General features: G+C 41.6%; 34 protein-coding genes (1 of these 34 running past the window's edge). 31 read left to right on the top strand and 3 right to left on the bottom strand.

What is annotated here, in order from left to right; genetic code table 11:
• Positions 1–138: 138 nt before the first annotated feature.
• Both JWQ54_RS07510 and JWQ54_RS07515 read right to left on the bottom strand, forming a co-directional pair.
• Positions 139–1,077, bottom strand: coding sequence for a dihydrodipicolinate synthase family protein (locus JWQ54_RS07510; RefSeq protein ID WP_299582475.1), 939 nt, complete (start codon positions 1,075–1,077; stop codon positions 139–141).
• A 6-nt stretch (positions 1,078–1,083) separates the two neighbouring features.
• Positions 1,084–2,247 carry an iron-containing alcohol dehydrogenase gene (locus JWQ54_RS07515; protein ID WP_299582478.1) on the bottom strand — a complete coding sequence of 388 codons (1,164 nt, stop codon included), beginning with the start codon at positions 2,245–2,247 and terminating at the stop codon, positions 1,084–1,086.
• A gap of 296 nt (positions 2,248–2,543) precedes the next feature.
• Here JWQ54_RS07515 and JWQ54_RS07520 point away from each other — a divergent pair, with 296 nt between their 5' ends.
• From JWQ54_RS07520 to JWQ54_RS07565, 10 genes are all read left to right on the top strand, one after another.
• The gene (locus tag JWQ54_RS07520; protein ID WP_299582481.1) at positions 2,544–4,100 is read left to right on the top strand and encodes a glycosyl hydrolase family 65 protein; all 1,557 of its coding nucleotides are present in this window, start codon (positions 2,544–2,546) and stop codon (positions 4,098–4,100) included.
• Between the two features lie 258 nt (positions 4,101–4,358).
• The gene (locus JWQ54_RS07525) at positions 4,359–7,112 is read left to right on the top strand and encodes a hypothetical protein (protein ID WP_299582484.1); all 2,754 of its coding nucleotides are present in this window, start codon (positions 4,359–4,361) and stop codon (positions 7,110–7,112) included.
• Between the two features lie 6 nt (positions 7,113–7,118).
• Complete coding sequence (locus JWQ54_RS07530) at positions 7,119–9,947, top strand: glycoside hydrolase family 95 protein (RefSeq protein ID WP_299582487.1); 2,829 nt, start codon at positions 7,119–7,121, stop codon at positions 9,945–9,947.
• Positions 9,925–13,527, top strand: a complete 3,603-nt coding sequence (locus tag JWQ54_RS07535; protein WP_299582490.1) for a malectin domain-containing carbohydrate-binding protein — start codon at positions 9,925–9,927, stop codon at positions 13,525–13,527. Before JWQ54_RS07530 ends, JWQ54_RS07535 begins: the two co-directional genes overlap by 23 nt.
• 23 nt (positions 13,528–13,550) lie before the next feature.
• A complete protein-coding gene (locus tag JWQ54_RS07540) occupies positions 13,551–16,316 on the top strand; it encodes a glycoside hydrolase family 78 protein (protein WP_299582493.1) in 2,766 nt (921 codons plus the stop codon).
• An 11-nt stretch (positions 16,317–16,327) separates the two neighbouring features.
• Complete coding sequence (locus tag JWQ54_RS07545) at positions 16,328–17,452, top strand: glycosylase (protein ID WP_299582496.1); 1,125 nt, start codon at positions 16,328–16,330, stop codon at positions 17,450–17,452.
• A gap of 14 nt (positions 17,453–17,466) precedes the next feature.
• Entirely contained in the window at positions 17,467–17,589 is a 123-nt protein-coding gene (locus JWQ54_RS07550; RefSeq protein WP_299582498.1) for a hypothetical protein, read from the top strand.
• Positions 17,583–19,988, top strand: coding sequence for a beta-galactosidase GalB (gene galB, locus JWQ54_RS07555; RefSeq protein ID WP_299582501.1), 2,406 nt, complete (start codon positions 17,583–17,585; stop codon positions 19,986–19,988). The genes JWQ54_RS07550 and galB overlap by 7 nt, the downstream gene beginning before the upstream one ends.
• A 141-nt stretch (positions 19,989–20,129) precedes the next feature.
• Positions 20,130–21,695, top strand: a complete 1,566-nt coding sequence (locus tag JWQ54_RS07560) for a sodium:solute symporter (RefSeq protein ID WP_299582504.1) — start codon at positions 20,130–20,132, stop codon at positions 21,693–21,695.
• A 35-nt stretch (positions 21,696–21,730) separates the two neighbouring features.
• Positions 21,731–22,666: a dihydrodipicolinate synthase family protein gene (locus tag JWQ54_RS07565; protein ID WP_299582507.1), complete on the top strand. Its 936-nt coding sequence runs from the start codon at positions 21,731–21,733 to the stop codon at positions 22,664–22,666.
• On the opposite strand, the gene JWQ54_RS07570 is transcribed toward JWQ54_RS07565, so the two are convergent.
• On the bottom strand, positions 22,657–23,547 hold the full coding sequence (locus JWQ54_RS07570; protein WP_299582509.1) for an AraC family transcriptional regulator: 891 nt from the start codon (positions 23,545–23,547) through the stop codon (positions 22,657–22,659). The genes JWQ54_RS07565 and JWQ54_RS07570 overlap by 10 nt on opposite strands.
• A 366-nt stretch (positions 23,548–23,913) precedes the next feature.
• Here JWQ54_RS07570 and JWQ54_RS07575 point away from each other — a divergent pair, with 366 nt between their 5' ends.
• From JWQ54_RS07575 to JWQ54_RS07675, 21 genes are all read left to right on the top strand, one after another.
• A complete protein-coding gene (locus JWQ54_RS07575; RefSeq protein ID WP_299582512.1) occupies positions 23,914–25,533 on the top strand; it encodes a fucose isomerase in 1,620 nt (539 codons plus the stop codon).
• 16 nt (positions 25,534–25,549) lie between these two features.
• Positions 25,550–26,239, top strand: coding sequence for a DUF3826 domain-containing protein (locus tag JWQ54_RS07580; RefSeq protein WP_299582515.1), 690 nt, complete (start codon positions 25,550–25,552; stop codon positions 26,237–26,239).
• 84 nt (positions 26,240–26,323) lie between these two features.
• Positions 26,324–29,563: a SusC/RagA family TonB-linked outer membrane protein gene (locus JWQ54_RS07585; RefSeq protein WP_299582518.1), complete on the top strand. Its 3,240-nt coding sequence runs from the start codon at positions 26,324–26,326 to the stop codon at positions 29,561–29,563.
• A gap of 13 nt (positions 29,564–29,576) precedes the next feature.
• On the top strand, positions 29,577–31,406 hold the full coding sequence (locus JWQ54_RS07590; protein WP_299582521.1) for a RagB/SusD family nutrient uptake outer membrane protein: 1,830 nt from the start codon (positions 29,577–29,579) through the stop codon (positions 31,404–31,406).
• 470 nt (positions 31,407–31,876) lie between these two features.
• Positions 31,877–33,538, top strand: a complete 1,662-nt coding sequence (locus JWQ54_RS07595) for a polysaccharide lyase (RefSeq protein ID WP_299582524.1) — start codon at positions 31,877–31,879, stop codon at positions 33,536–33,538.
• A 73-nt stretch (positions 33,539–33,611) separates the two neighbouring features.
• On the top strand, positions 33,612–36,713 hold the full coding sequence (locus tag JWQ54_RS07600) for a DUF6298 domain-containing protein (protein ID WP_299582527.1): 3,102 nt from the start codon (positions 33,612–33,614) through the stop codon (positions 36,711–36,713).
• Positions 36,714–36,718: 5 nt separating this feature from the next.
• A complete protein-coding gene (locus tag JWQ54_RS07605; RefSeq protein ID WP_299582530.1) occupies positions 36,719–38,107 on the top strand; it encodes a glycoside hydrolase family 140 protein in 1,389 nt (462 codons plus the stop codon).
• A gap of 10 nt (positions 38,108–38,117) precedes the next feature.
• Positions 38,118–39,053, top strand: a complete 936-nt coding sequence (locus JWQ54_RS07610) for a glycoside hydrolase family 43 protein (RefSeq protein WP_299582532.1) — start codon at positions 38,118–38,120, stop codon at positions 39,051–39,053.
• A 1-nt stretch (position 39,054) separates the two neighbouring features.
• Positions 39,055–40,905, top strand: a complete 1,851-nt coding sequence (locus tag JWQ54_RS07615; RefSeq protein ID WP_299582535.1) for a six-hairpin glycosidase — start codon at positions 39,055–39,057, stop codon at positions 40,903–40,905.
• A gap of 3 nt (positions 40,906–40,908) precedes the next feature.
• Complete coding sequence (locus tag JWQ54_RS07620; RefSeq protein ID WP_299582537.1) at positions 40,909–42,369, top strand: sialate O-acetylesterase; 1,461 nt, start codon at positions 40,909–40,911, stop codon at positions 42,367–42,369.
• Positions 42,370–42,376: 7 nt separating this feature from the next.
• Positions 42,377–45,184, top strand: a complete 2,808-nt coding sequence (locus JWQ54_RS07625; RefSeq protein WP_299582540.1) for a glycoside hydrolase family 2 TIM barrel-domain containing protein — start codon at positions 42,377–42,379, stop codon at positions 45,182–45,184.
• 26 nt (positions 45,185–45,210) lie between these two features.
• Positions 45,211–47,961, top strand: coding sequence for an alpha-L-rhamnosidase (locus JWQ54_RS07630; RefSeq protein WP_299582543.1), 2,751 nt, complete (start codon positions 45,211–45,213; stop codon positions 47,959–47,961).
• A gap of 11 nt (positions 47,962–47,972) precedes the next feature.
• A complete protein-coding gene (locus JWQ54_RS07635) occupies positions 47,973–48,701 on the top strand; it encodes a DUF3826 domain-containing protein (protein WP_299582546.1) in 729 nt (242 codons plus the stop codon).
• Between the two features lie 47 nt (positions 48,702–48,748).
• On the top strand, positions 48,749–49,888 hold the full coding sequence (locus tag JWQ54_RS07640) for an exo-alpha-sialidase (protein ID WP_299582549.1): 1,140 nt from the start codon (positions 48,749–48,751) through the stop codon (positions 49,886–49,888).
• Between the two features lie 9 nt (positions 49,889–49,897).
• Positions 49,898–51,313 (top strand): acetylxylan esterase, encoded by a 1,416-nt coding sequence (locus tag JWQ54_RS07645; RefSeq protein WP_299582552.1) that lies wholly within the window; start codon positions 49,898–49,900, stop codon positions 51,311–51,313.
• A gap of 6 nt (positions 51,314–51,319) precedes the next feature.
• Positions 51,320–52,198: a sugar phosphate isomerase/epimerase gene (locus JWQ54_RS07650; protein WP_299582555.1), complete on the top strand. Its 879-nt coding sequence runs from the start codon at positions 51,320–51,322 to the stop codon at positions 52,196–52,198.
• On the top strand, positions 52,195–54,126 hold the full coding sequence (locus JWQ54_RS07655) for a right-handed parallel beta-helix repeat-containing protein (protein ID WP_299582558.1): 1,932 nt from the start codon (positions 52,195–52,197) through the stop codon (positions 54,124–54,126). Before JWQ54_RS07650 ends, JWQ54_RS07655 begins: the two co-directional genes overlap by 4 nt.
• A gap of 4 nt (positions 54,127–54,130) precedes the next feature.
• Positions 54,131–54,853, top strand: a complete 723-nt coding sequence (locus JWQ54_RS07660) for an L-rhamnose mutarotase (RefSeq protein WP_299582561.1) — start codon at positions 54,131–54,133, stop codon at positions 54,851–54,853.
• A 13-nt stretch (positions 54,854–54,866) separates the two neighbouring features.
• Positions 54,867–55,952 carry a Gfo/Idh/MocA family oxidoreductase gene (locus JWQ54_RS07665; RefSeq protein WP_299582564.1) on the top strand — a complete coding sequence of 362 codons (1,086 nt, stop codon included), beginning with the start codon at positions 54,867–54,869 and terminating at the stop codon, positions 55,950–55,952.
• Entirely contained in the window at positions 55,952–57,541 is a 1,590-nt protein-coding gene (locus JWQ54_RS07670; protein WP_299582567.1) for a sodium/solute symporter, read from the top strand. The genes JWQ54_RS07665 and JWQ54_RS07670 overlap by 1 nt, the downstream gene beginning before the upstream one ends.
• Before the next feature lie 2 nt (positions 57,542–57,543).
• A protein-coding gene (locus JWQ54_RS07675) for an alpha-rhamnosidase (protein ID WP_299582570.1) crosses the window boundary here: on the top strand, positions 57,544–57,671 show its 5' portion. Its footprint extends 2,065 nt past the window's final position; 128 of the gene's 2,193 nt are visible here — the first part of the coding sequence; the start codon lies at positions 57,544–57,546; the stop codon falls past the right edge of the window.

The following is a 57,671-nucleotide window of genomic DNA, read 5'->3' on the forward strand; positions in this document are numbered from 1 at the left end:
ATATGGTTAAATACAGCAGCATCGCCAACAAGCAAAGGGTTTCATATATTATATATTTCTTTTTTTAATAAGGCTTTTATATCTATTTCGGGGCCTATGCTTGCAGGGTCTCCCATTGTTATACCTACTATCGGTTTATCAGACATTGGTATCAGTTTTAATTATTAAATTTCCCTGATCAACAATTTGATGAAAGTTTTTGATCAGCTTATTTTTGTCTGCTGCGGATAAGGCACGCAACGGAGGCATAATATACTCATTGCAGAGATATAACTCCTGCATTAGTACTTTTAGCGCCCATAATGATTCTCCTAATAATTTGCCGTTTTGATACACATTACCCAGCGCATCTGACAATTTTTGCAGGCGGAAAGCCTCATCATGATCTCCTGCATATATAGCCTTAATCATATCGTCATAAATACCCGGACAAATGTTTCCGGTACTTGGAATAAGGCCGTCGCTGCCATTAATTAAAGCCTCGGCCGACTTGCCTGCCCATCCCATAAAGTGACAAAAGTCTTCACGGCCAGACCACAGTTCAAGTGATTGCTGCAATCTCTCTTCGTTTCGTTCAGAATCTTTGGTTCCAATAAACCTTTCGTCCCGACTCAGTTCATCAATCACTTCCAGTGGAATTGACATATGTGTAGTGACCGGGATATTATAAATAATTACCGGGCCGGGAACCTGTTCTGCCAGTTGCTCAAAATATTTCCGCATCTGGTCAGTAGAAAGATGATAATGAGAAGGCAAGGTAGCGGCAACCGCATCTACGCCCGAATCAAAGCTTGTTTTTGCAAGTTCTATTGACTCTTCCAGGCAATTAGAAGAAATACCCGCATATAATACATCGCCGGCTATTTTAAATTTTCCGGCAGCTTTAATATAGTCTTTTTTGAGATTTAAATTTAAAGAAGCTGATTCACCAGTGGTGCCGTTGATAAAAGGCATAGCATGATGCTTGTGAAAATGGTTAAACATCTTCTCTATAGCCGGCTCATCCAGTTTAAAGTCTACAGTAAGTGGCGTAACCACCGGAACTACAACACCTTTGTATTTAATTTTATTATTCATTGGGAATTAATAGGCTTGGGTATAAATATCAATAGCATTGGCTTCACTAATGTTGCGTGGATTATTTTTAAGCAGGCGTTGCATCTTCAAGGCATCTTTTGCCATAGTTGGTATAGCATCTTTGGGTATGTCAACATCCCGCAAGCGTGCAGGAATACCGCATTGCGCAATTAATTCTCTTATTTTTTCAATACCTTTTTTAGCAGTTTCTTCATCATTGTTTTCTCTTTTACAGCCTAATGCAACGGCTACATCCGCGTAACGGACCGTGGCAACAACCATATTGTACTCCATAACATAAGGCAATAATAAAGCATTAGACAGGCCATGCGGCAAATGAAAAGTGCTGCCCAGTGGGTAGGATAGGGCATGTACACCGGCTGTATTTACCGGACCCAGGCAAAATCCGCCTAATAAACTGCCCATGGCAACCTGTGCACGCGCTTCTTCGTCAGCGCCATTTATTACCGCATTTACAAGGTTGGCTGCAATCAGGCGCATGCCTTCATAGGCGTATAGATCAATAAATGGGAGGGCAAATTTGTTGGTATATGCCTCCAAACAATGGGTTAGTGCATCTAAGCCCGTAGCCGCGGTAATAGCCGGAGGCACGGTTATGGTTAATAATGGGTCCACATAAACTATATCAGGCACCAGGTACGGACTTATGATCCCTTTTTTCTGGTGATCACTGTCATCAATTAATATAACATTCGGCGAAACCTCGCTACCGGTGCCAGAGGTTGCAGGAACACAGATCAGTTTTGTATTTCTTCCTTTAAGTAAGCCAATGCCTACTATTTCGGCAAGGGTTTGGGTATTATCTAATTGAGCCGCTACCAATTTGGCTACGTCCAAAACGCTCCCGCCGCCTATACCGATAACCATATCCGGGTTAATACTTTTAGCTTCCACCATTAAAGCTTCAAAATCCTTAAAAGAGGGCTCCTGCATAATTTGGGTGTTGATAGAAACAGCAGTTCCGTTAGCCTCAAAACCGCGGATAACATTTGCTAATCCACTCAAAAGCGGCTCAATGGTGATAACAAGAACTTTTTTGCACCCAGCTTTAATAATTTCTTCCGGCAAGCCGGCAAGTGAGCCGTTGCCGAATATTAGCCGGCCCGGAAATTGAATAGAAAAATGCGGTATAATATTGGTATTACTCATATTGTTTAAGATGAAAATACTTTATGCTTTTTAAAACGCGTTGCAGGTACATTAAAAAAATGATTGTTACTAAATTGTTACAATGTGCTTGTAAAAGGTGGTCAAGATACTTGGATATAACAGTCGTTTTTTATGCAATCTTTTCAATAATGTGTAGTATATTATCATACGCTTATGCCGAAATAATAAGTTGATTTTAAATCATTTTTTATTGACATAAAATATGATTTAATTTGAAAAGTTGCACAATAAACCGGTATAATATTAAGCCGCATATTCTTGATAAGTAATTAAATATGAAGTATTCCAGGATTTTATTTGCTGTTTTGGCCTTGTTAGCAGGGCGGTTTTGCAGTGCACAGCAAAAGCATCTGCTAACTACTGATAAACTAAAAAATTACGTAAATTATTTCAATTCGATCGATACTGAAACGGTAAAAAACTATATTCCTAATGATCGTGCCGTTGAATTTTTATCGGCCAATGTGCCGTTGTTCGAGTGCCCGGATTCGGCAATTGAAAAGATATATTATTATCGTTGGTGGACATTTCGGAAACATCTTAAACAAACACCAGACGGCTTCATTTTTACAGAGTTCATCATTCCGGAAAATTGGGCCGGTATTTATAATTCTTTAAGCGATGCACTCGGCCACCACGTGTATGAGGGGCGCTGGCTGCATAATAAAAAATACATTAGCGATTATATAAACTTTTGGCTTTTTATTGACCCCAAAACACCCAAGCCGCACCTGCATAACTTCAGCAGTTGGATTGATGACGCCGTATATAGTTTTTACCTGATTAATTTGGATAAGCCGTTTATTGAACGAGCCATACCCGCATTAAATAACGATTACCACCAATGGGAAACCGAAAAGCAATTACCTAACAAAATGTTCTGGCAGTTTGATGTAAGGGATGCGATGGAAGAGTCCATCAGCGGGTCAAGGAAAGATAAAAACATACGGCCTACTATAAATAGCTATATGTACGGCAATGCCAATGCGCTTGCCAAAATGGCGGGGTTTACCGGAAACGATAGCCTGAAAATAAAGTATCAGCAGAAAGCGGCTGAGCTTAAACAACTGGTTGAACAAAACTTATGGGATGATAAGGATAAGTTCTTTAAGGCTTATGAAGTTAAAACCAATATGTTATGCGAATCGCGGGAGGAATTAGGGTTCATTCCCTGGTATTTTAACTTGCCTGATGATAACGCCAAATATACCGCGCAATGGGATCAATTAACTGATACTAATGGTTTTAATGCACCCTGGGGTATAACTACTGCCGAAAGACGCGCGCCGACGTTCCGTACCCACGGCACCGGGCATGGTTGCGAATGGGATGGGGCCATTTGGCCTTTTGCCACTACACAAACCTTAAAGGGGCTTTCAAACTTGCTCACCAATTATAAAAATCAAAATAATATGTCGGCAAAGGTGTTTTATAATGAATTTCATAAATATGCGATGTCGCACATCAAGCGCAGTGTACCTTATTTAGGCGAGTATCAGGACGAAAAAACCGGCTTTTGGTTAAAAGGAGATAACCCGCGAAGCAGTTATTATAACCATTCCGGCTTTTGTGATTTGGTGATTAGCGATTTGGTAGGTTTAAAGCCGCGGGCAGATAATATGCTTGACATTAACCCAATTATACCCCAGGGGCAATGGAAATGGTTTTGCCTGGATAACGTTTTATATCATGGCCACCTAATTGCTATTTTATGGGATAAGGACGGTACAAAATATCATAAGGGAGCTGGGTTCTCTATTTATTCAGATAATAAAGTGATTTATCACGGCAATGCTTTAAAACGCGTGACAGTTCCCTTAAAATCATCCTGATGCATATTTAATTTTGCCATTTTAAATTATTTGCAATTACCAATGACCTGTATATTGAATATTTTAACCGCCGAATGATAATATCGTATAGTATATAGAAAAAAATCAGCATAATTTATTGGCATAGTAACTATAGATTTGGCTTTTAGTAACCAATTATATAACATTCAACTCAGTTAATCCTCAATAATGCAATTGCAAATTGCTTTAATTAATTGAATGATCCGTTTAATGCATGCATTTGTTTGAATTAGCCAAATGAAAATTAAAACCATCCTGATATTGTGTTGCTGTTTTGCAGGCGTGTTTATTGGCCGTGCGGCGACTATTAATATTAATAAAAGTATTACCGTGGTTATTGTTCCGTCAGCACATGTACGTATTAAATACGGTAGGCAAGAGTTGGCCAGCGTGTTAAAGACTGAGGGTTATACCGTAAAATTATTACAACAAACTCAAAGCACATCAGCGGGTAATACCATTATTATAGGCTGCATAACAGATGCGTTGGTTAAAGGCGCGTTAAATAAAAACCACCTGCATTTAACCAAAATACCCAGAAAAGAAGGCTTTGCCATTAATTCCGCAGCAAATAACATTATCATAGTAGGCGCCGATAATTCGGGGGCGCTTTATGGTTGCCTTGAACTGATTGACCGCTTAAAAGCGGGTCATCAACTACCGCAAAAGATCAACGTTGTTGATCAGCCTGAAATGGTTTTACGCGGGGCCTGCGTGGGGGTACAGAAACCCACACTATTACCAGGCAGGGGTACTTACGAATACCCCTATGCGCCCGAAATCTTCCCTTGGTTTTATGATAAGGCTTTATGGATCCGTTACCTCGATTCTTTAATGCAAAACCGCATGAACTCGCTTTATTTATGGAGCGGACATCCTTTTGCCTCGCTGGTTAAAGTAAAGGATTACCCGTACGCGCTTGAAGTAGATGAAGCTACTTACCAGAAGAATGTGGAAATGTACAACTTCCTGACGCATGAGGCGGATAAGAGGGGAATATGGATTATTCAGGGGTTTTACAATATTATCGTATCCAAGCCATTTGCCGATCATAATCACTTAAAAACGCAGGACAGAAACCGGCATATTGTACCCATTATTGCTGATTATACCCGCAAATCAATCGCCCAGTTTGTAAAGCAATATCCTCATGTTGGCTTGTTAATTACACTTGGCGAGGCTATGGAAGGAGTAGGGCAGGATGATATAGATTGGTTTACTAAAACCATAATTCCGGGTGTGAAGGACGGTTTAAAAGAATTGTGCCGTACAGATGAACCACCCATAGTACTGCGCGCGCATGATACAGATGCGCCCGAAGTGATGAAGTACGCTAAACCATTATACCATAATTTGTATACTATGGCTAAATATAACGGTGAAGCCCTAACTACTTATGAGCCGCATGGCCCCTGGGCCGAACTGCATAAAACGCTTAGCCATATAGGTACGGTACAAATAGAGAACGTACATATTATGGCCAACCTGGAGCCATTCAGATATGGGTCTGATGATTTTATACAGAAATGTGTACTGGCCATGCATAATACTTACGGGGCAAATGCGCTGCATATTTATCCCCAGGCATCTTACTGGGATTGGCCATATTCGGCAGATAATACATCCCCCCGCTTACTTCAATTAGACAGGGATTGGATATGGTATAAAGAATGGGCGCGCTATGCCTGGAATTGTCATAGGGACAGGAATGAGGAAGTTAAGTACTGGTCGGAACAGTTAGCGGGTAAATATGGCTGCAGTGTTGACAGAGGTAAAGCAATTTTGAGTGCTTATGAGCAAACAGGCGAAATTGCACCCAAAATATTACGGCGTTTTGGTATAACCGATGGTAACCGCCAAACCATGACCTTAGGCATGCTTATGAGCGAGTTGGTTAACCCGGAAAAATATGGCTTATATCCGTTGCTTTATAACTCTGAAGGCCCGGAAGGTGAAATGCTGAGCGAATATGCGGCGAAAGAATGGAAGCATGAGCAGCATATTGGTGAAACACCGGTAAAAGTAGCTAATGATATTGTTGCTGAAGGCCATTTAGCTATTGCTGCGATAGACGAAGCTGTGCCCGGAATTACAAAAAATAAAGCAGAATTCGAACGGCTCAAAAACGATATGTATTGCTATGACGCCCTGGCCAACAGCTATTCAGCAAAAGCGAAAGCCGCACTTTGGGTATTGCGGTATAAATATTCAGATAATATAGCCGACCTGGAAAATGCTTTGCCTGAGTTGAAAACCAGCCTTAGATATTTTAAAGATTTGGTAAAACTTACCACAAATAGTTATCTGTATGCCAATAGCATGCAAACAAGGCAACGTAAAATACCTGTTGGCGGCAATGATGGTAAAAATAAAACCTGGGTTGAGCTATTGCCTTATTACCAGAAAGAGCTGGATAATTTTAAACGGAATATTGATTCCTTAAAATCGCCACAGCCAACTGCTAACAAAGCGGAAAAGATACTATTGACAGATGCGCCAGTTGTTATTAAAGATAATCAGGCCACTTTTAAATTGATACCTGGCAACATTGCATTTATTGATACTGCTGCTGCTATCAAAAAAGTGGCTAAGGAAATTGAGGGTTTACAGGGTATTAAATTATCAAGAATAACGCAGGCAAATGAGGGCACGGCAATAAATTTTAGCAACCCCCAGCCAGTAAAAGTATTAGTAGGCTATTTTGTAAGTAAAAACGCCAAATATCTGCAGGAACCACAGCTGGAAACTGACGCCAGCGCCAATGATTACGGGCAGGCCGATATTAAAATCGCTAACGCCTTGCAAATTGACGGTATGCCGCCGGCTAATGTACATACTTATTCCTTTAAAGCCGGAAGCAATATATTGACTTTACGTAAAGGCATCTGTTTAATATTAGGCTTTGTTGAGGACGGCGCATATATTCCTGTTTATGACGCCGGTTTAAACAAAGAGGATAATAGCAAGGATTTAAGATGGTTGTTTAATTAGTAGCCTATGATAAAACAGCCTAAAATATCAGTTATAATACCAAGGCTTATCCTATTGCTGCTGATACCTGCATTTAAGGTAAATGCCCAATCCGCTGATTTAAAGCTTTGGTATAAACAACCTGCCGAAAAATGGACAGATGCCCTGCCCATTGGCAATGGCCGTATAGGCGCCATGATATTTGGCGGCGCCGGTCAAGACCATATCCAGTTTAACGAACAAAATTTATGGACGGGTGGACCGCGTGCTTACCAGCGTAATGGGGCGGTAAAGTATCTTGCGGCAATCCGTCATTTAGTAGCTGAAGGTAAGCAACCGGAAGCGGAAGCATTGGCGCAGCAGCATTTTATGGGTGTGAAAAGCCATGAGGCAACTTATGCTGCTGATTCCGTTGTGTGGATGAAAAAAATGTTGGCCTACACTGCGCCATCTGCCGCAGATTTTAACGATAACGACTGGAAAACAATCATTATGCCTGTTCCAAACGGATGGGAAACCGAACCCGGATTTGAAAGATTGGACGGTGCTGTTTGGTTACGAACCAATTTTGATTTGCCTACTAACATGACCGGCAAAAATATGATACTGAGTATTGGTCGCGTAAGAGATATAGATTATACGTATGTTAATGGTAAATCGGTTGGCTCAGCAAATAATACGGCCAGTCGTAAATATATTATTCCTGCGTCACTGCTACACGTCGGTAAAAATACCATTGCTGTACAGGTAGTTAACTTTTTTGATAAAGGCGGACTAACTACAATTAAAGAAAAATTTGCCGTTTATCCCGAAGGCACTAAACCCGAAAATGGCATTTTATTGAAGCCCCAATGGAAATACTGGATACAAGATGATAACCCGCCTGTCCATCCTGCTTATAATGCCGATTACCAGCCATTTGCAGACCTATATTTACAGTTCCCAAAGCAACAAATAAGTAATTATAAACGCGACCTTGATATTGCCGACGCCATAGCCCACGTAACTTATACAGCCAATGGTGTAAACTACACCCGTGAATACTTTGCCAGTGCACCCGACCAGGCTATTGCCATACATTTAACTGCTGATCAGCCTGGTAAGATCGCTTTAAAAGCCATGCTGAAAACACTGCACAGGTCCTTTAACATTCGCAAAATTGATGATCGTACGCTGGCGTTATCGCTGAAAGTACATGACGGCGTATTAAAAGGGGTTAGTTATTTGCATGTGCAGGCTACGGGCGGTAGGGTAAACGTAACCTCAAATAATATCAGCATCAGCGATGCAAATGAAACAACACTGTATTTAACAGCGGCTACGAATTATAAAAATTACCATGATGTAAGCGGCGACCCGGAAGCTATCTGCCAAAAGCAAATTGCTGCTATTGCCCCAAAAAGTTATGCAGCTATTAAAGCTGCACATATAAAAGACTACCAACAATATTTTAATACCTTTTCCATTAATTTGGGCAGGACAGCCAACGCTGATCTGCCTACCGATGAGCGCATTTTGAAGTTTACGCCAGTTTCTGATCCTTCATTCATTAGCCTGTATACCCAATATAGCCGTTATTTACTGATTTCTTCGTCACGCCCAGGCAACGGGCCTGCTAATTTACAAGGGTTATGGAACGATCTGTTGACGCCGCCATGGGGCAGTAAGTTTACCACCAACATTAACCTGGAAATGAATTACTGGCCAGCCGAAGTGCTAAACCTCTCGGCTTGTAGCGAGCCTTTTTTTAGCCTTGTTAATGACTTGTCGAAAACCGGTAAATTAACGGCTAAAGAACATTATGGCGCACCGGGCTGGGTGCTGCATCATAATACAGATATATGGTGTGGTACCACGCCGGTAAATTCCGCTACGCATGGGATTTGGCAAACCGGCGGTGCATGGCTTTGTCACCAGTTGTGGGAGCATTATTCATATACCAGAGATAAAAATTTCCTGCAAAAGGCCTATCCGGAAATGAAAGCCGCGGCGATGTTTTTTGTTTATACGTTGGTTAAAGATCTGACAACAGGCAACCTGATAACCACACCGTCAAATTCTCCTGAACATGGAGGGTTAGTGGCCGGTCCCGCAATGGATAGGCAAATCGTTCGTGATTTGTTTAAAAATTGCATTTCGGCAGCTAAAGTATTAGGTATTGATCAGCGATTCAGTGCTTTATTGCAAGTAAAATATAACCAAATCGCTCCTGATAAAATAGGTAAATACGGCCAGCTGCAGGAGTGGATGGAAGATAAGGATGATACTGCCGACACGCATCGGCATATATCTCATTTATGGGGTGTCTTTCCGGGCACGGATATTACATGGAAAACGCCTGAGCTAATGAAAGCCGCTGAAAAATCGATGCAATTCCGCGGTGATGAAGGCACAGGTTGGAGCATTGCCTGGAAGGTAAATGTATTGGCAAGGATGAAGGAGGGTGACCACGCGTACCGGATGTTCACCAAGCTGCTTTCGCCCGCAGATGTATCATCTGGTAAGGAGAAAGGCGGCGTATATCATAATTTATTTGATGCCCACCCGCCGTTCCAGATTGATGGCAATTTTGGCGGCGCTGCTGGTTTGTCTGAAATGTTATTGCAAAGCCAGGGCGATGCTATTGAATTGCTGCCGGCCCTGCCATTGGCTTTACCCGGAGGAGAGCTAAAAGGCATCTGTGCCCGTGGCGGGTTTGTGTTAAGTTATAAATGGAACAACGGTCAGTTACAGCAGGTACAGGTTCTATCTAAAGCTGGTGGCGTTTGTAACCTGCAATATCGAAATAAAACGATCTCACTAAATACGGAGAAGGGTAAAGCTTATCATTTTGATGGAGTACTTAAACAGCTATAACACAGCAAACGGGGATGAAAAATTAGTTTACCGGCTGAATTATCAGCGTGTAACTATGCTTTTTATTGGTTTGATGGTTTGTTTGATTCAGGCTGATGCCGTAGCGCAGCAAAGCATCCGGCAGGAAATTTTATTGAATAGTAACTGGCGCACCATTGCCGATGACCACAATCAAAACGCTTTTACAGGATTTGAAAAAAGCAATTTTTCTGACAAGAATTGGATACCTGTAGATGTTCCTCACAACTGGGACACCTACCAAGGTTACCGCCGTTTAAAGCATGGTAACAAACATGGGTACGCCTGGTATCGGAAAACCTTTACTGTTACCGCTGAATCCCCAGGTAAACGTTATTTTTTATGGTTTGAAGGTGTGGGCTCGTACGCTACGGTTTGGTTGAACGGTAAGCATGTGGGCTACCACACGGGGGGCCGCACCTCTTTTACTTTGGATGTAACCGACGCTATTCATGCTGGGAAATCTAATTTATTATGCGTTCGTGCGGATCATCCCGCATTCATTAAAGATTTGCCCTGGGTATGTGGAGGCTGCTCTGATGAGGTTGGTTTTTCAGAGGGGTCACAGCCTATGGGCATTTTCCGGCCCGTTCATTTGATCGTTACTAACCCGGTAAGAATAGAGCCTTTTGGCGTTCATATCTGGAATGATACTACGGTGACTGAAAGGTCAGCTACGCTGAATTTAGAAACTGAAGTAAAAAATTATAGTGCTCAGCCTTTAAAGGTTTCCATTATCAACAAATTGATTGATGCCAGTGGACATATAGCTGCAATCACTCAATCACAGGCAAACTTAAATGCCGGAGCTACAGCTGTGATTAAACAGCTGCTGCCAGCCATCAAAAATGTACATTTATGGTCGCTGGATAATCCGTATTTATATACTATAGTATCCCAGGTGTTGGTTAATGGCATGCTTGCCGACCAAACGTCCACTACGTATGGCATCCGCTGGATAAACTGGCCTATAGGCCGCAATAACGGTGATAACCGCTTTTATGTAAACGGTAGACCTGTTTTTATCAATGGTATAGCCGAATATGAGCACCTGATGGGGAATAGCCATGCTTTTAGCAATGAAGAAATAAAAGCGCGTGTAATGCAGGTGAGGGCAGCTGGTTTTAATGCTTTTCGCGATGCGCACCAGCCGCATAATTTAGCATATCAAAAGTATTGGGACAAGCTGGGCCTGTTATGGTGGCCGCAATATTCGGCGCATATCTGGTTTGACACACCAGAGTTTAAAGCCAATTACAAAGCTTTATTACGCGACTGGATAAAAGAGCGCCGTAACAGTCCGTCGGTGATCTTATGGGGGCTGGAGAATGAAAGTAAGCTTCCCGAAGATTTTGCCAAAGAATGTTCAGCGATTATTCGGGAGCTTGATCCTACAGCCTCATCCCAACGGAAAATAACCACTTGCAATGGCGGCAAAGGCACCGATTGGGACGTGCCGCAAAACTGGACCGGCACTTATGGCGGCGATCCGTTAACGTATGCACAGGATTTGCAAAAACAGATTTTGGTAGGTGAGTATGGCGCATGGCGCAGCCTGGACATGCACACCGAAGGCCCTTTTATTCAAAATGGTTTGTTAAGCGAGGACCGCATGAGCCAGTTGCTTGAAACAAAAGTGCGATTGGCTGAATCGGTAAAAGATAAGGTAGCCGGACAGTTTGAATGGTTATTATATTCTCATGAAAATCCGGGCAGGGTACAGAGCGGTGAAGGTTTACGCGAGTTGGATAGGGTGGGCCCGGTCAACTACAAAGGCTTGTTTACGCCATGGGGCGAGCCGTTGGATGCTTTTTATATGTTCAGGGCAAATTATGCTTCAAAGGTAAAAGAACCGATGGCTCACATTGTATCGCATACCTGGCCAAACCGCTGGTTAAAACCCGGTAAAAAGGATAGTATAAACGTCTATTCCAATTGTGACGAGGTGGAGCTTTTTAATGATGTTAACGACGCGTCGCTTGGTAGAAAATCCAATAATGGTATAGGAACCCATTTTCAATGGAACGCTGCTGAAATTAAATACAATGTATTATACGCCATTGGTTATGTTAACGGGAAAGCAGTAGCTAAAGATTATATCGTTTTAAATGATTTGCCGCAGGCACCGGGTATTAAACGCCTTACAGCCGGAACTGTGCAAATACTAAAGCCGGCAGCAGGTTACCAATATTTATACCGGGTAAATTGCGGCGGCCCGGATTATAAAGATAAACAAGGTAATTTATGGCAAGCTGATGTTCATGAAAATAGCAAAACCAGCTGGGGATCTGTTTCATGGACGGATGATTACCCGGGCATTCCCGCGTTTTTTGCCAGTCAGCAACGAACTTTTGATCCTGTTCAGTCCACTGATGATGGCGTATTATTTCAGTCGTTCCGTTTTGGAATGAATAAACTGAAGTATCAGTTTCCGGTAAAGGACGGTTACTACCGGATTGAGCTGTATTTCACCGAGCCCTGGTATGGCACCGGCGGCGGCATGGATTGTACGGGTTGGCGGCTATTTAATGTGGCTGTTAACAATAAAACGGTGATTAAAAATCTGGATATATGGAAAGAAACCGGTTATAATCAGGCCCTTAAAAAAACGGTAAACGTTTATGTTAGCGGTGGTCAATTGCAGCTATCATTTCCGCATACAGCTGCCGGCGAAGCTATTATTTCCGCAATAGCCATAAGTACGCTTAAACCAAAGTTGGCAAAAGCACCGCCATCAACCGGCATAATTAAAAATCTAAAGGTTACGGGTATCCGCGCCAATAAATGGTCAATTCAAAACTGGATGGATATCGGCGATCTGGCTTACGGTGATGCTGATATAAAAATAAGCCAATTACCGTCTGTATTGTACCGAGCTGAATGGATAAAGGCACCTAAGCAAGTTGATCCGAAGTCAATCGCGTCATTTAGCACTGATGTGGTAAGTGATGTATATATAGCTGTTAACACCAAACCCGCAGAGCGTCCGGATTGGTTGAAGGATTATACGATAACCGGCTTAACTATACAAACGGATGAAACAGGCGGTGAAAATTTATCGCTATACAAAAAACGATTTGCAGCTAACGCTCCTGTCAGTTTATTGGCATCTGAAAAATATATTGTTGCCGTTCTGCCCGTAACGTCGCTTGAACCGGCTACCGACTTAAAGCCGACGGTAAGTTATAAAGCGGCTAATGCCTTAACGCAGGGCAACGGTGTAACGCAGGACACACTTGGCGGCAAAAAAGTGTACCGGTTTACAAAGACAGCAGGAGGTTCCGTGATTTTTAACATTACACTTGGCGTAGCAGACAAATATGAACTGCGTATAAAATACTATAATACTGGTACAAAAACCTTTACCGCAAAAGTACAGCTGCAAGCTGCGGACGGCATCCTAATGAATGAAGAAACAGTCAGCTATAAGCCGGTAAAAAAAGGGAAATCGGGTACGGCGGTAACAAGTTCGGGCACCAGCATTAATGCCGGAAATTATAAGGTGATTATTACCGCCATTGATGCGGAAGGATTAATGATATCAGGATTGGAAATGCAGTGATAGCTGTCATAATCATATATTAAATGATCAAAGGATTTTATTTTTTATTGTTGGTGCTTCCGCTGCAAATCTTCGCGCAAACATTGAAGGTAACAGATTTGCAATGCGAATACAAAACAGACCCCGCAGGTATTGAAGCGCTGGCGCCTAAATTAAGCTGGATATTACAGTCAGGCCAGCGAAACGTTCGGCAAACCGCTTATCGCATACTGGTTGCTGATGATCCGTTGGGCTTAAGCAAGGACAATGGCAATATATGGGATTCTAAGCGAGTATTATCATCGGCCTCTATACAGGTAGCTTACGCAGGTAAACGATTGCTCCCGGCAAAAACCTATTATTGGAAAGTGATGGTTTGGGATAATCGTCGGCACGTCTCAACCTGGAGCAACAAAGCGCAATGGCAAATGGGGTTATTAAATTTGGCCGACTGGAAAGGGGCGAAATGGATAGCTTATGATAAAATGCCGGATTCGCAGCGCCTGGTGCCGTTTCCGGCAAGCAGGGGGCCGAAAGGCCAGCCCGTTGTTAATGATGTACTTCCCTTATTGCGCAAAACCTTTACCATCAGCAAACCGGTAAAAAAAGCAACACTATATATATGCGGACTGGGACATTTTGATATGAGCCTAAACGGCAATAAAGTTGACGATCACTTTCTTGACCCGGGATGGGCGCAATATGATAAACAGGCTTTGTATGTTCCTTTTAATATTACCTCAAAACTTTTACAGGGCGGCAACGCGATTGGAGTAATGCTGGGTAATGGGTTTTATTATATGCCCCGGGATAAACGTTATCGTAAAATGACCGGAGCCTACGGGCATCCAAAAATGATATGCCGTTTGGTGATTGAATATAAAGATGGTTCCATTAATAATCTGATAAGTGATGAAAGCTGGAAAACAGCTCCGGGGCCAATTGTTTTTACCAGCATATATGGAGGTGAGGATTATAACGCCAATTTAGAACAGCCAGGTTGGAACACATTTAAGTTTGATGATACTGGATGGCTCAAAGCGATAATAGTTGATGGTTCACCACAGTTAAATTCGCAGGCCGCTGATCCGCTTAAAGTGATGCAGGAATTTACGCCTGTAAGTAAAAAACAACTAAGTAATGGCGCGTGGGTATATGATTTAGGGCAAAATGCCTCCGGTATTCCGCAAATAACCGTTCGGGGTAAAAAAGGAGATACCGTAAGAATTATACCTGCAGAAATAATTCATCCCGATGGAAGCGCAAACCAAAATGGATCGGGCAAGCCCTATTATGATAACTATATTTTAAAAGGCGATGGGCCCGAGACGTGGCATCCCCAATTTACTTATTATGGGTTCCGTTATTTGCAGGTGGACGGTGCTGTTGCACAGGGAGAAGCAAATCCGAAACAATTGCCTGTGATAACTGAAATTAAAGGGTTGCATACTCGTAATTCGGCAGCTACGGTTGGCGAATTTAACTGTTCAAACCAATTGTTTAACCGCATATTTACACTTATCGACTGGTCAATGAAAAGCAATATGGCCAGCTTATTTACGGATTGCCCGCATCGTGAAAAACTGGGTTGGCTGGAAGAAGCACATTTGGTAGGCAGTTCATTGCATTATAATTATGATATACATCGCCTGGCGCTTAAATGTATTAACGATATGCGCCTGGCACAAACCCCTGACGGATTAATACCTGAAATAGCCCCGGAGTTTACCAAATTTGGTGATCCCTTCCGTGACTCACCGGAGTGGGGCAGCAACGGAATCATTTTGCCGTGGTATGTGTACCAATGGTACGGAGATAAGGAAGTATTGACCGAAAGCTATGATATGATGAAGCGTTACCTGGATTATTTAGGTACTAAAGCAGATCAGCATATACTTTCAGAAGGATTGGGTGACTGGTACGATCAGGGCCTTAAAGCGCCGGGCTATTCTCAGCAAACGCCAAAAGGTATTACGGCTACCGCTTTTTACTATTACGATTTGAATATTGTAGCCAACATTGCAGCAATGTTAGGTAAAACACAGGATGCTGCTTCCTATAAAAAGTTGGCTGCAGCGGTACAATCAACTTATAATAAGCATTTCTTTAACCCGGAAACCAAAGCATATGGCACAGGCAGCCAAACAGCCAATGCCATATCTGTTTACATGGGACTTGTGGAGCCTGAATATAAAGCTGCGGTTGTGGATAATATTGTAAAGGATTTGCAGAACAGGGGCAACAGCCTTACTTCGGGAGATATTGGTTTTCGTTACCTGTTAAGGGTGCTGGATGACGCAGGCCGGTCAGACGTGATCTATGCTATGAATAGCCGATCAGACGTACCCGGATATGGCTATCAGCTGGCACATGGGGCAACTGCTTTAACAGAATCATGGGAAGCATTGCCGTCAGTATCCAATAATCATTTTATGCTTGGCCACCTGATGGAGTGGTTTTATAGTGGATTGGCAGGCATACGTTCAGCTCCGGGTTCCGTTGCTTTAAATAAAATTGAAATAAGGCCGGAAGTGGTTGGTGATATAACTTTTGCTAAAGCCAGCTATCAATCGCCTTACGGGAGAGTTGCCACAGATTGGAAAAAGGCTGACAATAAGTTCGAATTAACCATAGAAATACCGGCTAATACTAAAGCTGTAATTTATATACCCGCCAATGAAGGAGATAAAATCAGCGAAGAAGGTAAACCAATCCATGCTTATAGCGAAATAAAATTTTTAGGATATAAGAACGGTAAAGCGATAATTGAAGCCGGATCAGGCTTGTATCATTTTGCAGCCAATAAATAATTAAGATGGATATGAAACTTAAAAATATAGCTTTTATCGCATTGTTTGCCACTACTGGTATCTACAGCGCGACGGCACAGTCTGAAAAAAACAAAGTTCCGCAAGTTAAGATGCAGGAAATTTATGAACAGGTAAAAGCACCCTACAAATATGGACTAGTAATAGCACCGGATGATAACTCCAAAAAAGCCGATTGCCCGACCGTCTTTCGCAAGGGGAATAACTGGTTCATGACGTACCTGATTTTTAATGGCCGCGGCTATGAAACCTGGTTGGCCGAGAGTAAGGATCTGCTGCATTGGGCTACCAAAGGTCGTATCATGTCTTTTTCTGACACCACTACCTGGGATGCCAATCAAAAAGCAGGTTATGCGGCATTAGAGGATTATAAATGGGGTGGCAGCTATAAGCTGCAAAAATACGACGGTAAATACTGGATGTCGTATTTCGGGGGGCATGAGCGTGGATACGAAAAAGGACGGCTTTCATTGGGGATAGCCTATACGGATAAGGACCCGTCGACCGTACATGAGTGGCAACGGCTGGATCATCCCATATTAACACCAACTGATAAGGATGTAAGCTGGTGGGATAACCATGTGCAGTACAAGGAAACAGTGATATGGGACAAATCAAAATTAACAGGGCATCCATTCGTCATGTATTATAATGCCAACGGCGACAGCTTGGATAAAAAGCGTGGTGCCGAGCGCATTGGCATGGCTGTATCTGATGATATGGTACACTGGAAACGTTTTGGAAAAATTCCGGTAATGAATCACGGGCCCGGCATAACCGGAGATCCGGATGTACAAAAAATTGGCGATGTATATGTCATGTTTTATTTCGGTGCTTTTTGGAAAACCGGCCCAGGCGGCGTACATAACCGTTTTGCGGCTTCCTATGACCTGGTGAACTGGACAGACTGGACAGGAGAAAAGCTTATTCAATCATCAGAGCCTTTTGATAATGAGTTCGCACATAAATCATTTGTAGTATATTGGAAAGGCGTGGTTTATCATTTTTATTGCGCCGTAGATAAAGCACAGCAACGGGGTATCGCAGTAGCTACTTCTAAGGATATGGGTAAAAGTGAGTTGAATTTTGTAGCGCCACCTGTAAAAGTTAAAAAGTAACCTGAAATTATTTTATGCAATCACAGCGACTAAAAATAGGCTTGTTCGGTGTTGACCTGGAAGCTTGTAGGTATATTGCTTCAAAGATCACCAGGTTGGGACAATTATTAAACATGCAAATGGTACTGGTATGCTAAAATCGCGGTCGTTTTATTTTTGCATAACTATTCTGTTATGTATTTGCCTTGCAGTATCTGCACAAAATATCCCAAGAACGGAAAGCTTCGATAATAGCTGGAAATTTATGCTGGGCGATGATAGTCTTGCAAAGTATAACCTATATACTGATAGTAAATGGCGAACATTGAATTTACCTCACGACTGGAGCATTGAGGGTGCTTTCAATGAAAAAAATCCAACTACACAAAGCGAAGGAGGCTTACCTGCAGGTATTGGCTGGTATCGTAAAACCTTTAAACTGGCCTTATCCTCAAGAAATAAAAACATTTTTATAGATTTTGATGGCGTTTACCGGAACAGCGAAGTTTGGATAAACGGTCATTATTTAGGTAAAAGGCCAAATGGTTATATTTCCTTTAGTTATGATCTTACGCCTTATTTGAAATTTGGTGGCCAGCACAATGTAATATCGGTAAGAGTAGATAATTCAGGTCAGCCTAATTCAAGATGGTATAGCGGTTCAGGTATATACCGGAATGTTTGGTTGGCGACTGTAAAAAAAATTTATTTTACCAGATGGGGAACATTTATTACTACTCCTCAAATAACAAATCATTCGGCAGTTATACATATTAATACCGCAATAAAGGGAAGTGATAAAGATCTGCTTCTGAAAACTACTGTCTATGACGCAAGGGAGATAGTGGTTGCCAGTAATATAATGCATTTGAGAAATGCAGCTTCGGCAGAGCAAAGTTTAATCATCAAAAAACCGCAGTTATGGTCAACAGACCATCCTTATTTGTATAAAGTAAAATTGCAGGTAATACGCGGCACAGAGGTGCTGGATAGTTATGAAACTTTTACCGGTATCCGTTCATTCAAATTTGATGTGCAGAAAGGATTTTCATTAAATGGCGTATCTATGAAAATTAAAGGCGTTTGTATGCACCATGATTTAGGAGTTTTAGGCGCTGCCGTTAATAAACGGGCGATAGAACGGCAACTTGAAATATTGAAAGCTATGGGATGCAATGCCATCCGTACATCCCATAATCCGCCTGCACCTGAATTTTTGGACTTATGCGACCATATGGGTTTCATGGTAATGGATGAAGCTTTTGATATGTGGAAAAAGAAGAAAAGCAAGCACGATTATTCTGAAAACTGGAATGAATGGCATAAACAGGATTTAACAGATCAAATCCTTCGTGACCGCAACCATTCCTGTGTTTTTATGTGGAGCATTGGGAACGAGATCAGAGAGCAGTTTGACAGTACCGGGATAAGTATTGCCCATGAGCTGGTTCATATCGTGAAAAGTATAGACACTACCAGGCCGGTCACATCCGCGCTAAGTGAATCAGAACCGCAAAAGAACTTTATTTATCAATCCGGCACATTGGATTTGGTAGGTTTGAATTATCACCAGGAACGGTATGCCGATTTTCCAAAAAACTTCCCCAATCAGAAATTTATAGCTTCCGAAACGATGTCTGCATTGGAAACACGCGGGTTCTATGATCAGCCTACAGATACCACCCGTCATTGGCCTGTTAGTTCGAAAACGCCATTTACACAGGGCAATGCCGAATTAGCGGTTACGTCTTATGATAATGTAGCGGCTTATTGGGGATCAACACATGAAGAGACCTGGAAGATTATCAAAAAGTATGACTTCTTATCCGGCTTGTTTATATGGACAGGATTTGATTATATAGGCGAGCCAACTCCGTATCCATGGCCTGCACGAAGCGCATATTTTGGCATAGTTGACTTGGCGGGTTTTCCGAAAGATGTTTATTATATGTACCAAAGCGAATGGACAAACAAGCCTGTTTTACACTTGTTGCCACATTGGAACTGGACATCTGGTCAAACGATTAATGTATGGGCTTATTACAGCCAGGCAGATGAGGTGGAACTGTTTTTAAATGGTAAATTATTAGGTATAAAATCGAAACAGAGAGATGACCTGCATGTAAGCTGGCAAGTTAAATTTGAACCTGGTACCTTGAAAATTATATCCCGAAAGGCTGGAAGGCCTGTTTTGACAGAAGAAATAAATACAGCCGGCCTTCCCGCCAAAATTGAATTATCGGCAGACCGAAAAAAAATTAAGGCAGATGGAAAAGACCTGTCATTTATAACCGTAAGGGTTTTGGATAAAGAGGGTAACCTGATTCCTAATGCCGATAACCTGATTAATTTCCAGATAAATGGCCCGGCAGCAATTGCAGGCCTAGATAATGGCTCGCAGATAAGTATGGAGCCGTTTAAGGCGCATCATCGTAAAGCTTTTCATGGCTTATGTTTGGCTATTATACAATCAAAAACCACAAAAGGCAGGATTACTGTAAAAGCTATAGCTAATGGCTTAAGGGCGGCTACCCTGAATTTAAATTCAGTTTATTAGAAAATTTGGCATCAATAAGATAACATCCTATACTACAAAGGAAAAATATTACATAAAAACGGGCATTGCAAACAATAAATTTGCTTTGTGTATAAGCAATACATACCTGAAATAAGCCAAAATGCCTAAAAGAACTTGTAGATGATTAAACGGTTGCCAACGCTTGATCTTTCGATTATACTAATTTACCTTGCGGCCATGCTGTTGGTTGGCTTTTATTTTTCACGGAAAAATAAAAGTTTCGAGCAGTTTACCAGCGCTTCCGGTAAAATACCAGGCTGGGCTATCGGCATGTCTATTTACGCTACATTTCTAAGTAGTAACACCTTTCTGGGTGTACCCGGTAAAACATTTGGTTCCAATTGGAATGTGTATGTGTTTAGCCTGTCCATGCCTTTTGCCGCGTGGTTTGCTGCGAAATATTTTGTACCGTTTTATCGTAATACCGGTGAAATTTCTGCTTATACTCATTTTGAAAAACGATTTGGCCCCTGGGCACGTACTTATGCCGTTGTTTGTTTTTTATTAACACAAATTGCCCGGATGGGGTCAATATTTTTTGGTATCGCGCTTAGCTTGCAGGCTCTTACCCGGTTTGATATGAAAACTATTATGCTGGTGATGGGTATAAGCATTATTATATACACGGTATTAGGGGGTATTGAAGCAGTGATATGGACAGAGGTGGTACAGGCTGTAATTAAAACCTTTGGTGCTTTTCTTATCGTCTATCTTATCATCACCGATATGCCCGGAGGCATAAACCAAATAGTACAAGTGGGTAAAGCAGCCCATAAATTCAGCCTTGGAAGCTTTCAACCGGATTTTACACGACCCACCTTTTGGGTTATATTTTTGTATGGTTTTTTTATCAACCTTAACAATTTCGGTGTCGATCAAAACTATGTACAACGGTATCATACTGCTTCTTCTACCGCAGCTGCAAAAAGATCAATCTGGATTTGTGTTGCTATGTATATACCAGCCTCATTGCTTTTTTGTATTATAGGATCTTGCCTATATGCTTACTACGCTATCCATCCCGAATTTATTGAAACTATTAAACAACAAGTAGCGATTGAACGGTCGGGGGCTGGAGCATCAGTAGCAACAATAGTTAAAACTGCAGCCTCCTTAAAACCTGAAGATTATGGTGATAAAGTGATGCCTCATTTTATGGTTAATAAAATTCCGGTTGGTTTAGTTGGTTTAATTGTTTCGGCCATACTTTCGGCGGCAATGAGCACTATAAGTTCAGGAATGAACTCTTCAGCAACGGTTTTTACGGCAGACATTTATAGCCGTTATTTCAAAAAATCGGTCAATGAAAAGCAAACCATGCGAATATTACATATAGCTACGCTGGTTTTTGGCTTAACAGGCATGTTGGCAGGGATAGCGATGATTGGTATTAAAAGTGTGCTTGATGTATGGTGGCAGCTATCAGGCATATTTGCCACGGGAATGCTGGGGTTATTTTTAATGGGTATCATCAGCAGACAAACCCGTAATCATGAGGCCATTATTGCTACTGTAATAGGCGTATTGGTTGTTATATGGATGACAGTCCCTTCTCTTATTCCTATACAATATGCCTCAATCAGAAGTACATTAAATATAAATATGATCATCGTGGTAGGCACGCTGTCAATTTTTTTAACCGGTGTTTTACTTACTAAAATAACTATCCCGAAAGCTGTTGGGTAGGTAATTGATAAGGATAATAAAAAAAGAAAAAGATAATGGGAAAATCAGCAAAAGGTTTTATTCCGGTAATGTTAACGCCATTTAAAAATAACGGTGATATTGATTATGATATCTTAACACAATTAACAGAAATCTATTTAAAGGCCGGATCAGCCGGTCTTTTTGCCAATTGTTTGTCCAGTGAAATGTTTGAACTGGAAGATGAGGAGAAACTGCAAGCTGTAAAACACGTTATCAAGGTAGCTGGCGGCGCTGTTCCCGTGGTGGCTACAGGTACTTTCGGAGGACCGATTAGCAAGCAGGTGGAATTTGTTAAAAAGGTAAGCGATACTGGTGCTGATGCTGTTATTATTATTACCAGTGTATTAGCTAACGAAGATGAACCGGATAACTTATTTAATGACCGGGTTTTTGAATTATTGGATAAAACAGGTGATATTCCATTGGGTTTCTACGAGTGTCCGGTACCTTATAAAAGGTTATTGTCTCCACAGCAGTTAGTTGATTTTGTAGCAACAGGCCGGATAATTTATCATAAGGATACTTGTCTTGATATTAATCAGGTAAAGGAAAAACTAAAAGCAGGTGAAGCTAATCCTGCTTTTGGTTTATATGATGCCTATATGGGTCATGCCGTTGAATCATTACACGCCGGGGCTGCCGGTTTATCATGTATACAGGGTAATTTTTTTCCTGAGCTGATTGTATGGCTTTGCAAAAATTATGCAGATGCATTGTTAGCAACTGAAGTGAACCAGGTACAACATTTTTTAATTGATAATATGGATGTGATGCATAATGTTTACCCAATAGTGGCTAAGTATTGGTTAAGCAAGCGCGGTTTAAAAATTTCAACCATTACACGCAGAAATGTTGGTGTATTTTACCCTGCCATTCGTAAGCAAATTGAAAGCTTATACAGTAACTATGATCAATTGCAAAACCATATTGGTATTAAAAATTATTTATAATCAGCAGGTTGGCCATGTAAGTACCTTCTTTTATACTCCAGTGGCGTCATATTGGTTATCTTTTTAAAATGACGGTAAAAATTCGAAATATTGTTAAATCCGCATTCGAAACAAAGCACCTCGGTCGGTAGTTTATCTTCAATTAAAAAGCGGCAGGCATGGCTTATTCTGATCTCCGTTAAAAAATCCGAATAGGTTTTTTTTGTCATCAGCTTAAAATACCGGCAAAATGAAGTTACACTTAAATTGCCGATGGCTGCTATTTCCTGCAGGCTTATTTCCCTTTTGTAGTGAGTTAATGTATAAGAGCAAACCTTATTGAGGCGTATCGTATCTGACTCATTAGATTGATGAAATTCATGATGCGATAAGGTAATAGTCTCAAAATCTTCATTCTCAGCTAATACTTTAAGTATGGATAGCAATACAACTATCCGGTCAAGGTTGGTCGCATTTACTGCTCTGTGCATTAGGCTTTTCAGTTCAGTTTTTGCATGGCCATTTATAACCATCCCGCTTTTGGCTTTTTCAAACAGTTTGGTCAATAAATAAGCCTCGGGTAAATTTAATAAGTAACGGCCCAAACAATCGGGAAGAAAATGGATTACAATAACTTCTACATTAAGTCCGGAATCAGGTTGAAAATATTCATCCTTGCAGCGCCAGCAGTGTGGCAGCTTTTCTCCTAATAAAGTGATCTCTCCTGAAGAAAAGTTGCTGATATTATCACCGATAAAACGCACCCCTTCGCCTTTTATCACATAATGCAACTCCAGTTCGGGATGATAATGCCATATTCCTCTGAAAGTAGGTAAAATATCATGCCTTATACTGAATGAATTTTGCGGTTTTACAGCAACCTTAAGAAAATGGGGCTTCATCTATAACTTAATCTTTAGCGTAAGATTGAAATAATTGGTCTGTATTAACAGTGGTTGAAGGTAATAAATGTTATGGTAATATCATACAATAAGTTGATAAATCCATGTAATAATAGCAAAAGCTAATACATGATATTTGTTAAAGTAGCCCATTGAACCAGATGCCGTTACTGTACTACTAAGAATATAAACCGGTTAATATTATATATTTTATTGCAAGTTAAGTTTTGACAGCATACTGTCTGCTTAAATAATTGTTAAATTAACATTTATTTAATTGCATAGATGGCAATTAATAAATGCAGTTTCAATAAATTGAATAATAACGCGACATATTTGAGAATAATACCATAAGAAATAGCTGAAATGTTGGGTAATTTAAAAGAAGTTTTATTTGTTGCAAGTGGTGATCTGCGTTTAGCTGCCAATCAAATTTGTTGGCCTGAACAACAGAAAGTTGAACAATTACTTACCAAATCTGTCGAAAAATCAGGATGGACAGTAAAACGTGCGCATCCCTATAATGAATGCAAAAAACATGGTCTTATTGATTCCCAAAAAATGGGTATGGAGGTTTTCCGAAACATTGCACCCCAACAACCTTTGATAATTGTAGAAAGCATGTGGCAATATACTCATCATGTATTAGCCGGGTTAAGTACACATAAGGGCCCGATATTAACTGTTGCAAACTGGAGCGGTACCCATCCTGGTTTGGTTGGTATGCTTAACATAAATGGTTCATTAACTAAGGCAGGTGTAAAGTATAGCACCTTATGGAGTGAAAACTTTGACGATCCTTTTTTTGAAAAAGGATTAAATGAGTGGCTTTCAACCGGAAAAATTGAATATGATCAAAGGCATGTAAAAAGCTTTGATAGTGGGGCAATACCTGTTGATGATTTAAAAATAGGACTTGAATTCGCAGAAGCCTTTAAGCAACATAAAGCCATTATGGGTGTTTTTGACGAAGGTTGCATGGGCATGTTTAATGCCATAGTGCCTGATCACCTTTTACATCCCACAGGGATATTTAAAGAACGTTTAAGTCAATCGGCTTTATATGCTGCCATGATGAAAATTAGTGACGCAGAGGCTCGCTTAATTTTAGACTGGTTATTGCAAAAGGGAATGAAGTTTAACTGGGGAACTGAACCGGAAACTGAATTAACGGAATGGCAAACGCTTGACCAATGTAAAATGTATATAGCCGCTGTTCGTATCGCCGATGATTTTGGCTGTAGTGCCATTGGGATTCAATACCAGCAGGGTTTAAAGGATTTAACAGCCGCCAGTGATTTGGCCGAAGGTTTATTGAATAACCAGGACAGACCGCCGGTATACGCGGAAGATGGCCGGGAGCTCTATGCTGGCCAGGCATTGCCTCATTTTAACGAGGTTGATGAATGTGCGGGGATTGACGGCCTGGTAACCTATAAATTGTGGGAACAATTAGGTATGCCGGGAGATAATACACTGCACGATTTACGCTGGGGCGAACACTTTAAAGGTAATGGCATTGATGATTTTGTTTGGACATTCCTTATATCCGGTGCAGTTCCTGCGTCACATTTAATTGATGGCTATAAAGGTGCAAGCAGCGAAAGACAGCCAGCCATGTATTTCAGGTTAGGAGGCGGCAGCTTAAAAGGTATAAGCAAACCGGGTTATTTGGTTTGGAGCCGCATATATATTAAGGACGATACCTTGCAGTGTGATTTAGGCGTGGGCGAATCAGTTTTGTTATCTAAAGAAGAGACAAACAGGAGATGGCAGGCTACAACGCCTCAGTGGCCTATTATGAATGCTGTATTAAAAGGCGTTAGCCGCGATCAGATGATGGGGCGCCACCAGGCAAATCATATCCAGGTGGTTTATACACCTGATGAAGCTTCGGCACATAAGGCATGCAGGATAAAGGCAGCAGCAATGAACGGATTAGGTATAGCGGCACATTTTTGCGGTGATGTTTGGTTATTGAATTAAATTAATAGCAATTATAATGAAGAAATTTTTTTTAACAATTGGATTAATACTGAGCAGTTTATTATTTGTATACGCTCAAAAAATACAAACCCCGGAAGAGCAAGCGAACTATACAAATGTAATAACCAAACGGGCTGATAAAATAGTTGATGTGCTTGGTATTAAAGATTCTGTAAAATATGGAAGAGTTCGTGACGTCCTGGTAAATCAATACCGCAAACTAAGCAATATACATGATACACGCGATGCTGAAGTTGCCGCAATAAACAATGCGAAAAAACAACCCGGTGCAGATAAAGCTGCTGAAAACGCGGAAATTGCGGTAATTGATACCAACGTAGCTCAGCAACTCCATCAACTACATGAGACTTATATTTCTCGATTGAGTAAAGAGTTAAGTCCTGAGCAAATAGATAAGGTTAAAGATGAAATGACCTATAAAGTATTAGAAGTTACTTACAACGGCTATTTGGATGAGTTACCCAACTTAACAGATGAGCAAAAGAAAAAAATTAAAAACTGGTTAATTGAAGCACGGGAACATGCTATAGACGCAGGATCATCGAAAGAAAAACACGAATGGTTCGGAAAATATAAGGGCAGGATAAACAATTATTTATCAGCACAAGGATATGACATGAAAAAAGCTGGTGAGGAGTGGCAAAAGCGTATTAAAGAAAGAGCGGAACAAAAGCAGCAGAAATGATAGATCCAGCACTTGATTAGTAAATGAGAAGTACTAATTAAAACAACCAATTATATAAACCAACTATTATTAATTCTGAATTTTATGAGAAAGATTTACCTTTTATTTTCAATGATGCTGTTATTTAGCAGCATTCTTATGGCCCAAAACAGGACGGTAACTGGTGTTGTAACTGATGAGAAAGGTACAACCATTCCAGGAGCCAGCGTTCAGGTAAAAGGTGGGCAAACTGGCACTATAACCGATGTAGATGGTAAGTATACTATCAAGGTTACTAATTTGCAAAATGTAGTTATTGGGGTTAAATACGTTGGCTATAATTACCAGGAGAAAACGTTGCGGCCCGACGAAAAAAATGCTGATTTTAAATTAGTGCCGGCAGAGAATGCACTTAGCGAGGTAGTAGTAGTAGGTTACGGAACACAGAAAAAGCTAACCTTAACCGGCTCTGTTGCCACTGTTGATGTAAAAAAGATTGAGGATAATCCAGTCCTTAATCTTTCTAATGCATTGGCTGGGACTATGCCCGGTGTAAGTGTATCAGGCGGTACACAACGCCCGGGCCAGCCCGCAACTATTACCATACGTAACCCGGTAGCCTATGCTAAAGATGGCCCGGTAGGTACAACTCCTTTGTATGTTATTGACGATATCATCAGAACCCCTGCTGATTTCAACCTGCTTGATCCAAGTTTGGTAGAAAACATTTCGGTTTTAAAGGATGCTGAAGCTGCTATTTACGGTATTCAGGGCGCTAACGGCGTTGTTGTTGTGCGTACCAAAAGAGGTAGGTCTGGTCCGCCTAAGATAAACTTCAGCACTTCTGTTAGTACAGAAAGCGCCCGCCAGTTACCTAAAATGATGAGCGGTTCGCAATTGGCTACTTGGTCTAATGATTACTACCAGGAGCAGGCAGCACAGGCAACACACATCGATCCTACCACAGGTGCCACCGTTCCTAACTTTTATGATCCCAACGGCTATCTTAATGGCGTTGTTACAGGCGGCAGGCTGGCAAATTGGTTTACACCTGATGAGTTAAGCTATTTCAGTCAGCCCGGAAATAACCAGAATTTTTTAAAACAGTTTTTTCACTCAGCTGTGGCACAGCGTGAGGCGATAAACGTAAGCGGCGGTTCTGATAAGGTGACCTATTTTGTAGGTGCCGACTATGTGAACCAAAATTCAAATTTTTCTGGCGTTAACTCAAATAAATTGGGTTTAAGAGCCAGTATTGATGCAAAACCAGCTAAAGGCTTAACCACCAGCTTGTCTTTAAGTGATGATATTGCCTATACCAGAAGCTTCTGGTACAAATACGCTGGAGAAAACCTGGATAATGACGTTACCTCACTAGTACAAGCACAGCCATGGCAAAAATATTTCATTAACGGAAATCCTGTTTACATCAGCAGTACTTCGCTTGAAAATACCAACGTTGGTTTGATAGAAAATTCAAACAATTACACCGGTGGTACCAATTACATTATGAATATTCTGGCAAAGATCAATTATGAAATCCCGGGTATTAAAGGATTGTCAGTGGGCGTTACTTATAATGATAACGTCAATAACGCCTTTAATAAACAATATGGTACAGCATTTACCTATTATAAATATACAGGGTTAGGCGATAATCACCACATTCCTGGTGGTACTGTTACCGCTCCACAAAGTATTTCCAATGGCGACCGTGTGCGTTTAACGCCAAATTATGCTACAAGCTATCAATTAGATGCAACTATAAACTATAACCGCACCTTTGGTAAACATAGCATTAACTTCATTGGTATTTACGAACAGCGTGAGCTATATTCTGAAGGCGTTGCCGCTGAAGCAGATGGTGTAATTGTAACCGGTCAGGATAACCAGAACTTTACTACCGGTGCACAATCATCTAACCAGGCAAGTGCCATCAGTCAGTCAGGTTTTCTTTCTTACATTGGCCGTTTAAATTATTCTTATGCCAATAAATACCTGATTCAATTAAGTATACGTGTAGATGGTAGCAGTCGTTTTACGGCAGGAAAAAACTACGGTTACTTCCCTGCGGGTTCAGTAGGCTGGATTGCGTCTGACGAAAAGTTTATTAAGGACAATTTAGGCTTTTTTGATTTATTGAAATTCCGTGCATCAGCCGGTTTAACTGGTAGCGATAATACCAAAGCATATCAGAATGTGCTTAGTTACAAGTATGGTACCGGAAGCAGTGGTGGGGCAGTGTTTAATGAAGCTCCAAGGGGATTAGGTATACTGCCAAACCTTGTAGTAGCCAACCCTGATATAACCTGGGATCATACCTTCAAAACTGATTATGGTATTGATATGGAATTTCTGAATCACCGTTTAAGTGGTACAGTTGAGTATTATTGGAACCATGGTTACGATTTGCTGACAGCTATTTCATCTTCTGTACCAGCCACAATTGGTGCGGCAACAGGTAATCTGCCTTCTGAAAATTACGCAACAGTTAATACATTTGGCTATGAGCTTTCTGCCGGATGGAGAGATCATATTGGTAAGGATTTCTCCTATAACTTCAATCCGTTCTTTACCTGGAGTGATGACAAGATTATCAGATATGACCTTGATGCCGGGTTACGTGGTACTTTCCGGGATGCAACCGGCCGGTCAGATGATTTAGGCGTATTGGGTTACCAATATATCGGTATGATCAGAACAGCTGCTGATGCAGCAGCCGTAATTGCCCAAAGACAAGCCGCCGCAGGTGGCGCCGCTAACGTAAAAATTGGTGGTCTTCCTGTACAACCTGGTATGTTAAACTACCAGGATTTAAACGGCGACGGTGTAATTGATGATAAAGATCTAAAATATCTTACCAATAAGGCCAGTAATCACTATGGTTTAGGCCTTAACTGGGGTGTTGCTTATAAAGGAATTAGTTTGAACGTGGTGATGGGCTTAAGCTGGGGTGGCCAGGGCGCAATTGCTGGTACTGATATTAAAACAAGTGATGTATTGCAAAACAAGCCGGTTTTCTGGGCCGATCACTGGACGCCCCAAAATACTAACGCAAAATATCCTAGTCCATATTTCGTTGCTGATTACAACATGGATTATACTTCAAATTTCTGGTTTGTTAGTTCGTTCCAATGGAATATTACCAGTGCCAACCTCAGCTATACCTTACCATCTAAATGGACCGGTAAAATTGGTATCAATAGTGCACGTTTATTCGTAGTGGGTAATAATTTGCTAAGTTTAAGCAATCCATATCCGGATAATTACCGCGATCCGTCCAGTACAACTTTTGGTTACCCAAGCCTTAGGCAAATTACATTTGGTATAAATGTTGGCATCTAAAATCAAAACAAAAATGAAAAAGATATTTATCATCATTTCTGCAGCCTTGACAGCATCTCTTCTGTTTTCAAGTTGCAAAAAGGTTCTTATAAAAAACGACCTTCAAAATAGTACAGCAGCACAAGTTTATAATGACTCGTTGACCACCAAATTTAGTATGGACTACACCTACTCTCAAAATCAGCCTGGATGGTTTGGTAACAGCGGTGGTTACATAGGGTCCATCGGGCCATACAACGTGACTGAAGAATGCTACTCTGATAATCCGGTAGTAAAGGGTACAGTTACCATTGAAACGGTAGGCGATATAGGTACCAGCAGTGCGGCAACAAATGCTTATGGAAAATTACGTGGTATCAACTCTTTTATTAGGGATGTAAATGCCGGCACTTTGGATGCTCCGGTAAAAAAAAGATTTATAGCACAAGCCTTATTCTGGCGCGCGTATCGATATTTCGAGCTGGTTAAAATATATGGTGGTGTACCGATTGTATTAACTCCACTTGATGAAGTAGGTACCGGCGCAAAAACAGCGGCGCAATTGTCCCGTAACACTACCACCCAAACTTTTACTCAAATTGTAGCAGATTTAGATACAGCAATAAAATATTTGCCAGGCAAATGGCCTCAGCCGGCCGATTATGGCCATATAACATCAGGGGCCGCTGCCGCTTTTTTAGGTCGTGTGCTGCTTACATGGGCAAGTCCTGAGTTTAATGCTAATAATGATGTAACCCGCTGGCAAGCCGCTTATACCGCTAATACCAACGCCATCAGTATTCTTTCTAAAAATGGTTTCGGTCTTTATTCCAAATGGGATTATACTATGTGGACAACAGAGAGCGGAAACCCTGAATCGGTATTGGTAACTGAGTATAATACCGATCAAACTTCTAACGGGCAAAATAACAATGGCTATACAGCTTCTGCTATGCCTAAATATTTAGCAACCGGTTCTGGTTCATTCCAGCCTACCTGGGATATAGTGAAAGCGTTCCCTATGGCTGATGGTAAAGCAGCAGGTGCATCAAAATATACTTACAGTGATTTGCTGTTCTTTGATAACCGTGATCCTCGTTTTTACCAAACTATTGCTTATAATGGTTGTTTATGGCCATTGTTAGGAAACTCAACCTACAGGCTGTGGACTTATAATTACTATAGTAACACTGCCGGTACTTCGAGCAAAAGTACAGAGTCATCATCAACAAACAGCGGGTTCTATTTACGTAAGGCTGTTGATCCAACCATTTCAACCACTTTATTACCATATTCCGGTACCGATTGGATTGAGATTCGTTATGCCGAAGTGTTGCTGAACCAGGCGGAGGCGGCGGCTGAGATTGGGAATTTAGGTCAATCACAAGAGGCTTATACCAACCTGATCGCCATCAGGAAAAGAGCAGGTATTGAGGCTGGTACCAATGGTTTATACGGACTGACAGCCGGTATGGGACATGATGCCATGATTAATGCCATTATGTTTGAAAGGCAAATAGAATTTGCTTACGAAGGCAAGCGATACTGGGATTTAAGAAGACGAAAATTGCTGGAAACTACACTGAACAATAAAATGCGTCAGGGTATATCTATATTTCTTAAAAATACCGGCCTGAGTACCGATTATATTTTAACTACCCGGGATGCTTCGGCTTCAACTGCTGCTGGTTTGGATAATCTATATACAAGTTCATTTACCGTTAACGTTAAAAATCTGGATACCTATAAAATAGCTATTCAAACTGCGGATTATTTCTTTGGGATACCAACGGCAGCATTGCAAAATAATCCTAATTTACAACAAAATAACACTTGGGGTGGGCCTTTTGATCCGCTTAATTAGTATTTTTTACTTTAAATCGAACGAGGGAAAGTGTAAAAACTTTCCCTTTTTTTGTGCCTGTTTTAAAATCGTTATTAACAGTATACAATAATATGGATATAAAAATCTTTGTATTATTTTAACAAGTAATTTGATGTATTGAGACCTTTTGGTAACGCTGAAAGAAAATATATTTTAAGCGATGATTGATTGTTTTTCAGTGTATTTTGTAACATAAATGCGACAAAATAGCTCAATAAAAGGGTAGGATTTCAATAAGATAATATCCTATAAAAGCTTGCGAATATTCTATATAAAACTCCATCTTATAGCTTGCATATTTGAATAGTAAATAAAAAAAACCAACTAATACCTAAAGGCTGATATATTATTGCGAAGCATTTTTTGAAATGTTTTCCTGTCATCTAATTACTTAAAAGGGCAGACTTTATTAGAATAGTTATCAGTACAGATTGTTAAATTGATCCGATATGAAAAAAAGAGTTCTTCTATTATGTTTAGGTGCTGTTGTTTTCTTTGGTAAGCCAGTGTTTGCCCAATATCCCCAGATACCTGAAAAAGTTAAGGCCGAAAGTGAAACCCTGATGAAACAAGCTCAGTCCCATTCAGATTCAGCGTGGCAGATAGCATGGCCTATAGTGCAGGCAGATATGCGAAGAGGTAAGGTTTACGTACCATGGGCCGGAAGGCCTACAGATTTGCCACAAGCAAAAATATTGGCTTTTCCAGGTGCTGAGGGCGGTGGTAAATATACTTTTGGTGGCAGGGGTGGTAAGGTTTATGTAGTAACCAGCCTGGCTGACAGTGGCCCTGGTACGTTACGTGAGGCTTGCGAAAAAGGAGGTGCCCGTATTATCGTATTCAATGTAGCAGGTATCATACATATCAAAACACCTATTATTGTAAGAGCACCCTACATTTCTATTGAGGGCCAAACGGCGCCGGGTGACGGTGTTTGTGTTGCGGGTGAATCATTTTGGGTTAATACACATGATGTAATTATCCGTTATATGCGTTTCCGCCGCGGCGAAACTAATGTTGGCCGCCGGGATGATGCCTTAGGTGGCAACCCCGTAGGTAATATCATAGCTGATCACGTATCCGCAAGTTGGGGGCTGGATGAAAATTTTTCTATGTACAGGCACATGTATGATCCCGGTGATGGTTCAAAAGAAGAAAAGCTGGGAACCGTTAATATCACCATACAAAATTGCATTTATTCTGAAGCGCTTGACTACTGGAACCATGCTTTTGGCAGCACAACAGGTGGTGAGAATAGTACATTGATCAGAAATATATGGGCCGATAATACCGGCCGTAATCCCTCAGTTGGCTGGAATGGTGTTTATACATTTATCAATAACGTAGTATTTAATTGGCACCACCGTTCAATGGATGGGGGCGACTATACCACTAATTACAACGTTATCAATAATTATTTTAAACCAGGTCCGGTAACTCCTAAAGATGAGCCGGTTGGGCATCGTATACTTAAACCGGAATCTGGCCGGAGTAAACTGAAAGAAAAATTCTTTGGCCGGGTATACGCTGTAGGTAATATAATGGAAGGCTATCCTGAAATAACTAAGGACCCATGGAAAGGCGGTATACAGGTTGAGGGCCCTGGAGGAAAAGAATTGCCTGATGCCGGTGAGTACAAGGATTATATGAAATCAGATATCCCGTTCCCCATGACTCCCGTAACAATGATGTCAGCAATGGATGCTTATAAATTTGATGTGGCTAATGCTGGTGCAACGCTTCCCGTTCGTGATGCTGTTGACAAACGTATAACTGAGCAGGTACGTACCGGCAAGATCACGTATAAAGAAATGAAAACGGATACGGACTTCCAGTTTAAAGTGCGTAAATTACCAAAAGATTCCTATAAACTGGGTATTATTACTGCGCCATGGCAGGTAGGCGGTTACCCGGATTATAAAGGTGCACCCTATAAAGATACTGATAATGACGGTTTGCCTGATGCATGGGAATTAAGTCACGGTCTTAATCCAAAAGACCCAAATGATTCGGCGCTTCCGGCTAAAAATGGAGGCGGTTATACCAATATTGAAGCATATTTAAATACAGTTGCCAAAAATGGCGAAAAAACATTGGCTCAAATTAAATAGGGCAGGAGCGATAATGTCAGCATTTAAATTAAAAAAGAGTCTTTTTATTTTAGTTTGTAGTTGGTTAGGGTGTATGTGTTTACATACATCCTTAATTGCTCAAAATAAAAAAAAGGTTATTAAACCACAATCGCCGGTTGAGGCGGAAAAGACAGGAAAGTTAGTTTACGCTATAACCAGCAAGGGAGATCGTATTCCCGATTATTCCTATTGTGGTTACATGGCTTCAGAAGCGTCTATACCAAATGTTCCGGTAAGCATAATCGTTCCTGTAAAACCGGGTGATGCTACTTTACGCATACAGTCGGCATTGGATTATGTAGCTTCTTTGCCCGCTGGTGCCAACGGGATAAGAGGGGCTGTATTGCTCAATAAAGGTGTTTATGAAGTTTACGGAAATTTGAAAATCAGTGCTTCAGGTGTAATATTGCGTGGCAGCGGTATGGGAAAAGAGGGCACTATTTTATTGGGGGCAGGAAAAGACAGGGAAACGCTGGTTAAGATCATTGGCAAAAAGGATCTTCATAAAGAAAAAGAAATTAAAATAACCGATGGTTATGTACCTGTTAACGCTTTTACATTTCATGTTGTATCAACAGGCAATTTAAAAGCCGGTGACGGGATAATGATACACAGGCCATGTACTCAAGCCTGGATAGATGTACTAAAGACAAATACTTTTGGCGGAGGTTTAGGAGCTTTAGGCTGGAAACCAGATGAGCGGGATATTGATTGGGATCGTAAAGTAACTGCAGTTAACGGAAATACAATTACTATTGATGCTCCATTAACCACATCCCTTGATTCTGCCTACGGCGGAGGAACCATTGCCAAATATGAATGGCCTGGCCGTATAGAACAAACCGGCGTGGAAAATCTGCGTCTGCAATCTGCTTATGATGTGAACAATACAAAAGACGAAGCGCATCGCTGGGAAGCTATCACCCTTGAAAACGTTTCGGATTCATGGGTTCGTCAGGTTGTATTTGAACATTTTGCAGGTTCTGCAGTATTTGTTTTGAATACAGGTAACCGCATCACCGTGGAGGATTGTAAGTCACTTTCACCAGTATCAGAAATAGGTGGTCAGAGACGGAATACTTTCCTCACTATGGGCGGGCAAACACTTTTTCAGCGTTTATATTCAGAAAAAGGTTATCATGATTTTGCTGCTGGCTACTGCACTCCCGGACCCACTGCATTTGTACAATGTACAACAGTGCAGCCTTATAGTTTTAGTGGCAGTATTGATAGCTGGGCTTCGGGCATATTGTTTGATGTAGCAAATATTGACGCCCAGGCTTTAAGATATAAAAACCTTGAACAGGATGAACAGGGAGCAGGATGGAACACGGCAAACAGCCTGGTTTGGAATTGTGCCGCCGCTCACATAGATTGTTATCAGCCGCCAACAGCACAAAACTGGTCTTATGGCAGTTGGGCTCAATTTGGTGGCGATGGCTATTGGGAATCATCAAATAGCACCGTGAACCCACGCAGCTTTTATTACGCGCAATTAGCTAACCGGCTCAATAAAGATGTGAGCAAACAAGCGCAGATACTATATATTACTACAGAAGCTGCAAGCAGCCCTACGGTTGCCGAAGCTGCTGTCTTAATGGCTGCTGCAAGGAAGCGGGCAATGACCATGAGTGATTGGATAGACCAGGCACCGGCACGAAACCCCATTATCATTTCATCATCGCGTGCTAAAACTATTGACAACATAAGTATCAAGCGGCCGGTTGTACCAGGAACTGCGCCAAAGATGACGGTTAAAAACGGCTGGCTTGTACGCGGCGATGTGATATTAAGCGGTAAACATTTTGAAGCCCCATGGTGGAATGGCACAATTCATCCCGATTATACCACAAAAGTTGCCAAACCTGATATTACCCGGTGGGTACCAGGACAAACAGGAACTGGTTTAACAGACGATCTGGATGAGGTAAGCAACTGGATGTTGAAAGAGAATATAGCAGTATTAGAACATAATTATGGTTTATGGTATGAAAGGCGTCGTGATGACCATGAGCGTATTCGGCGGATGGATGGTGATGTTTGGGCGCCATTTTATGAACTACCTTTCGCCCGCAGTGGAAGAGAGTTAGCCTATGATGGCTTAAGTAAATATGATCTTACCAAATACAATACCTGGTATTGGAGCCGTTTAAAGCAATTTGCAGAACTGGCCGATGAAAAGGGTTTAGTGCTTTTTCATAATAACTTTTTCCAGCATAACATTATTGAAGCCGGCGCACATTTTGCTGATTTCCCCTGGAGAACGGCAAACAACATTAATGGTAGTGGTTTCCCCGAACCTGTAAATTATGCAGGCGATAAAAGGCAATTCATGGCCGAACAGTTTTATGAGGAAAATGATCCGTCACGGCATAAACTGCTAGTAGCTTATATTAACAAATGCATGGATAATTTTGCGGATAATAGTGGCGTGATCCAATCGATCAGTGCGGAATATACAGGACCACTTCATTTTGCGCAATTTTGGCTGGAGACGATCAAACAATGGGAGGCTGCTCATAAAAAGAAAGAAATTATCGCATTAAGCACCACAAAAGATGTACAGGACGCTATATTGAACAATCCTTCAAAGTCTTCGGTTGTAAATGTAATTGATATTCGTTACTGGTATTATGAAGGTAATGGTAAACTTTATGCACCGCTTGGCGGACAAAGCCTGGCGCCCAGGCAGCAGGAACGATTATTTAAGCCAAAAGCAGTATCATTTGAGGAAGTTTACCATGCTGTTCATGATTATAAAGTAAAATATCCGGATAAAGCTGTCCTGTTCTCGGCAGATGGTTATGACCATTTTGGCTGGGCGGTATTTATTGCCGGTGGTTCATTACCGGTATTGCCTGCATGCACTGATAAAAATTTATTAGCTGCTGCGGCAAATATGAAACCTGTTACTTTATTAGGTAATTCAAAGCAACAATGGGCGTTGGGCAATGCTAAGGGATATATTATTTATTGCGCTGATGATAATGCTATCCGTTTGGATATGCTTGCCAATAACGCTTATAAAGTCCAATGGGTTGATGTTAAAACAGGACAGGTTTTACCCGGTGAAGAACAAGTAAAAGGCGGTAATGGGGCAGAAATAAAGAATCCTAAAAGCGGCCCTTCTATTTTATGGTTAACCAGAATCTGACAGTTATGTTAAAAAAATCACTCCTGATCGGTATAGCATCGTGTTTGTGGTTGTCCTTCAAAAGCATCACCATCAGTCTTTTGCCCACTTTAAAAATAGCCGAAAATCATCGCTATTTTACAGTTGACAATAAACCCTTTTTTTGGTTAGGCGATACGGGATGGTTGTTGTTTTCAAAACTGAAAAGAGAAGATGCGATACAATACCTGGATATAAGGGCCAAACAAGGATTTAATGTCATACAATTGATGGTTGTGCATAATATCGCCGAAGTAAATGCTTATGGCGACTCTGCATTGGTTAATAAAAATTTGGCTGCCCCCAGAGTTACTGCCGGCAACACTTTTAGTAAGGCTAAAGAATATGATTACTGGGACCATATTGATTGGGTTATTGAACAAGCGGCTAACAGGGGATTATATGTAGCGCTGGTACCCGTATGGGGGGCCGTTGTTAAAGGTCAGCATATTAATTCATTACAGGCAAAAGCGTATGCTGAATTTTTAGGTAAAAGATACAGGAACAGATCAAATGTGATCTGGATGAATGGCGGCGATATAGCAGGATCAGATTCAACAAAGGTTTGGAATACTATTGGTAACACTTTACATGCTTTAGATCCTGATTTTTTGATTACTTATCATCCGCGCGGACGAACTCAGTCATCTACCTGGTTTCATGAGCAGCCATGGTTAAGTTTTAATTCATTTCAATCCGGGCACCGTAATTATAGTCAGGACACTTCAAGGAATGATCTGCATTATGGTGAGGATAACTGGCGGTATGCAGAGGTTGATTACCATAAAGAACCGGTAAAGCCAACATTGGATGCAGAACCATCCTACGAAAAAATACCGTATGGTTTACATGATATAAAATTGCCCCGCTGGACCGATGCTGATATACGGCGCTATGGTTATTGGTCTGTATTTGCCGGTGCCTGCGGTTATACTTATGGCAATAATGATGTGATGCAAATGCACAAGTCAACAGATAAAACTAGTTCTTATGGCTCAAAAGGCTTTTGGTATCAATCCATTAATGATCCCGGAGCGCAACAAATGGTTTATTTAAAGAACCTGATGCTTTCCAGGCCATATTTTGAACGTATACCTGACCAGTCATTAATCGCGGGTGAACAAGGTAAAAAATATAACCGCTTAATAGCCACAAGGGGGAAAAAGTATGCTTTCATTTATACTTATAACGGTAGGGAAATGAAGATCAATACTGAAAAGCTGAACGGCGTTAATATAAAAGTATCATGGTATAATCCTCGTAACGGGCGAATTACGTCCGTGGGAACATTTGCTACATCAAAGTTGCTTAAATTTAATCCCCCTGGCGAGAAAAAGAACGGGAATGATTGGGTATTAATACTTGATGCTATTTAATAATAAGCACATGAACAGAGTTTATAAATATGCGTTGTTAAGTTTTTTCTATATGTTTTTATTAGCATGCGGTACCCGCAAAAGTGTATACCTATTTACTTCTTTTCATGAACCGGCAAATGAAGGGTTACGATTTTTATACAGTTATGACGCTTACCACTGGACAGACCTGAATCATACCTTTTTAAAACCAGAAGCAGGAGAGGCAAAGATCATGCGTGATCCGTCTATTTGCCAGGGGGCCGATGGTATGTTCCACCTGGTTTGGACAACCGGATGGAAGGATGATAAAGGAATTGGTTATGCAAGTTCGCTGGATCTGATCCATTGGTCGGCTCAACAGCATATTAATGTAATGCCGTACGAGCCAACTGCCGTAAATGCCTGGGCGCCTGAATTGTTTTATGACGATGAAGCCGGGCAATTTATTATTGTGTTTGCATCTACCATACCTAGCCGCTTTGCAAAAGGGGAGGAGGATGAAAATAATAATCACCGGTTATACTATACAATCACCAAAGACTTTAAAAGCTTTAGTCCAACCCAATTATTTCTTGATCCCGGTTTTAGTGTGATAGATGCTGAAATTGTTAAACGTGCTAAAAATGATTATGTATTGGTAATGAAGGATAATACAAGGCTAAACCGGAATATACTGGTCGCTTTCAGCGCTCACCCGCTGGGCCCATATACCAATTTTTCCAAACGATTTACTGAAATGTATAGTGAAGGGCCAACAGTAACAAAAGCAGGCAATAACTGGCTGATCTACTATGACTCCTATCGGCTTAAAAGATTTGGTGCTATGAGCACAACTGATTTTAAAACCTTTACCAATATAGCATACGAAGTGAAAGTGCCGGAAGGACATAAGCACGGTACTATTTTTAAAGTAAATAAAAAAACGCTTGAAAAATTGAAACAGGCTGCAAAAGCAACTAATTGAAATGAACAGGAATTGGCAGGTATTCTTAGTGACGTTTTGTTTAACAGGGTGGTGGTTTGCATTACAGGCGCAGGACACGGTACATTATAGCGGTAATACTATAGTAAATGTAGATTATCACCACGGGCAGCTAAGCCCGGTTGTAGGTGTACATAGCATGCAAATATTCAGGGCAAACCGTGAGCATCCCGAACTGGCGGACGGTTTTGGGTTCACTTATAATCATGCACCCATGTTATGCTACTGGAACAATGCCTTTTATGTGGAATATTTAAGTGATAAGGTAGGGGAAAGTGTTCCTCCCGGTCAAACATTGGTTATTACTTCAAAAGATGGTCAAACATGGTCAAAGCCAACGGTTGTTTTTCCTCCCTATAAAATACCTGATGGCACTACCAAGCCCGGGCATCAGGGAGTTGCTAAGGATCTGTATTCCGTAATGCACCAGCGTATGGGATGGTACGTATCCAAATCAAAAAGACTGCTGGTGCTTGGTTTTTACGGGATATGTTTGGACGGGCATGATGACCCGAATGATGGGTTGGGAATAGGCCGTGTGGTGCGGGAAGTATACCCCAGCGGTAAATATGGCCCCATCTATTTTATACATTATAATCCACCGTGGAACGAGCAAAATACTTCCTCTCCCTTTTACAAAACCAGCAAGGATAAAGGATTTGTAGCAGCCTGTGATGAATTAATGGCTGATCCGTTAATGATGATGCAATGGTTTGAGGAAACAGACAGAAAAGATCCTCTAATTCCTTTTCATAAAGATTATAAGGCATTTAACTTTTATCATTTGCCTGATGGGCGCGTGGTAGGTTTATGGAAATTCGCGCTGACTTCTATCAGTACAGATAATGGTAAAACCTGGCCAACTAACGCGGCAAGAGCGCCCCACTTTGTAACCAGTAATGCCAAAATATGGGGGCAGCGTACATCAGACGGTAAGTATGCTACCGTTTATAATCCGTCGGAATTTCGTTGGCCACTGGCTACATCTGTAAGTAAGGATGGGCTGGATTATACCAATCTCTTATTGGTTAATGGCGAAATATCTACGATGCGCTACGGCGGTGCCTATAAATCATACGGCCCGCAGTATACCCGTGGTATTGAAGAAGGCAACGGCACGCCGCCGGATGGTAAACTTTGGGTTACTTATAGCATGAATAAAGAAGATATCTGGGTATCATCCATCCCTGTTCCGGTTACCGATATAGCCGCGGAACATGCTAACGAGGTGTTTAATGATATGCCCACCGGAAAAGAGCTGGAAAAATGGAATGTTTTTAGTCCGTTATGGGCGCATGCAGGGATAGAAAAGATGGCGGATGGCACACGCGTACTGGCATTAAATGACCATGATAATTTCGACTATGCAAAGGCGGAACGCGTAGTGCCGACATCAAAAAGATTAATAACTGATTTTACGCTGGTTGCAGGGCAAGCTAATACGGGCATGTTAGATATTGAGTTCCAGGATGAAAAGGGCAACGAGGCTATACGGCTTACCCTGGATTCAACAGGGGCATTTACATCAAAGGCAGGCTATCGTAATAAAAATGTGTTGAAAAAGTATGAGGCCAATAAGCCCTATCATATTACGCTGAAATTAAATACCGATACCCGTTTTTATACTATTAACGTAGATGGTAAAGATGTGCTTACCAATTTATTTTTTGCACCGGTGCATTCGATAAAACGTGTGGTTTTCCGCACCGGCGGGGTGAGGCGCTTTCCCAATGCAGATACGCCTACTGACCAGGATTATGATCTGCCCAAAGCAGGTGAATCCGCTAAACCGGCAGTGTTTTATATTAAATCATTCAAAACCAGTAATTTTTAACCGATGCGAAGGATAGATGGGCTTTATTTATTGATGGTTTTAATGGTAAGCTGTTTTAGTAGCTCTGCCGAGATAACGCTGCCTAAAATATTGGGTAATGATATGGTGCTTCAGCGCGATAAACCCAATCCAATTTGGGGTACAGCCATGCCTGGCGAAAAGGTATCTGTAAAATTTGGCAAGCAAGCTAAAAATACAATAACTGATGTTGCCGGAAGCTGGAAAATTATTCTTGATCCTATGCCGGGCTCAGACAAACCTGCGGCGTTAATGGTTATTGGTACAAATACCATAACACTTAATAATGTTTTAGTTGGCGAGGTTTGGATTTGCTCCGGGCAATCCAATATGGTTTATGAAATGCGTAAAAACAGCAAAGTAAATAAGCCGGATACCAGCACTGCAAATTCACCGGTTGATGAGCTGGAAAAGGCTCATAATCCGGCTATACGCATATTTTTGGTCACACAAAAAAATTTAATAAAGGCTGATCCTGAACACTCAAGATGGAGCGTAGCCCAGGATTCAGCATTGAGAGCATTTTCTGCCGCCGGTTATTTCTTCGCTAAAAAATTAAACCAGGAGCTGCATGTACCGGTAGGTATTATTTGCGCGGCAATAAGTGGAAGCCGTATTGAACCCTGGATACCAGAAAGCGCGTTTGAAAACTCAGCTTACTTTAAAAGTATAGGAAAAGATAGCGCGGTTGCCGGGAATGATCATGGTAAGTTTTATCATAAAATGATTGAGCCGTTAGCTCCTTTAGCGATACGCGGGTTTTTATGGTACCAGGGCGAGTCTAATGTTACCGAAACGATTAGTTATACCCATAAAATGAAGTTATTGATCAATTCCTGGCGAGATTTATGGGGGGAGCAGAATTTGCCGTTTTACTATGTGCAGATAGTGCCTTATTATTATTCAAAAATGACTACCAAACTGGTCATAACCCCTGAAACTGAACCTGCGTTTTGGGAGGCGCAAAGTATAGCGTTAAAAGTCCCTCATACCGGTATGATTGAAACATCTGATTTAAATGATGATATAAAAAACCTGCACCCGCCTTTCAAATGGGAAGTGGGCCGTCGGCTGGCGTTATTGGCGCTCGCTAAAACTTATGGAAAAAAGAACTTGGTATATTCCGGACCTGTATACCAGTCAATGAAAATTAGCGGTAATAAGATCATACTCAGCTTTAAATATACAGCTAACGGGTTGGAAAGCCATGATAAAAAACCGCTTAACTATTTTACCATTGCCGGGAAGGACGGAAAATTTGCAGAGGCTAACGCGAGTATTGAGGGCAACAGGGTAATTGTTTCATCACCCGCGGTAACCGCGCCTGTAGCAGTTCGCTTTGGCTGGACCGAAGATGCGCAGCCAAATTTATTTAATAAGGCTGGTTTGCCCGCAATGCCTTTCCGCACCAATAACCCTTTGAAATTTAATCCTGCTGATAATTAAGATAAAAATGAGAACTACCTGTTTTAAATTAAGTGTATATGTACTGCTAATGATAGCAAGCCTAACAACGTATGCGCAACAAAAAACAGAAAAAGTATATCTATCAGGTACGGGCAGCGACCATACGGTTAACTGGCAATTCTATTTAACAGAAGGCCGTAATTCGGGTAAGTGGACAACCATTCCGGTTCCATCTAACTGGGAATTGCAGGGATTTGGAAAATATAATTATGGGTTGGACAAGGATACCCTTAAAGGCAGGGAAAAAGGTATGTATAAATACCAACTTAACGTGCCCACAAGTTGGAAAGGAAAAGATATCAATATAGTGTTTGATGGTTCCATGACGGATACAAAAGTCATGATAAACGGCCAGCAGGCGGGCAGCATCCACCAAGGCTCTTTTTATAGGTTTAAATATGATATTACTAAATTGCTTCACTATGGGCAATCTAACTTACTGGAAGTAACGGTAGCCAAGCAATCTGCAAATGCTTCTGTTAACGCGGCAGAGCGAAAAGGCGATTTTTGGGTATTTGGAGGAATTTTCAGGCCGGTGTACCTGGAAGCTTTCCCTCATCAGCATATTAAACTGGTTGCTGTTAATGCTAAAGCTGATGGCCGCTTTGAGGCTAATATTAAATTAGCTGATATAAGTAATGCGGATGCGGTAACCGGTCAATTATATAACTTAAACAGACAAAAAACGGGCGTTCCTTTTTTAGTTAAAGTTAAATCCGGCGATACTTCAGTAAATATCAAAACGCGCCTGGCAGCACCTAAATTATGGTCGCCTGAATTTCCGAACTTATATAATGTTGTCTTCACTTTAAAGGCCCGGGGTAAAACGGTTCACACGGTACAGCAACGTTTTGGTTTTCGCACAATTGAGCTGCGGGAGCAGGATGGTATTTATGTAAATAATGTTAAGATCAAATTTAAAGGTGTAAACCACCAGTCATTTTGGCCAAATACAGGCAGGACTACCAGCAAAGAGGTGAGCATTGCTGATGTTAAGCTGATAAAAGACATGAATATGAATGCGGTGCGGATGTCCCATTACCCGCCCGACGATCATTTCCTGGACGCTTGTGATTCGCTGGGATTATTTGTGCTGGATGAGCTTACCGGCTGGCACCATAATTATGATACCAATGTGGGTTCAAAGCTGGTAAAGGAAATGATTGAAAGGGATGTTAATCATCCATCTATCGTAATCTGGGATAATGGGAATGAAGGCGGGTTTAACTTTGACCTTGACCATTTGTTTGAAGACCTTGATATTCAGAAACGCCCGTTAATACATCCGTGGACAATTTTCAGGGGCACTAATACGCAGCATTATATCAATTATGATTATGGTACCAATACCAATTTACATGGGCACGAGGTAGCTTTCCCTACGGAGTTTTTGCACGGATTATATGATGGCGGGGCAGGCGCGGGCCTGGATGATTATTGGGAATTGATGTGGCATACGCCAATTTCTGCCGGTGGATTTATATGGGTTTTTTCGGACGAAGCAGTGGTACGTACCGATAAAAATGGCGAACTGGATTCTGATGGTGATCACGGGCCTGATGGTATTCTTGGGCCATATCACGAAAAAGAAGGAAGCTACTATACCATAAAAGAAGTTTGGAGCCCGGTGCATATCGAGACCTGGGAAATAACACCGGAGTTTAATGGGAAAATAAGGTTGGAAAACCGTTATTTCTATACAAATTTAAAGCAATGTACCTTCAGTTATAAGCTGGCAAAACTGAATAATCCATATCAAAAAAAATTAGCGTCAACCCAAATAGGTTCAATAACGTCGCCGGATGTTGCACCCGGCCAATATGGCAATCTGGAGCTGTATTTGCCCGCAGGGTGGCAAAGCTATGATGTGCTGTATGTTACTGCTTTTGACCCCTATAAGCACGAACTTTTTACCTGGAGCTTTCCTGTTAAACAACCTGCCGCTATTGCCGCGCGCATAGTTAATCTTTTAGGAGGCAGCAAGCCGGTAATAACAGAAACGGATTCACTTTATAGAGTAAGCGCCAACGGGATCGAGCTTGAATTCAATCGTAATTCAGGTCAATTAAAAAAAGTGAAAAACCCTAAAGGGGACATTCCTTTTACCGATGGCCCTGTATTGGCAGAAGGTGAAGATCATACCGGTTTTCAAAAGCTTACGAATCATTATGACGGGGATAAACTGGTCATAGCGGCTGAATTCGGGAAAAAAACAAATGAACAGGAATTAAAATGGACGATCTATCCGTCTGGTTGGGTAAAGCTTGATGTTAAATACTGGAATATTGGCGAAGAATCAACATTAATGGGTTTAAGCTTTTCTTATCCTGAAAAGGAGGTAAAAGGGATAACCTATATGGGTGCCGGGCCATATCGTGTTTGGAAAAACCGTATAAAAGGAACACAACTGAATGTATGGGACAAAACCTATAATAATACCATTACCGGCCTCGACAATACCCCACTCATATATCCTGAGTTTAAAGGGTATTATGCCAACTTGTACTGGATGAGGTTGAACACAACCGGTCAGCCTTTTACGATAGTTTGTGCCAGCCAGGATATTTATTTGAGATTGTTCACCCCGGCAAGCCCAAAGAACGCTTATAATACCGCGCCGCCTTTTCCATCCGGAGATATTTCGTTTATGCATGGGATACCGCCTATCGGGACTAAATCTCAAAAACCGGAGGTGCTTGGCCCCAGCGGTATGAAAAACAAGTATTTTGATTATAACAAAGATATAGAACGCGCATTGTCACTTACCTTATATTTTGATTTTTCGAGAAAATAATGAAAAGGGGAGTAATATATATATATATGATAACAGGTATATTAACTTGTTGCTTCGGCAGTTTTGCTTTTGCCGGAATAGGGTTACAGAACCTGAAATGTGAAATGCGCACAGCTCCGCAGGGGATAGGCACAGCCAGGCTGCGTTTAAGCTGGCAATTGACCAGCGACCAGCGTAACATACAACAAACCGCTTATCAAATTATGGTAGCCTCATCGCCCGAAAAATTAAATTCCGGACAGGGCGATTTATGGGATTCGTATAAAGTTGCTGCTGATCAATCTATTATGATCAATTATGCCGGTAAGCCACTCAGCAGCCGCGCCCACTGCTACTGGAAGGTTAAAGTATGGACCAATAAAGGGGAAAGCCCCTGGAGCCAACCTGCTTTTTGGAGTGTGGGTTTATTAACTGCCACAGATTGGAAAGCAAAATGGATAGGTTATGAAAATGGCTTCCCCTGGGATAGTGTTTCTAAGTTTTCACGATTGTCGGCAAGATATTTCCGTAAGGGATTTGAAGCCGTTAAAGCGGTTAAAAGCGCGACAGTTTATATTGTCGGGCTTGGGCACTATGAATTATATATCAACGGAAAAATTATTGGTAATCAGGTTTTAGCCGAAGCGCCAACGGATTATACCCAGTCTGTATTATACAATACATTTGATGTAACCGATAAGGTAAAAAACGGTGCGAACGTTATTGGCACTGTATTAGGTAACGGCCGTTTCTTTACCATGCGGCCAAAATACAAACCTAAAAAGATCAAGGAATTCGGGTTCCCAAAAATGCTGTTACAACTGGAAATCACCTACCAGGACGGAAGTAAGCAAACCATCATTAGTGATAATAGCTGGAAGTTTACGGCCGATGGCCCTATCCGTACCGATAACGAATATGATGGTGAGGAATATGACGCGACTAAAGAATTTACCGGCTGGAATACCCCTGTTTTTAATGAAAGCGAATGGTTAAAAGCTGAACTGGTTGGATCACCCGGAGGCAGGGTTGAAGCGCAGATGAACGAGCCAGTTAAAGTAATGGCCACAGTTATGCCTATTAAGATCACCCTGCTTAAGCCGGGTACATGGATAATGGATATGGGGCAAAACATGGCGGGATGGGTACAAATGAAGGTGAAAGGTAAACCGGGTGATAAAGTTACGCTCCGGTATGGGGAAACCCTAAAAAGCAATGGTGAATTATATGTTGCCAACCTACGAGATGCTAAAGTAACAGATGTTTATACATTAAAAGGCGGAGGCGAAGAAATATGGCACCCGGTATTTGTATTTCACGGTTTCAGGTATATAGAAGTTACCGGTTATCCCGGCACTCCTGATCTGGCCGATTTTGAGGGTCAGGTAATTTATGATGATATGGCCAATGCCGGCCAGTTTGAAACTTCCAATGAGTTAATTAACCATATCTACAAAAACGCTTATTGGGGAATACTAAGCAATTATAAAGGCATGCCGATCGATTGCCCGCAGCGTAATGAGCGTATGCCGTGGCTGGGAGACCGTGCAGTAGGCTCATTAGGTGAAAGCTTTGTGTTTGATAATGAGAATTCATACGCCAAATGGATGGATGATATTGAGCAGGCGCAAAAGCCGGACGGCGCTATACCGGATGTAGCCCCTGCTTATTGGAATTATTACAGCGATAACATGACGTGGCCGGGAACCTATATCCTGATCAATGATATGTTGTATGATCAGTTTGGCGACAAGGCCCCCTTTGAAAAACATTATGCCTCCATGAAGAAATGGCTCAGTTATATGCGGCAGAAATATGTTAAAAACGACCTGATGACCAAGGATAAATATGGCGATTGGTGTGTACCGCCTGAATCGCCGGAACTGATCCATTCAAAAGACTCTTCACGTAATACCAATGGAGAGTTGATCGCTACTGCTTACTATTATCATTTCATGACCATTATGCAGCGTTTTGCAACGATCATGAACAAGCCTGCAGACAAACAGCAATTTGGGGCATTAGCATTTAAAACGAAGAACGCTTTTAACCGGAAATTTTTTGATAAAAATACCTTAAAATATGACAATAATACGGTTACGGCCAACTTGCTGCCGCTGTATTTCGGTATGGTGCCGGACGGGAGCAGTAAAAAGGTGTTTAACAATATTGTTAATAAAATTGGCGAAGCCGGCGACCATATCAGTACAGGCGTTATCGGTACGCAATGGCTGATGAGGGGATTAACCGAGTATGGCCGTCCGGAGATTGCATACAAAATTGCGGGCAACGATGATTACCCCAGTTGGGGGTATATGGTAAAACGCGGTGCCACAACGACATGGGAATTATGGAATGGGGATACCGCTAACCCATCCATGAACTCAGGCAACCACGTTATGTTGCTCGGCGATCTTATTGCCTGGTTTTACCAGGACCTGGCCGGTATTAAGGCTAAAGAACCCGCTTTTAAAACTATTGTTATGCAACCAGCAATAGGTGTTAATGGTTTAGATCATGTAAAAGCATCCTACCAAACGCCTTACGGTTTAGTAAAAAGCAACTGGAAAAAGGAAACCGGGAATTTCGAGTGGAATATAACCATCCCCCCCAACTCAAAGGCAATAATTTATTTGCCCGTTACTAACCTGAATGATATAAAAGACAATGGAAAAAGCCTGAAAGCTGAAAATGGGATAAAATATTTAGGCAAGGATAAAGATAGGGTTAGGATAGAGGTGGGATCGGGAGATTATGATTTTACAGTAAATAATTTAAATTTTAAACAAGGTTATTAAATATTATCAATATGAAAATTCAATCAACATTATTTAGTCTGCTTTTTATAATAGGGGGCGTATCTTTTTCGGCTATGGGACAAACGCAGTCGGCAGGTGCAACGGCAGCAATTCAAATATCACCAGATGTGAAAGCTAAATCAGACACGGATATAGATAAAAAAGCCGTTGAATGGGCCACGTTCCTAAACTTGAATGACAAGGATAAAGAAGCCCGTGTAAGCGCAGTAATTGCCATTCATTTAAAAGCTGTTCGTGATTGGAACAACGAACATCCTTATACTACCGTTCCTGCTGGCATTGACCCTGCAACCGGGAAGCCGTTAAACCAACTGGAGCGCCAGGTCATTGCCAATTCGGCTATACCTAAAACAGTACACCAGGATTTAATGGCAGGATTAAGGAAAGATTTAACAGAAGAACAGGTGGAAGTTATTTTGGATAAATATACAGAAGGCAAGGTAGCGTTTACATTAAATGGTTATAAAGCCATAGTACCTGATCTAACCCCGACCGAAGAAGCGGCTATACTGGTTAACCTTAAACAAGCGCGTGAACAGGCTATTGATTTTAAGGGCAGCAAGCAGATCTCGACGATATTTGAGATCTATAAAACTAAAAACGAACAATACCTGAATACTAACGGGCGCAACTGGCATAAAATGTACGGTGACTACACCAATATGATCAAAGCTAAAAAAGCAGCCGAAGCTGCGGCCAAACAGGCCGGTAACCAATAAAGTACGCTAACCATTAAATGTGCGGGATACCAATAAAGTAAATAAATATGTGTAAAAGGAGTTTAGCTGCAGTAATGATATTATCCCTTGCATTGGCAGTTCAATTGCAGGCGCAGCCATCGGCTGTTTGGCGGCACGGGATAATTACGGATGAATTTATTTATACACAGGCCCCGTATCCCGAATGCCATGCAGCAACTATCGCGCAAACAAGGCATGGTTTAGTAGCGGCATGGTTTGGCGGTACTAAAGAACGTAACCCGGATGTTTGCATTTGGGTGAGCCGAGCGGTAAATGGAAAATGGACAGAAGCTATTAACGTTGCTAATGGTATACAAAATGATTCGCTGCGCTATCCCTGCTGGAACCCCATACTTTACCAGGTGCCTAATGGCGACCTGTTACTATTTTACAAGATAGGCCCTAAGCCCGCTACATGGAAAGGCTATGTTAAAACATCTAAAGATGGCGGCATAACCTGGTCAGCCCAAACGGCAATGGCTGATGGAGTAATTGGACCGGTAAAAAATAAGCCGGTAAGACTAAGCAATGGCAATTTGCTGTCGCCGTCAGGTACAGAAATTGATGGCGCGAAAATTCATTTTGAGCTATCATCTGATAAGGGTAAAAGCTGGAAAATACTTCCGCCATTAAATGATGGTAAAACTGTTAAAGCTTTACAACCAGCAATTTTATTGCATAAGGATGGTAAGGTGCAAATGCTTTGCCGTACACAAAACCGTGCCATATACGAGGCATGGTCGAGCGATAACGGCAATACCTGGACAGCGCCTAAACCATCGGCCCTGCCTAATAATAACTCGGGTATTGATGCGGTTACCTTAAAGGATGGCCGCCAGTTATTGGTTTATAATCATGTATTACCACCGGGAAAAGAAACAAAAGGGGCAAGAACCCCGCTTAACGTTGCGGTATCCAATGATGGGATAACGTGGTATGCGGCATTGATACTGGAAGATTCGCCGATCAGCCAATACTCTTACCCGTCTGTAATACAAACGACTGACGGCCTGGTGCACATAGTTTATACCTGGCGCAGGGAGCGTATTAAGCATGTGGTGATTGATCCGTCGAAACTGGTGCTTGAAGAAATTAAAAATGGCGAATGGCCAAAAGTTGACGGATATACCCCGCCGGTAGTACAAGGGGATACAAAGGATCTTTAATTTAAAACCATGAGAAGTTTAAAATCAGGTATCCTGATAAACGTGTTACTGTTATTGCCAATAGTATTGCTGGCGCAGCAGGATACTGACCATCAGTATAAAAAAAAATTGAAGGAAGTATTGGATGAAATACAGGCCAGATTCCATGTTAAAATTAAATACTCTGAAGCGCAGGTTAAAGATAAAGTAGTAACCTATGCAGACTGGCGTTTTAGGAATACGGCCGATGAAACCCTTGCCAATGTATTAGCTCCGCTGGACATGAAGGTAAATAAGGAAGGCGCGGCAACGTATAAGCTAAAGGATTATGAATATAATAACTGGGCGATAAAGGATGGCTGGGACAAACTGGATAGTATGGCTAAATTATACCATGATGTAAAAAGCTGGGAGCAGCGAAAAGCATTGCTTCGCCCGGAGCTGTATAAGGCGCTTAACCTGTCGCCTTTGCCCGAAAGACCTAAATCAAAACCGATCATCACGCCAAAAAGAATATATAATGGCTATTCGGTAGAAAATATAGCTATCGAGATTTTGCCTGGCCTGTATATTAACGGATCAATTTACCGGCCTTTAAACATTAAAGGGAAGATACCGGTAATATTAAGCCCGGACGGCCATTGGGAAAAGCAGCGTTACCGTGCCGATTGCCAGCTTCGCTGTGCTACTTTAGCCAGGATGGGTTGTATGGCTTACAGCTATGACCTTTTTGCCTGGGGCGAATCCTTATTGCAATTTAAGGCAGAAGATCATCGTACAAGCATGGCACAGGTAGTGCAAACTTTAGGCGCTATCCGTATTTTAGATTACGTGCTGAGCCTGAAGGAAACTGACCCCGCAAGGGTAGGTATCAGCGGTGGTTCGGGCGGCGGTAGTCATACTGTATTAATGGCAGCGCTTGATCCGCGTATCAAGCTGAGCGCACCGGTTGTTTCTGTTTCCAGTTACTTTTATGGCGGCTGCCCCTGCGAAAGCGGCATGCCTATCCACTTTGCCGGGGGCGGAACCGATAATGTAGAAATCGCAGCAATGGCGGCGCCAAATCCGCAACTGTTAATATCTGACGGAAGCGATTGGACCGCTCACATGCCTGAACATGATTTCCCATACCTTAAAAAAATATACGGGTACTATGGTAAAAGCGATATGGTGGAGAATGTGCATTTACCCAATGATAAACATGACTACGGCCCATCGAAGCGTTTTCCGCTTTACCACTTCGTAGCGAAAAATTTCCGGCTCAATATTAAGGCTATTGAAGATAAGGATGGAAACATTGATGAGTCGGGGGTAACTATAGAAAAGGAACCAAAAATGTATGTATTTGGTGATCACGGGCAAAACCTACCCCCTGATGCTGTAATGGGTTTAGCCAATTTACAGCATGTATTTGAAATGACGCCAAGAGAACCAGGCACTAAATAAAAAACAATGTACAGGAAATCACTTTTTGCAGGCATCATCATAATGTTGGGTATTAGCCTATCGCCTGAAATAACACATGCCCAAAATGCGTATAATGTGGCTGTTGCCGACATCATGATATTAAAACGGCAAAAGCTGGGAGCTATACCGCTGACCAAAGATATTGGCGCTGATGGCGTAGAAGTAGATATGGGTGGTTTAGGCGACAGGCCAACCTTTGATAATAAATGGGCGACAGACACAGTAAGGCTGCAATTTTTAAACAAAGCGAAAGAACTGAATGTAGAGCTATGTTCCCTCGCCATGACCGGTTTTTTCTCCCAGTCGTTTGCCACAAGGCCCACAGCTATACAAGCTGTGCGGGATTGTATCAATACCATGAAAGCAATGAATGTTAAAGTTGCTTTTTTGCCAATGGGGGTGAACAGCGACCTGGTTAAAAACCCGGAGCTGCGCCCCGCGGTGGTTGAACGGTTAAAAATTGCAGGTAAAATGGCGCAGGATGCGGGCGTAGTAATTGGCATAGAAACCGCCCTTGATGCCAAAGGGGAATTGCAGTTATTAAAGGATGTAGGTTCGCCTGCTATAAAAAGCTATTTTAATTTTTCAAACGCGATAAAGAACGGGCGTGATTTAAATTCCGAATTAAAGCTTTTAGGCAAAGATAAGATCATACAGATCCACTGTACGGATGATGATGGCGTGTGGCTGCAAAATGATCCTAAAATTAATATGCTAAAAGTTAAGGAAGCACTTGACCAAATGGGATGGCATGGTTGGCTGGTAATTGAACGTTCGCGCGATGCGAATGACCCTAAAAATGTGAAGAAGAATTTTGGCGCTAATACCGCGTACGTAAAATCAGTATTTCAACCGGCTAAATGAAATTGTTGACCTGTTTATTCCTTATTTGTACACTGTCGGTATTCGGCAAAAATAGTTATGCTGCCGAAATATGGGTGGCGCCAAACGGTAATGATGCGAATGCAGGTACAAGGGATTATCCCAAACTGACGATTGCGGCAGCAATACGGCAGGCGCGCGAATTACGCCGGTTAAAGTATGCTGCTGTAGCAGGAGGGATTCATATTATCGTAAAAGATGGTGAATATATATTAGATGAACCGCTGTTCATTCGCCCGGAAGATTCAGGAACGGCTTCATCACCAACCCTTATAGAAAATGCGCCGAATGCGAGGCCGGTTATCAGCGGCGGCGCAGCAGTAAATAATTGGAAAAGAGCCGCAATCCATATATCTGGTTTACCAACCGAAGCACAAGGCAGGGTTTGGGAGGCACACGTTCCGAAGGTTGGCGGTAATACTTTATTGTTCAGGCAACTTTGGATCAATGGTAAAAAGGCTGTCAGGGCAAGGGAAAGTGATACCGATGAAGATATGGGCCGGATATTATCCTTAAATAAAGTAAAGCAGGAAATATACATAGCTGTTCCTAAAGTAGGCTTACCAAAAGATCCAGGTCAAATGGAAATGGTAATCCACCAAATGTGGGCCATTGCTAATTTGCGGATGAAATCTATCACCGTTGAGGGGAATAAAGCTAACCTTACCTTTTACCAGCCTGAAAGCCGTTTAGAATTTGAACATCCCTGGCCGGCCCCGGTAATTGATAAGGATCATAAGATGAATGGTAATTCGGCTTTTTATTTAACTAATTCCTTATCGTTTTTGAATCGACCCGGCGAATGGTATGAGGATTTGCCTGCCGGCAAAATTTACTACTGGCCCCGTAAGGGCGAAAACCTATCTGCCGCAAAAGTAATTGCACCCTCACTTGAAAAATTAGTACAGGTAACGGGCACGCTGGAAAGACCCGTAAGCTACGTGTTTTTTAAAGGGTTAAGCTTTGTATATACTACCTGGCTGCGGCCATCCCTGCAAGGCCATGTACCTTTGCAGGCAGGCATGTACCTGCTGGAGGCGTATAAACTGAAAATTAAAGGAACGCACGAAAAAGCCGGCCTGGAAAACCAGGCCTGGATTGGCCGCCCGCCCGCGGCAGTTGAATTAACCTATGTAAACCATACCGGCTTTGAAAATTGCACCTTTAATCATTTGGCCTCAACAGGATTGGATTATGTAAAGGGTACGCATGATGATGAAATAAAAGGTAATTTATTTCGGGATATTGGTGGAACGGGAATACAAGTGGGTATGTATTCAGACGAGGGTTTTGAAACCCATTTACCATACAATCCACGGGAACCGCTGGAAGTTTGTACCAATGAACATATCGAAAACAATTTAGTAACAGATGTAACTAACGAAGATTGGGGCTGCTTGGGTATTAGCGCGGGTTATGTAAAGGGAATACTAATAGCACATAATGAGATTGCTGATGTGTCTTACTCCGGGATAAGCGTTGGCTGGGGTTGGACGAAGGCCGCTAATGCGATGAGCGATAATATCATCAAGGCAAACAAGGTGCATCATTATGCCAAACACATGTATGATGTTGCCGGAATCTATACCTTATCGACACAACTCAATTCGATTATTGACAGTAATTATATTGATAACATCTATAAAGTAAGCTATGCTCATGACCCGCAACATTGGTTTTACTTATATACCGATGAAGGGTCATCCTATTTTACGGTAAAAGACAACTGGACCCCCACTGAAAAATTCTTGAAGAATGCCAACGGCCCCGGCAATGTATGGGAGAACAACGGGCCGCACGTTGCCGATAAAATAAAAAACCAGGCAGGATTGGAACCTGAATACCGGTATCTGCTTACAGGTATTAAAGTTAACGCTGACAACCAGCCCATTAATCACGTAAAGCCTTAACTGTATGCGTAAACCAAAATCAGTTAATAAAATTACAAGGGCAAACGGCATACTTTGCGTATTCCTGTTTGTTTTATTGAATTTTTTTGGGGGTTATGCCGATGATTTTAAAAATAGCCGCACGCCAATAGTATTAGAGATAATTGAGCGGGTTGGAATTAAGTCAGACGATCATCTGATAATTGTAATCTGCAAGAAAAATCATATCCCATTAACAGCTATTTACCAATGGAATAATCATTTAGCGATTTATGGTTTTTTAGATAAGCCGGATGCGCTGAAAAAACAGATCGCCGATCAATATCCGGGATGTATGATTAAGGTTTACGATCATCCATTCTATAATTTTAATCGTAAGGAACGTTGCGGTAAAGAAAAGCTGGCTAAAGAATGGGATAATGTTTTACTTACTGCTGATTTGGTTAAAAATACAAAACTCCAAAAGGAGTATCTGCACTACCACGCTACCCAGTTTGAAAAATGGCCGGAGGTTTCGCAAGGCTTTTGTAATGCCGGTTTTCAGCAGCTGTTAGTTTTTAAAAATGGCAGGCAGCTAATGCTGGTTATAAGTATACCAAAGGGTGAAAGTCTGGATAAATTGAACTCCAAAACTACAAAGAACAACCCTAAAACGGTACAATGGAATGACCTGATGAAAAAATACCAGGAGGGCATTCCGGGTACCAAAGCGCGTGAAGTATGGGTTTTTTTAAAGCCATTAATATAATAGATAACAGCACATGTTAAAATTAGGCATATTAGGATTAGGAGAGGGCAGAAGCACCATGTCAGCAGCATTGCAAAGCCCGAAATACGAATTGAAAATGGTGTGTGATAGCAATCTTGAAATGTGTAAATCCCGTGCAGCGGAATTTAACTTTCACAGCCATACTACCAATTATCAGGATATGCTGAATGATCCTGAAATTGATGTGGTAGCCATTTACACCCCCGATCATTTACATGCCGAGCATGTAAAGCAAGCCCTGCTGCATGGTAAGCATGTAGTTTGTACCAAACCCTTTATTGATGATCTTTCAAAAGCGCAGGAACTGCTGGAACTGGTAGAAAGTACCGGTAAAAAGGTTTTCGTAGGCCAAAGTTCACGGTTCTTTGAACCAGCAAAGAGGCAGCGAAAAGACTATGAAGCAGGCCTTATCGGCGAGTTGATAACCATAGAGGGTCAATATCATGCCGATCACCGATGGTTCCTGGAAAAACCATGGGCATTGGAATCCTCTTTCAAATGGTTATACGGCGGATTAAGCCACCCGGTAGATTTTATTCGTTGGTATTTACCCAATATTGAAGAGGTTATGGGATATGGAATCAATAGCAGTAACGGCAAAAAGTTGGGCTTAAAAAATGAAGACACTATGCACTTTATTTTTAGAGCTGCTGACGGCCGTATTGCAAGGGTGAGCGGTGCTTATACCGGGCCAACCCAGCCCGCGCAACGAGATAGCGGCATGAGCTGCATTTTAAGAGGAACTGAAGGAGCATCACAAGCGGATTACCATGAACTACGATATGCTGTTACCGATAAAACTGGTGAGGAAAAAATAATTTACTGGGGTGATGCGGTAATGAAGCATTATTTCCGGTTTGAAGGGCAAAGTCATCATGCGGGCGAATATCAAAATTACCTGGAATATTTTGCAGACTGTATAGAGAGCGGCGAAACCGCCTATCCGGATATTAAAGAGGGCATTGGTACCGTAGCCCTGTTACAAGCTATGGACAAATCATTACAAACCGGGATGCCTGTAAAAGTTGCTGATATATTGGCCGAATACGGGTTATCAGCTGATAAATTAAACGCATAATGGGACACCTGGCTACCAATTTAACCTCACTTGATTATGCGATTGTAATTGCATACATCATTATTTTGGTCATTATTGGCTACAGGGCCAGTTTTATAGACAAGAAGAATAAAAACGATACCCTGTTTCTCGCTAATAAATCATTAGGCTGGGCAAGTATTGGTTTTAATATGTGGGGTACTAATGTGGGGCCGTCAATGCTGCTTGCCTACGCCAGTATTGGCTATACCACTGGTATTGTGGCGGTGAATTTTGACTGGTATGCCTTTATATTTTTACTGTTGCTGGCTATAGTGTTCGCACCTAAATATTTGGCAGCCAAAGTAAGTACCATGCCCGAGTTTATGGGTAACAGGTATGGCGACAGTACCCAAAATATATTGGCCTGGTATGCCCTTATCAAAATACTGATCTCCTGGTTATCCCTGGGTTTATTTGCAGGAGGGTATTTGGTGCGGCAAATATTAGGCATCCCCATGTGGGAATCAGTAATTGCATTAGTATCATTCGCCGGGTTATTTGCTTTTGCAGGCGGGTTAAAAGCAATCGCTAGGGTGAATATTTTTCAAATGATCTTATTGATAGCGGTATCCTTACTGCTTACTATTACAGGAGTTATAAAAGCAGGCGGGTTATCAGCGGTGTATCATCATGTGCCCGCCAATTACTGGAACCTTATTCATCCGGGAAGTGACACAAAATATCCATGGTATGCTATTCTTTTAGGTTACCCGGTGGCGGCAGTAGCTTTCTTTTGTACCGATCAGGCAATGGTACAATCAGTATTAGGCGCTAAAAATCTGGAACAGGGACAGTTAGGCGTAAACTTTATAGGCTGGCTTAAAATATTGTCGCTGCCCTTATTTATCCTTACGGGTATATTATGTTACATCCTGTTCCCTAACTTAAAAGACCCGGCTGAAGCTTATATGACAATGGTAACGCATCTTTTTCCGGCCGGGTTAAACGGTTTGGTTATAGTTGTGCTCATAGCGGTTTTAGTGGGCACTATTGGCTCATCGCTTAACTCGTTAAGCACGGTTTTTACTATGGATGTTTATGTGAAAAATATCAATCCGTCTGCTGATAACAAACAGATCATTAAAGTGGGGCGTATGGCGGTAGTGGTGGGTTGTATGCTGGCTATCATCATCGCTTTAGCTATTGATAATATCAGGGGGTTAAATCTATTTGATGTATTCCAATCTGTTTTAGGGTTTATCGCCCCGCCATTGTCGGTTGTTTTTTTGCTAACTGTATTCTGGAAACGTACTACCCGCACCGCGGTTAATGTTATTTTATCGGTTGGCTCGGCATTTAGTTTGGGTGTTGGCGTACTTTACTTATGGGTATTTACTGCAGATAAGTATACCTTTTGGCCGCATTATTTACTGTTATCGTTTTACATTTTTTCCTTTTTGATGATAGTAGCCATTATCATTTCTCTTGCAGATCAATCGCCGGTTATATATCAGCCAGACAAAGAGTTTATGCGCAATATTTTGAAGCCAACCAAACGGGTAAAAATTGCCTGGGTCCTGTTAGTGGTTGTTATGATTTGCCTGTATTTGATATTTGACGGACATTAATTATGAAAGTTATTAAAGCTAAAAATTTGAAAAATCATATAGCATTCGCTACGCTTTTGATAATGGTGCTTTTTACTGATCTGGCGTTTGCACAAAAAGCTACCTGGATATGGTATCCGGGTGATTATGA

It is taken from the genome of Mucilaginibacter sp., from assembly GCF_028288225.1.
Lineage (GTDB): Bacteria > Bacteroidota > Bacteroidia > Sphingobacteriales > Sphingobacteriaceae > Mucilaginibacter.

Coding starts and splice junctions, on each gene's coding strand:
- JWQ54_RS07510 (WP_299582475.1), bottom strand. CDS start 1,077: ATGAATAATAAAATTAAATACAAAGGTGTTGTAGTTCCGGTGGTTACG.
- JWQ54_RS07515 (WP_299582478.1), bottom strand. CDS start 2,247: ATGAGTAATACCAATATTATACCGCATTTTTCTATTCAATTTCCGGGC.
- JWQ54_RS07520 (WP_299582481.1), top strand. CDS start 2,544: ATGAAGTATTCCAGGATTTTATTTGCTGTTTTGGCCTTGTTAGCAGGG.
- JWQ54_RS07525 (WP_299582484.1), top strand. CDS start 4,359: ATGAAAATTAAAACCATCCTGATATTGTGTTGCTGTTTTGCAGGCGTG.
- JWQ54_RS07530 (WP_299582487.1), top strand. CDS start 7,119: ATGATAAAACAGCCTAAAATATCAGTTATAATACCAAGGCTTATCCTA.
- JWQ54_RS07535 (WP_299582490.1), top strand. CDS start 9,925: ATGGAGTACTTAAACAGCTATAACACAGCAAACGGGGATGAAAAATTA.
- JWQ54_RS07540 (WP_299582493.1), top strand. CDS start 13,551: ATGATCAAAGGATTTTATTTTTTATTGTTGGTGCTTCCGCTGCAAATC.
- JWQ54_RS07545 (WP_299582496.1), top strand. CDS start 16,328: ATGAAACTTAAAAATATAGCTTTTATCGCATTGTTTGCCACTACTGGT.
- JWQ54_RS07550 (WP_299582498.1), top strand. CDS start 17,467: ATGCAATCACAGCGACTAAAAATAGGCTTGTTCGGTGTTGACCTGGAA.
- galB (WP_299582501.1), top strand. CDS start 17,583: ATGCTAAAATCGCGGTCGTTTTATTTTTGCATAACTATTCTGTTATGT.
- JWQ54_RS07560 (WP_299582504.1), top strand. CDS start 20,130: ATGATTAAACGGTTGCCAACGCTTGATCTTTCGATTATACTAATTTAC.
- JWQ54_RS07565 (WP_299582507.1), top strand. CDS start 21,731: ATGGGAAAATCAGCAAAAGGTTTTATTCCGGTAATGTTAACGCCATTT.
- JWQ54_RS07570 (WP_299582509.1), bottom strand. CDS start 23,547: ATGAAGCCCCATTTTCTTAAGGTTGCTGTAAAACCGCAAAATTCATTC.
- JWQ54_RS07575 (WP_299582512.1), top strand. CDS start 23,914: ATGTTGGGTAATTTAAAAGAAGTTTTATTTGTTGCAAGTGGTGATCTG.
- JWQ54_RS07580 (WP_299582515.1), top strand. CDS start 25,550: ATGAAGAAATTTTTTTTAACAATTGGATTAATACTGAGCAGTTTATTA.
- JWQ54_RS07585 (WP_299582518.1), top strand. CDS start 26,324: ATGAGAAAGATTTACCTTTTATTTTCAATGATGCTGTTATTTAGCAGC.
- JWQ54_RS07590 (WP_299582521.1), top strand. CDS start 29,577: ATGAAAAAGATATTTATCATCATTTCTGCAGCCTTGACAGCATCTCTT.
- JWQ54_RS07595 (WP_299582524.1), top strand. CDS start 31,877: ATGAAAAAAAGAGTTCTTCTATTATGTTTAGGTGCTGTTGTTTTCTTT.
- JWQ54_RS07600 (WP_299582527.1), top strand. CDS start 33,612: ATGTGTTTACATACATCCTTAATTGCTCAAAATAAAAAAAAGGTTATT.
- JWQ54_RS07605 (WP_299582530.1), top strand. CDS start 36,719: ATGTTAAAAAAATCACTCCTGATCGGTATAGCATCGTGTTTGTGGTTG.
- JWQ54_RS07610 (WP_299582532.1), top strand. CDS start 38,118: ATGAACAGAGTTTATAAATATGCGTTGTTAAGTTTTTTCTATATGTTT.
- JWQ54_RS07615 (WP_299582535.1), top strand. CDS start 39,055: ATGAACAGGAATTGGCAGGTATTCTTAGTGACGTTTTGTTTAACAGGG.
- JWQ54_RS07620 (WP_299582537.1), top strand. CDS start 40,909: ATGCGAAGGATAGATGGGCTTTATTTATTGATGGTTTTAATGGTAAGC.
- JWQ54_RS07625 (WP_299582540.1), top strand. CDS start 42,377: ATGAGAACTACCTGTTTTAAATTAAGTGTATATGTACTGCTAATGATA.
- JWQ54_RS07630 (WP_299582543.1), top strand. CDS start 45,211: ATGATAACAGGTATATTAACTTGTTGCTTCGGCAGTTTTGCTTTTGCC.
- JWQ54_RS07635 (WP_299582546.1), top strand. CDS start 47,973: ATGAAAATTCAATCAACATTATTTAGTCTGCTTTTTATAATAGGGGGC.
- JWQ54_RS07640 (WP_299582549.1), top strand. CDS start 48,749: ATGTGTAAAAGGAGTTTAGCTGCAGTAATGATATTATCCCTTGCATTG.
- JWQ54_RS07645 (WP_299582552.1), top strand. CDS start 49,898: ATGAGAAGTTTAAAATCAGGTATCCTGATAAACGTGTTACTGTTATTG.
- JWQ54_RS07650 (WP_299582555.1), top strand. CDS start 51,320: ATGTACAGGAAATCACTTTTTGCAGGCATCATCATAATGTTGGGTATT.
- JWQ54_RS07655 (WP_299582558.1), top strand. CDS start 52,195: ATGAAATTGTTGACCTGTTTATTCCTTATTTGTACACTGTCGGTATTC.
- JWQ54_RS07660 (WP_299582561.1), top strand. CDS start 54,131: ATGCGTAAACCAAAATCAGTTAATAAAATTACAAGGGCAAACGGCATA.
- JWQ54_RS07665 (WP_299582564.1), top strand. CDS start 54,867: ATGTTAAAATTAGGCATATTAGGATTAGGAGAGGGCAGAAGCACCATG.
- JWQ54_RS07670 (WP_299582567.1), top strand. CDS start 55,952: ATGGGACACCTGGCTACCAATTTAACCTCACTTGATTATGCGATTGTA.